General features: G+C 72.0%; 50 protein-coding genes. 26 read left to right on the forward strand and 24 right to left on the reverse strand.

Annotation, left to right across the window (positions count from 1 at the left end; genetic code table 11):
• Positions 1 to 257, forward strand: a 257-nt coding sequence (locus tag AB0O15_RS21940) for a hypothetical protein (RefSeq protein WP_364321322.1), incomplete at its 5' end; no start/stop codon positions are given.
• On the opposite strand, the gene AB0O15_RS21945 is transcribed toward AB0O15_RS21940, so the two are convergent.
• From AB0O15_RS21945 to AB0O15_RS21960, 4 genes are all read right to left on the reverse strand, one after another.
• Positions 227 to 1,033 (reverse strand): class I SAM-dependent methyltransferase, encoded by an 807-nt coding sequence (locus AB0O15_RS21945; protein WP_364321325.1) that lies wholly within the window; start codon positions 1,031 to 1,033, stop codon positions 227 to 229. The genes AB0O15_RS21940 and AB0O15_RS21945 overlap by 31 nt on opposite strands.
• A gap of 29 nt (positions 1,034 to 1,062) precedes the next feature.
• Positions 1,063 to 3,627 carry an AAA family ATPase gene (locus tag AB0O15_RS21950; protein WP_364321328.1) on the reverse strand — a complete coding sequence of 855 codons (2,565 nt, stop codon included), beginning with the start codon at positions 3,625 to 3,627 and terminating at the stop codon, positions 1,063 to 1,065.
• A gap of 124 nt (positions 3,628 to 3,751) precedes the next feature.
• Positions 3,752 to 4,417, reverse strand: coding sequence for an alpha/beta hydrolase (locus AB0O15_RS21955; protein ID WP_364321331.1), 666 nt, complete (start codon positions 4,415 to 4,417; stop codon positions 3,752 to 3,754).
• A 43-nt stretch (positions 4,418 to 4,460) separates the two neighbouring features.
• Positions 4,461 to 5,636, reverse strand: coding sequence for an acyl-CoA dehydrogenase family protein (locus AB0O15_RS21960; RefSeq protein ID WP_364322110.1), 1,176 nt, complete (start codon positions 5,634 to 5,636; stop codon positions 4,461 to 4,463).
• Between the two features lie 91 nt (positions 5,637 to 5,727).
• On the opposite strand from AB0O15_RS21960, the gene AB0O15_RS21965 reads away from it, so the two are divergent.
• The 10 genes from AB0O15_RS21965 to AB0O15_RS22010 all read left to right on the forward strand — a co-directional run bounded on the left by AB0O15_RS21965 (position 5,728) and on the right by AB0O15_RS22010 (position 15,299).
• The gene (locus AB0O15_RS21965) at positions 5,728 to 6,726 is read left to right on the forward strand and encodes a class I SAM-dependent methyltransferase (RefSeq protein WP_364321334.1); all 999 of its coding nucleotides are present in this window, start codon (positions 5,728 to 5,730) and stop codon (positions 6,724 to 6,726) included.
• Between the two features lie 13 nt (positions 6,727 to 6,739).
• Positions 6,740 to 7,378 carry a GntR family transcriptional regulator gene (locus tag AB0O15_RS21970; protein ID WP_364321336.1) on the forward strand — a complete coding sequence of 213 codons (639 nt, stop codon included), beginning with the start codon at positions 6,740 to 6,742 and terminating at the stop codon, positions 7,376 to 7,378.
• 57 nt (positions 7,379 to 7,435) lie between these two features.
• Positions 7,436 to 8,620 carry an allophanate hydrolase gene (locus tag AB0O15_RS21975; protein WP_364321339.1) on the forward strand — a complete coding sequence of 395 codons (1,185 nt, stop codon included), beginning with the start codon at positions 7,436 to 7,438 and terminating at the stop codon, positions 8,618 to 8,620.
• Complete coding sequence (locus AB0O15_RS21980) at positions 8,617 to 9,309, forward strand: isochorismatase family cysteine hydrolase (protein ID WP_364321342.1); 693 nt, start codon at positions 8,617 to 8,619, stop codon at positions 9,307 to 9,309. The genes AB0O15_RS21975 and AB0O15_RS21980 overlap by 4 nt, the downstream gene beginning before the upstream one ends.
• Before the next feature lies 1 nt (position 9,310).
• The gene (locus AB0O15_RS21985; protein ID WP_364321345.1) at positions 9,311 to 9,970 is read left to right on the forward strand and encodes an isochorismatase family cysteine hydrolase; all 660 of its coding nucleotides are present in this window, start codon (positions 9,311 to 9,313) and stop codon (positions 9,968 to 9,970) included.
• Positions 9,967 to 10,545 (forward strand): hypothetical protein, encoded by a 579-nt coding sequence (locus tag AB0O15_RS21990; protein WP_364321348.1) that lies wholly within the window; start codon positions 9,967 to 9,969, stop codon positions 10,543 to 10,545. The genes AB0O15_RS21985 and AB0O15_RS21990 overlap by 4 nt, the downstream gene beginning before the upstream one ends.
• Positions 10,542 to 11,324: a hypothetical protein gene (locus tag AB0O15_RS21995; RefSeq protein WP_364321351.1), complete on the forward strand. Its 783-nt coding sequence runs from the start codon at positions 10,542 to 10,544 to the stop codon at positions 11,322 to 11,324. The genes AB0O15_RS21990 and AB0O15_RS21995 overlap by 4 nt, the downstream gene beginning before the upstream one ends.
• A gap of 1 nt (position 11,325) precedes the next feature.
• Positions 11,326 to 11,721 carry an AtzH-like domain-containing protein gene (locus AB0O15_RS22000; protein WP_364321354.1) on the forward strand — a complete coding sequence of 132 codons (396 nt, stop codon included), beginning with the start codon at positions 11,326 to 11,328 and terminating at the stop codon, positions 11,719 to 11,721.
• A gap of 4 nt (positions 11,722 to 11,725) precedes the next feature.
• On the forward strand, positions 11,726 to 12,739 hold the full coding sequence (locus AB0O15_RS22005; protein ID WP_364321357.1) for a class I SAM-dependent methyltransferase: 1,014 nt from the start codon (positions 11,726 to 11,728) through the stop codon (positions 12,737 to 12,739).
• A 346-nt stretch (positions 12,740 to 13,085) separates the two neighbouring features.
• The gene (locus AB0O15_RS22010) at positions 13,086 to 15,299 is read left to right on the forward strand and encodes an EAL domain-containing protein (RefSeq protein ID WP_364321360.1); all 2,214 of its coding nucleotides are present in this window, start codon (positions 13,086 to 13,088) and stop codon (positions 15,297 to 15,299) included.
• 138 nt (positions 15,300 to 15,437) lie between these two features.
• On the opposite strand, the gene AB0O15_RS22015 is transcribed toward AB0O15_RS22010, so the two are convergent.
• Entirely contained in the window at positions 15,438 to 17,048 is a 1,611-nt protein-coding gene (locus tag AB0O15_RS22015) for a GGDEF domain-containing protein (RefSeq protein ID WP_364321363.1), read from the reverse strand.
• A gap of 103 nt (positions 17,049 to 17,151) precedes the next feature.
• On the opposite strand from AB0O15_RS22015, the gene AB0O15_RS22020 reads away from it, so the two are divergent.
• On the forward strand, positions 17,152 to 18,252 hold the full coding sequence (locus AB0O15_RS22020) for a hypothetical protein (protein WP_364321366.1): 1,101 nt from the start codon (positions 17,152 to 17,154) through the stop codon (positions 18,250 to 18,252).
• On the opposite strand, the gene AB0O15_RS22025 is transcribed toward AB0O15_RS22020, so the two are convergent.
• Together AB0O15_RS22025 and AB0O15_RS22030 are read right to left on the reverse strand one after the other, a co-directional pair.
• The gene (locus AB0O15_RS22025) at positions 18,222 to 18,974 is read right to left on the reverse strand and encodes an MBL fold metallo-hydrolase (protein WP_364321369.1); all 753 of its coding nucleotides are present in this window, start codon (positions 18,972 to 18,974) and stop codon (positions 18,222 to 18,224) included. The genes AB0O15_RS22020 and AB0O15_RS22025 overlap by 31 nt on opposite strands.
• Positions 18,971 to 19,738, reverse strand: coding sequence for an alpha/beta hydrolase (locus AB0O15_RS22030; protein WP_364321372.1), 768 nt, complete (start codon positions 19,736 to 19,738; stop codon positions 18,971 to 18,973). The genes AB0O15_RS22025 and AB0O15_RS22030 overlap by 4 nt, the downstream gene beginning before the upstream one ends.
• Positions 19,739 to 19,787: 49 nt before the next feature.
• Here AB0O15_RS22030 and AB0O15_RS22035 point away from each other — a divergent pair, with 49 nt between their 5' ends.
• A complete protein-coding gene (locus AB0O15_RS22035) occupies positions 19,788 to 20,612 on the forward strand; it encodes a helix-turn-helix transcriptional regulator (RefSeq protein ID WP_364321375.1) in 825 nt (274 codons plus the stop codon).
• A gap of 112 nt (positions 20,613 to 20,724) precedes the next feature.
• Positions 20,725 to 23,049, forward strand: coding sequence for a family 16 glycoside hydrolase (locus AB0O15_RS22040; RefSeq protein WP_364321378.1), 2,325 nt, complete (start codon positions 20,725 to 20,727; stop codon positions 23,047 to 23,049).
• On the opposite strand, the gene AB0O15_RS22045 is transcribed toward AB0O15_RS22040, so the two are convergent.
• From AB0O15_RS22045 to AB0O15_RS22065, 5 genes are all read right to left on the reverse strand, one after another.
• The gene (locus tag AB0O15_RS22045; RefSeq protein ID WP_364321381.1) at positions 23,042 to 24,295 is read right to left on the reverse strand and encodes an RNA polymerase sigma factor; all 1,254 of its coding nucleotides are present in this window, start codon (positions 24,293 to 24,295) and stop codon (positions 23,042 to 23,044) included. The genes AB0O15_RS22040 and AB0O15_RS22045 overlap by 8 nt on opposite strands.
• Before the next feature lie 15 nt (positions 24,296 to 24,310).
• Positions 24,311 to 24,658: a YciI family protein gene (locus AB0O15_RS22050; RefSeq protein WP_364321384.1), complete on the reverse strand. Its 348-nt coding sequence runs from the start codon at positions 24,656 to 24,658 to the stop codon at positions 24,311 to 24,313.
• A 95-nt stretch (positions 24,659 to 24,753) separates the two neighbouring features.
• Positions 24,754 to 25,458: an ABC transporter permease gene (locus AB0O15_RS22055; protein WP_364321386.1), complete on the reverse strand. Its 705-nt coding sequence runs from the start codon at positions 25,456 to 25,458 to the stop codon at positions 24,754 to 24,756.
• On the reverse strand, positions 25,455 to 26,909 hold the full coding sequence (locus AB0O15_RS22060; RefSeq protein WP_364321389.1) for a hypothetical protein: 1,455 nt from the start codon (positions 26,907 to 26,909) through the stop codon (positions 25,455 to 25,457). The genes AB0O15_RS22055 and AB0O15_RS22060 overlap by 4 nt, the downstream gene beginning before the upstream one ends.
• Before the next feature lie 32 nt (positions 26,910 to 26,941).
• Positions 26,942 to 27,661, reverse strand: coding sequence for an ATP-binding cassette domain-containing protein (locus AB0O15_RS22065; RefSeq protein WP_364321392.1), 720 nt, complete (start codon positions 27,659 to 27,661; stop codon positions 26,942 to 26,944).
• A 263-nt stretch (positions 27,662 to 27,924) separates the two neighbouring features.
• On the opposite strand from AB0O15_RS22065, the gene AB0O15_RS22070 reads away from it, so the two are divergent.
• Positions 27,925 to 28,821 carry a hypothetical protein gene (locus AB0O15_RS22070; protein WP_364321395.1) on the forward strand — a complete coding sequence of 299 codons (897 nt, stop codon included), beginning with the start codon at positions 27,925 to 27,927 and terminating at the stop codon, positions 28,819 to 28,821.
• On the opposite strand, the gene AB0O15_RS22075 is transcribed toward AB0O15_RS22070, so the two are convergent.
• The 3 genes from AB0O15_RS22075 to AB0O15_RS22085 all read right to left on the reverse strand — a co-directional run bounded on the left by AB0O15_RS22075 (position 28,808) and on the right by AB0O15_RS22085 (position 32,852).
• Positions 28,808 to 29,866, reverse strand: coding sequence for a hypothetical protein (locus AB0O15_RS22075; RefSeq protein WP_364321398.1), 1,059 nt, complete (start codon positions 29,864 to 29,866; stop codon positions 28,808 to 28,810). The two genes, AB0O15_RS22070 and AB0O15_RS22075, sit on opposite strands and share 14 nt — an antisense overlap.
• A 68-nt stretch (positions 29,867 to 29,934) precedes the next feature.
• Complete coding sequence (locus AB0O15_RS22080) at positions 29,935 to 30,786, reverse strand: aldo/keto reductase (protein ID WP_364321401.1); 852 nt, start codon at positions 30,784 to 30,786, stop codon at positions 29,935 to 29,937.
• 716 nt (positions 30,787 to 31,502) lie between these two features.
• Positions 31,503 to 32,852, reverse strand: coding sequence for a DNRLRE domain-containing protein (locus AB0O15_RS22085; protein ID WP_364321404.1), 1,350 nt, complete (start codon positions 32,850 to 32,852; stop codon positions 31,503 to 31,505).
• Between the two features lie 95 nt (positions 32,853 to 32,947).
• Between AB0O15_RS22085 and AB0O15_RS22090 the strand changes: the two genes are divergently transcribed.
• From AB0O15_RS22090 to AB0O15_RS22100, 3 genes are all read left to right on the forward strand, one after another.
• The gene (locus AB0O15_RS22090) at positions 32,948 to 33,865 is read left to right on the forward strand and encodes an MFS transporter (RefSeq protein ID WP_364321407.1); all 918 of its coding nucleotides are present in this window, start codon (positions 32,948 to 32,950) and stop codon (positions 33,863 to 33,865) included.
• 30 nt (positions 33,866 to 33,895) lie between these two features.
• Positions 33,896 to 34,192, forward strand: coding sequence for a hypothetical protein (locus tag AB0O15_RS22095; protein ID WP_364321410.1), 297 nt, complete (start codon positions 33,896 to 33,898; stop codon positions 34,190 to 34,192).
• 99 nt (positions 34,193 to 34,291) lie between these two features.
• On the forward strand, positions 34,292 to 35,275 hold the full coding sequence (locus tag AB0O15_RS22100) for a hypothetical protein (RefSeq protein ID WP_364321413.1): 984 nt from the start codon (positions 34,292 to 34,294) through the stop codon (positions 35,273 to 35,275).
• Here the strand turns inward: AB0O15_RS22100 and AB0O15_RS22105 are convergent.
• Positions 35,272 to 37,431, reverse strand: coding sequence for an esterase-like activity of phytase family protein (locus AB0O15_RS22105; protein WP_364321416.1), 2,160 nt, complete (start codon positions 37,429 to 37,431; stop codon positions 35,272 to 35,274). The two genes, AB0O15_RS22100 and AB0O15_RS22105, sit on opposite strands and share 4 nt — an antisense overlap.
• 150 nt (positions 37,432 to 37,581) lie before the next feature.
• Between AB0O15_RS22105 and AB0O15_RS22110 the strand changes: the two genes are divergently transcribed.
• On the forward strand, positions 37,582 to 38,274 hold the full coding sequence (locus AB0O15_RS22110; RefSeq protein ID WP_364321419.1) for a hypothetical protein: 693 nt from the start codon (positions 37,582 to 37,584) through the stop codon (positions 38,272 to 38,274).
• 50 nt (positions 38,275 to 38,324) lie between these two features.
• Here the strand turns inward: AB0O15_RS22110 and AB0O15_RS22115 are convergent, their stop codons facing one another.
• Positions 38,325 to 39,131, reverse strand: a complete 807-nt coding sequence (locus AB0O15_RS22115; RefSeq protein ID WP_364321422.1) for an SAM-dependent methyltransferase — start codon at positions 39,129 to 39,131, stop codon at positions 38,325 to 38,327.
• Positions 39,132 to 39,152: 21 nt separating this feature from the next.
• Positions 39,153 to 39,746 (reverse strand): hypothetical protein, encoded by a 594-nt coding sequence (locus tag AB0O15_RS22120; RefSeq protein WP_364321425.1) that lies wholly within the window; start codon positions 39,744 to 39,746, stop codon positions 39,153 to 39,155.
• Positions 39,747 to 39,923: 177 nt separating this feature from the next.
• Between AB0O15_RS22120 and AB0O15_RS22125 the strand changes: the two genes are divergently transcribed.
• The 3 genes from AB0O15_RS22125 to AB0O15_RS22135 are packed head-to-tail and all read left to right on the forward strand — an operon-like array spanning position 39,924 to position 42,447.
• Entirely contained in the window at positions 39,924 to 40,919 is a 996-nt protein-coding gene (locus tag AB0O15_RS22125; RefSeq protein WP_364321428.1) for an ABC transporter substrate-binding protein, read from the forward strand.
• Positions 40,916 to 41,695 (forward strand): class I SAM-dependent methyltransferase, encoded by a 780-nt coding sequence (locus AB0O15_RS22130; protein WP_364321431.1) that lies wholly within the window; start codon positions 40,916 to 40,918, stop codon positions 41,693 to 41,695. The genes AB0O15_RS22125 and AB0O15_RS22130 overlap by 4 nt, the downstream gene beginning before the upstream one ends.
• Positions 41,692 to 42,447 carry an ABC transporter permease gene (locus tag AB0O15_RS22135; protein ID WP_364321434.1) on the forward strand — a complete coding sequence of 252 codons (756 nt, stop codon included), beginning with the start codon at positions 41,692 to 41,694 and terminating at the stop codon, positions 42,445 to 42,447. The genes AB0O15_RS22130 and AB0O15_RS22135 overlap by 4 nt, the downstream gene beginning before the upstream one ends.
• 111 nt (positions 42,448 to 42,558) lie before the next feature.
• Here AB0O15_RS22135 and AB0O15_RS22140 read toward each other — a convergent pair whose 3' ends face one another.
• Together AB0O15_RS22140 and AB0O15_RS22145 are read right to left on the reverse strand one after the other, a co-directional pair.
• Entirely contained in the window at positions 42,559 to 44,361 is a 1,803-nt protein-coding gene (locus tag AB0O15_RS22140) for a rhamnogalacturonan lyase (protein ID WP_364321437.1), read from the reverse strand.
• Positions 44,362 to 44,524: 163 nt separating this feature from the next.
• A complete protein-coding gene (locus AB0O15_RS22145) occupies positions 44,525 to 45,682 on the reverse strand; it encodes a PP2C family protein-serine/threonine phosphatase (RefSeq protein ID WP_364321440.1) in 1,158 nt (385 codons plus the stop codon).
• Between the two features lie 219 nt (positions 45,683 to 45,901).
• Between AB0O15_RS22145 and AB0O15_RS22150 the strand changes: the two genes are divergently transcribed.
• Entirely contained in the window at positions 45,902 to 46,876 is a 975-nt protein-coding gene (locus AB0O15_RS22150; protein ID WP_364321443.1) for a right-handed parallel beta-helix repeat-containing protein, read from the forward strand.
• A gap of 63 nt (positions 46,877 to 46,939) precedes the next feature.
• Here the strand turns inward: AB0O15_RS22150 and AB0O15_RS22155 are convergent, their stop codons facing one another.
• On the reverse strand, positions 46,940 to 47,452 hold the full coding sequence (locus tag AB0O15_RS22155; protein WP_364321446.1) for a DUF3455 domain-containing protein: 513 nt from the start codon (positions 47,450 to 47,452) through the stop codon (positions 46,940 to 46,942).
• A gap of 179 nt (positions 47,453 to 47,631) precedes the next feature.
• Between AB0O15_RS22155 and AB0O15_RS22160 the strand changes: the two genes are divergently transcribed.
• Entirely contained in the window at positions 47,632 to 48,039 is a 408-nt protein-coding gene (locus AB0O15_RS22160; RefSeq protein ID WP_364321449.1) for a PLD nuclease N-terminal domain-containing protein, read from the forward strand.
• Here the strand turns inward: AB0O15_RS22160 and AB0O15_RS22165 are convergent.
• A complete protein-coding gene (locus tag AB0O15_RS22165) occupies positions 47,990 to 49,672 on the reverse strand; it encodes an aminotransferase class I/II-fold pyridoxal phosphate-dependent enzyme (protein ID WP_364321452.1) in 1,683 nt (560 codons plus the stop codon). The two genes, AB0O15_RS22160 and AB0O15_RS22165, sit on opposite strands and share 50 nt — an antisense overlap.
• Positions 49,673 to 49,761: 89 nt before the next feature.
• Between AB0O15_RS22165 and AB0O15_RS22170 the strand changes: the two genes are divergently transcribed.
• Entirely contained in the window at positions 49,762 to 50,292 is a 531-nt protein-coding gene (locus AB0O15_RS22170) for an ABATE domain-containing protein (RefSeq protein WP_364321455.1), read from the forward strand.
• A gap of 19 nt (positions 50,293 to 50,311) precedes the next feature.
• Here the strand turns inward: AB0O15_RS22170 and AB0O15_RS22175 are convergent, their stop codons facing one another.
• A complete protein-coding gene (locus AB0O15_RS22175) occupies positions 50,312 to 51,289 on the reverse strand; it encodes a helix-turn-helix domain-containing protein (protein WP_364321458.1) in 978 nt (325 codons plus the stop codon).
• A gap of 133 nt (positions 51,290 to 51,422) precedes the next feature.
• Between AB0O15_RS22175 and AB0O15_RS22180 the strand changes: the two genes are divergently transcribed.
• The gene (locus AB0O15_RS22180; protein WP_364321461.1) at positions 51,423 to 55,556 is read left to right on the forward strand and encodes a carboxypeptidase regulatory-like domain-containing protein; all 4,134 of its coding nucleotides are present in this window, start codon (positions 51,423 to 51,425) and stop codon (positions 55,554 to 55,556) included.
• Positions 55,557 to 55,611: 55 nt separating this feature from the next.
• Here AB0O15_RS22180 and AB0O15_RS22185 read toward each other — a convergent pair whose 3' ends face one another.
• A complete protein-coding gene (locus AB0O15_RS22185) occupies positions 55,612 to 56,400 on the reverse strand; it encodes a maleylpyruvate isomerase family mycothiol-dependent enzyme (protein ID WP_364321464.1) in 789 nt (262 codons plus the stop codon).
• Positions 56,401 to 56,599 lie beyond the last annotated feature (199 nt).

Raw genomic sequence — 56,599 nt, forward strand, 5'->3', positions numbered from 1 at the left:
GGATCACCCCGACCGAGCTGACCCTGGACGACGGCCGCCCGGTGGTCGCCGGGTGGGGCGACACCGGTGGCCCGGTGATCCCGTACTACGCGTGGGACGGCGGCCGGATCCGGGTCGACGTGATCTTCGTGGAGGGCCCGCACCGGCTCCGGCTCACCCTCGACCCGGCGACGAACACGTTCGCCGAGGACTGGCAGACCGAGCCGCTCGGGCCCACGCCGCTGCGCTACCTGCGGATGCCGACCACCTCGACGTAGCGGGAGGGCACCTTGAGCGTGCCGTCGGTGGCCACGTTGGACGAGTCGGCCAGCGCGACGATGTCGTCGTACAGCGCCTTGCCGTTGTCGCCGAGCGCCTCGAACGCCTTCAGCGTCGGGCCGTAGTGCTCCTTGAAGAAGTCGGCGAGTCCGGCCGCCGAGGCGAACCGGAACACGAAGTCGCGCGGCGTGATCGTGAGCTCGAAGGAGCCGCCGAGCAGTTCCCGCAGCCGGTCGGGGGAACCCCACAGCGGCGGCGGGCTGATCCCGGGCGGCGGGGGCACGTGCCGGCCGATGGTCTTGAACAGCCCGCCGATGAAGCCGTCGGGCGCCCAGTTGGCCAGCGCGACCGTGCCGCCGGGACGGCAGACCCGGGCCAGCTCGGCCGCCGCGACCTCCTGGTGCGGCGCGAACATCACCCCGACCACGGACAGCACCGCGTCGAACTCGCCGTCGCCGAACGGCAGCGCCTCGGCATCCGCCTCCTGGATCGACAGCGGCAGCCGCTCGGCCATCGCCCGATCAGTGGCCCGGTCGAGCAGCGCCGGCACGTAGTCGGTGGCCAGCACGTCGCAGCCGCAGCGGGCGGCGGCGAGGGACGCGTTGCCGGTGCCGGCGGCCACGTCCAGGACGCGGGCGCCGTAGGACAGGTCGGCCGACTGCACGAGCAGTTCGGCCATCGGATGGATGAGGGCCGCCACGGCGCCGTAGTCGCCGCTCGCCCAGGTCTTCTGCTGCTTCGCCTTGATCCCGTCAAGGGCCAGTGTCGATGTCATGCCGACGACGCTAGGAGGGGCGGCCCCCGCTAGTCATGGGTGGATCTCCCCATCTTGAGAACCGCGGCCGTCCGCGACCGCACGCCGAGCTTGGTGAGGATCGCCGACACGTGGTGATCAACGGTCTTCGCCGAGAGGTGCAGCCGGGCCGCGATCTGCGCGTTGCTCAGACCCTCGCCGATCAGGCCGAGGACCTCCCGCTGCCGCGCGGTCAGCCCGGTGGGGTCGGCCGAGGTCGAAGCCCGAGGCCCCCGGGGTACGCGCAGACCACGGTCCCGCAGGTCACGCCGCAACCGGTCAGCCCGCGCGACCGCACCGAGCCCGTCGAAGACGCGCAAGGCGAAAGCACAGGCGTCGGCGTCACCGTGGGACAGGGCCTCGGCCCGGTCGTACGGGCACCCGCGGGCCTCCCACTCCTCGGCCGCGCCACGCCAGTCCCCGCGGATCAGCAGCCGGTACGGGGTGGCCACCAGGGCCGGCGCCTCGCTCAGCCGCCCGCACCGCCACAGCCAGAACGCCAGCTCACCGGTCATCCACGGCTGCCCGACCGGCTCGACCACCTCGAGCCCGCGCTTGGCCTCGGCCGCCGCCCGGTCCACGTCGCCGGTCAGCCACAGGTGCTCGGCCAGCGCGATCGCCCCGGGCGCGACGAACTGCGTCTCGCCGGTGCCGTGCCCGCGTTCCGCCGCCAGCCGCACGTCGTCGAGCGCGCCCTCCTGGCCGCGCCGGCCGCGGATGGCGCCGCGGACGGCCAGCGACAGCACCAGCGCCCCGCCGGGCATCTCGGTGCCGACGATCGCCTGGTCGGCCAGGTCGCAGGCGGTCGAGAAATCCCCGCGCAGCATGTGCAGCCGGGCCTGATAGCCGAGCAGGTGCCGGGTGTATCCGTCGAGGTCCCGGGCGTGGGTGAAGGACAGCACCCGGTCCAGGGTCTCCGAAGCGGTCGCCAGATCGAGCCAGTCGGTCGCCATGCAGGCCAGGTTGACCAGGGCCCGGGCGGCCGGGTCGTCCGCGCCGATCGCCAGGGCCGAGGCGTGGGCCTCCTCGAGTTCGTCCCGGCCGGTGGGGTAGTTCCGGTACATCCGGGCGGTCCCGATCGCGATCAGCGAATGTGCCGCCGTCGTCACGTCCCCGGTCTCGCGGGCCAGCTCCAGCGCCAGGGTGCCCTGCTCGATCGCCTCGGTGTCCCGGTCGGAGAGCATCAGCAGGCTGGCCCGCTGGCTCTGCGCCGCGGCCAGGCCGGGCCGGTCGGGCAACCCGGCCAGCACCTCGATGGCGCTCCCGATCGCGGTCATCGCCTCGCCGGTCTGCCCCAGCCACCAGGTCAGCCGGGAGACCCAGCGCAGGTCGTCACCGATGCGGGGCCGGTCACCCAGGGATTCGCGCAGGGCGAGGGCTTCCCGGTACGCGGCCAGCGCGTCCACCGTCAGCCCGCCGTGGTACGCGGCCAGCCCGTACGCCTCCAGCAACCCGGCACGGTCGGCGGCGGCGAACTCCCCGGCCAGCGGCAACGCCGTCGCGTAGTGGGCGGCCGCCTGCCGGTACGCGCCCACCGCGGCCGCCCGCCCGGCCGCCACCGGCGCCCAGCGCAGCACCGCGGCCGCGTCCCCGGCGTGGTGGGCGTGGTGCACGAGCCGCGCCGGGTCCACCCAGGACCGCCCGGCCAGCGCGGCCAGCACCTCGGCGTGCAGGGCGGCACGCCGCACCGGCGACAGCGCCTCCTCGACCGCCCGCCGCAGCAGCTCGTGCCGGTACGCGACCCCATCCCCGGCCACGGTCAGCACCCCACCGGCCAGGCATTCCTCGACCGCCTCGGCCCGGCCGCCGAGCAGCGCCGCCTCGGCCCGGGTGGGCAGTACCGCCACCAGCCCCGCGACCTCACGGCCGGCGTCCGACAACGCCGCCAGCCGGGACAGCACCAGATCACGCACCGTGGCCGGGACCCGCTGGTCGGTGGCCAGGACCTCGGTCACCAGCAGCGCGTTCCCGCCCGTCACCTCGTACACGTGGGCGGGCGAACGACCCGCACGCTCCGCGAGGTCGGCGACCGCCGCGACCGACAACGGCTTGAGCGACAGCCGGCGCAGCGCCGGCCGCGGCAGACCCGCCAGGACGGCGCGCAACTGATGGGCCGGGCCGACCTCGTCGTCGCGGTAGGTGAGCACGAGCAGCGCCCGGAACCGCGACAGCCGCCGCCCGAGGAAGGCGACCATGTCCAGCGTGGCCTCGTCGGCCCAGTGCACGTCCTCGACGATCAGCACCGGACGGGCCGCCCGCGGTGGCACGTCGAGCAGGTCGATCAGCGCGTCGAAGACCCGGTCACGTGGCCGGTCGGCGACCAGCTCGCGCAGCGCGCCACCGGCCTGCCGGGCGATGTCGTGCAGCGGGCCGAGCGCACGCGGCGTGAGCAGCGGATCGCAGGCGCCCCAGTAGACCCGGGCCCGCCCGCCCGACCGCTCGGCGAACGCGCCGGCCAGCGCCGACTTGCCCGCGCCGGCCTCGCCGGAGATGACCGCGACGTGTCCGCCGGTGGCGCTGGCGGTCAGCAGATCGTCCAGCGCGGCCAGCGGCGCGGCCCTCTCCAGCAGGTCCATCACGGCCGATGATGGCAGGTCAGCGCCCCGCCGGGCAGTCGCCTTACGGCCGAATCACGCGGTGTTGCCTATACGCGCGCAGAGCAGGGCGCCTGCTCTGAGCGCGTATGGGCAACACCCGCGGTCACGCTGCGTCGTGCAGGATCTCGGCCAGCGCGGCCGGCTGGTCGATCATCGGCCAGTGCGAGCCGGGCAGTTCCCGGAAGTCGCCGACCATGTGCTGGAAGGCCGGCACCGAACCCGACATCGACCGCACGTCGGCCGCGGTGAAGCTGGACATCACGAACATCCGGGGCAGCTTCTCCCACGCTCCGGTGTAGTGCACCGGCGTGGTCGCCGTGGCGACCGGCTGCGGCACGGAGAGCCTGGTCAGACGCTCGTGCTGAACCTTCACCGCGTGTTCCCAGGGCGGCGGTGGCACGTCTTCGGAGGGTGCGGGCGCGCCGGCGTCGAAGTCGGCCTGCGCCATGCCCTCGGGCAACGGTCCGGTGTCGACGAACACCAGCTTGGCGATCCGGTCCGGGATGCGGTCGGCCACGCTCGGTGTCACCACCGCCCCGGCGTAGCTGTGCCCGACCAGCACGACGTCGTCGAGTTCCTCGTACGCGATCAGGTTGAGAACGTCGGTCACATGCGTCTCGAGGCCGGCGCCGCCGAGATGGGCCCGCTCCCCCAGGCCGGTCAGGCTGAGCGCGTGCACGTCGTGGCCGCGTCCGCGCAGGTCGGCGGCGACGTCGCGCCAGGACCAGGCGCCGATCCAGAACCCCGGGACAAGAACGTAGGTCGTCATGATCCCCACGCTAGCCACGATTACGGCCAGATCGTGACCGCAATCAGAGCTGACCGTGGTTCGGCGGCAGGACGTCACCCAGCTCGTACGCGCCGAGGTGGTGGTATTTCCAGTCGATCGGGTCGTGGACGCTGTGCGTGCGCGCGTTGCGCCAGTGCCGGTGCAGGTCCCAGCGCTCGTCCACGGCGCTCGTGCCGCACAGCGCGAACAGCTCGCTCGCCGTCTCGACGGCGACCTCGCTGGCGAAGGCCTTCGCGGCCGCGACGGCGAGCGACCCGCGTGCGGCGGCTTCGGCGTCGGCGGGGACCAGACCGATTCCGTCGAGGGTACGGGCGGAGTCCGCGAGCAGCGCCTCCGCCGCGCGGACCCGGCCGGCCGCCCGCCCGTACCGGTGCAGCACGTGCGGGTCGCCGGCCGCCGAGGTGGCACCGGCCCGCACCGCCTCGGTCGACGGGCGGGCCCGTTCGCGCAGGTAGGCGCGGGTGTCCCGGAGCGCCCCACCGGCGATGCCGGCCTCGATCGCCGCGTGCACGAGCTGGGCCCGGGCGCCGAGCTGCTGGGGCACGGCGAACGCGCCGGCGTAGTCGACGACCAGCTCGGGCTCGACCGGCACGCCCTCGAACCGGGCGGTGCCGCTGATCGTGGCCCGCTGACCCATCACGTTCCAGTCGGTGTCCACGGTGACCCCGGCCTCGTCCCGCCGGACGAAGACCAGCGTGAGCCGGCCCTCCGCGTCCAGGGCGCTGACCGCGATCCAGGCCGCGGTGAGCGCGCCGGTCGTGTAGTACTTCGTCCCGTCGAGCACGCCGGCGGCGTACCGCGTCTTGAGGTCTTGAGCATGCTTGCCGCCGCGCTCGGCCAGCGCGTTGCCGATCCGCCGGCCGGCCAGCACCTCGCCGAACAGCCGCTTGCGGGCATCGGCCGAGCCGTGCACGGCGAGAACGTCGACCAGCAGCCAGTGTCCCTGCGGCACCTGGGCCAGCGCGGGGTCGACGGCGGCGAGCACCCGCACCACCTCGGCCAGCGTCACAGGGCCCAGCCCCGGACCGCCGTCGGTCGCCGGCACCGTGATGCCGAGCAGCCCGGAGTTGTCGAGCACGCCGAGCGCCTCGGCCGGGATCACCGAGGAGCCGGCCCGGTCCCGTTCCACCACCCCGCCGGCCCAGGCCGCCGCGACCTGTCCGGCGGCGGCAACAGCCTCGTCATGGGTGCTCAGCATGGGCACGGTCCCCTCCCCGGCTCGTGGCGGCGGGTCAGCCTATCGCGCCACACCGGCTGAACTCCGGCCGCGAACCGTCGTCGTCCTCCGCATGGACGAGATGAACCAGGCGATCAACGGGCTGGCCCTGGCCGCGCAGCAGGCCGCGTTGCTGCGGGGCGCGCTGACCTCGGGCTTCCTGACCCACCTCGGCGGGGAGATCGGGGTCGCCGAGCTGGCCGGGCGGACCGGGCTCGGGCCGGGCCGGGTCCGTGACCTCTGCGTCGCCCTGCGCGCGGCCGGCGTGCTGGACTGCGACAACCCGGACCGGTACCGGCTGAGCGGCACCTACGCGCCGCTGCTGCGGGACGGCGCCGACGTGCACTACGCGAACCTGCTGGGCAACGTCGCCGTGCGCGAGCGGCTGTACGCGCGGATGTTCACGCCGGAGGGCCCGGACCGGTACGCCGATCTCTCCGCCGCGGACCGGGCGGCGACCGCGGCCGGCTCGTCGGTGGTGCCCTCGACCGCCCTCGCCCGGCAGTCCGTGCGGGCCAGCGTCGAGCAGATCCCGGGGTTCGCCGACGCGCTGTCGGCCGGCGACGTCCGGTATTTGGAGCTGGGCTGCGGACTCAGCGGCCACCTGCTCACCCTGTTGGATCTCTATCCGAGGCTCACCGCGGTCGGCGTCGACCTGGCCGGCGACCTGCTGGAGCTCGCGCGGGCCGACGCCGAAGGCCTCGGGGTGGCCGGCCGCATCCGCTACGTCGAGGAGGACGCCGCGGTCTTCACCGACCCGGAGCCCTTCGACATCGTGTACTGGAGCCAGCTCTTCTTCCCCGCCGCGAGCCGGGCCAAGACCCTGGCCAACGCCTATCGGCTGCTGCGACCGGGCGGTCTGCTGATCGTCGCGGCCCTGCCCGGCCCGGCGCCCGGACCGGTGAACCCGCAGCACGCCCTGCGCAACCTCCTGCTGAGCGCGTGGGACGTCCCGGTGGTGACCGCCGACGAGCTCCGAGCCGAGCTGGCGTCGGCCGGATTCACGTCGCGGGCCGGCAACGCTTCCATGGTCGTGGCCCGGCGCGGCGCAGAGAACGACGATGCCGCGTGACACACTCGGTCCCGTGAGCGATGGGGAACTGGCCAGTTACAGCCTGGTCGAGCTGGCGCTCGATCGGCTCAGCCGGGAGATCCTCAGCGGCCGCGTCGAGCCGGGCGAGCGCCTCGTCGAGGAGCAGCTGACCCGGCAGCTGGGCATCAGCCGCGGGCCGCTGCGGGAGGCGTTGCGCCTGCTCGCGCAGCAGGGGCTGGTCGAGCACATCCCGCGCCGGGGCGCGCGCGTGGCCACTCTGTCCGACGAGGATGTCCGCGAGCTGTACGAGATCCGCGACCTGCTCGAGCGGCACGTGGCGTCGGCCCTGCCACCGGTGCTCGACCTGGCCGGCCTGCGGGGCGCGGTCGAGGTGATGCGCAAGGCGACCGAGACCGGTGACCGGTTCGCCACCGCCGAGGCGCACCGCCGGTTCCACGTCGAGGTGGTGGCCCTGAGTGGTAACCGTCAGCTCACCGCCCTGTTCGAGTCGATCCTGGTCCGCCTCCAGCTCTACATGGCCGTGAACCTCGCCCGGGAGGCCGAGGCGGCCGACGCCGCCGACGGGGTGCTGCGGCACGAACGGTTGCTGGCGGCGGTGGAATCCGGCGACCAGGACGCGATCAAGGAAGCGTTGAGCAGGCACGGAGGACGCGCCTTCCTGGCGCGGTAATCAGCCGGTAGCACGACGGCGCGGGTGCCCGACACAATTCTGTCAACAATCGACAGAATGAACGGCGTCTGGATCAGCATGATCCCGGAGCGGGACGGCCCGCCCGGCCCCCTCCACGGCCTCCGGTTCGCGGTCAAGGACAACATCGACGTGGCCGGCGTGCCGACCACGGCCGCCTGCCCCGACTTCGCCTACGTCCCCGAGCGCACCGCGCCGGTCGTGCAGCGGCTCCTCGACGCCGGCGCGCGGCTGGTCGGCAAGACCAACCTGGACCAGTTCGCCACCGGCCTCACCGGCGCCCGCTCCCCCTACGGCGCCCCGGAGAGCGTCTTCGGCGGTGGCCTCATCTCCGGCGGGTCCAGCTCCGGCTCGGCCGTCGCGGTCGCAGCCGGCGAGGTCGACTTCTCGCTGGGTACGGACACCGCCGGCTCGGGCCGGGTGCCCGCCGCGCTCAACGGCATCGTCGGGCTGAAGCCGACCCGGGGCCTGCTCAGCACGGCCGGGGTGGTGCCGGCCTGCCGGTCGCTCGACTGCGTGTCGGTCTTCGCCCGCGACGTGAAGCTGGCGGCGACGGTGGCGACCATCGCCCGCGGGCCGGCGCCGGACGACCCGTGGGGCCGGACGGGCGAACGGACGATCCGCGGTCGCGTCGTCTTCGGCGTACCCGAGGAGCTGGATTTCTTCGGTGACGACGGGCAGGCGCGCGCCTTCGGGCAGGCGCGGCAGAAGCTCGGCGATGTTCTGGAGGTCGGCATCGGGCCGCTGCTGGAGGCCGGCGACCTGCTCTATCGCGGCCCGTGGGTGGCGGAACGGCTGGCCGACCTGGGCGGGTTCCTGGACAAGCACCCGGACTCGGTGCTGCCGGTCACCCGGGCCGTGCTGGACCGCGGGCGGGCCTTCACCGCGGCCGACGCGTTCGCCGGGATGCACCGGCTGCAGGAGCTCAAGGCCTGGACCGAGCGGCTGTTCCGGACCATCGACGTGCTGGTGCTGCCGACCGTCGGCACCACCTACACGCACGCCGAGATCGCCGCCGACCCGATCGGGCGCAACCTCAACCTCGGCCGGTACACCCAGTTCACCAACCTGCTCGACCTCGCCGCGGTGGCGGTGCCGAACGGACGGACCGCGGACGGGCGGCCGGCCGGGATCACCTTCTTCGGGCCGGCGTTCAGCGACGACGACCTGGCCCGGGTGGCCGCCGCCTGGAGCCCTCTCGCACCGGAAGGACTTCCCGCATGACCGCACGTATCGGACCGGTCAAGGCCAACCCCTACCTCTGGCCGTACGACGGCTCGGTCGACGTCGGCCACGTCGCGTTGCTCTGCATCGACTGGCAGACCGACTTCTGCGGCCCGGGCGGCTACGTCGAGGCGATGGGCTACGACATCGAGCTCACCCGGGCCGGGCTGCCGGCCACCGCCCGCCTCCTGGCGCATGCTCGTGAGCTGGGCATGCTGGTCGTGCACACCCGGGAGGGCCACGACCCGGACCTGTCCGACCTGCCGGCCAACAAGCGCTGGCGCTCGGCCCAGATCGGCGCCGAGATCGGCGGGCCGGGGCCGTGCGGCCGGATCCTGATCAAGGGCGAGCCGGGCTGGGAGATCGTCCCGGAGGTCGCCCCGGCGCCCGGCGAGGTGATCGTCGACAAGCCGGGCAAGGGCGCGTTCTACGCCACGAATCTGGACCTCGTCCTGCGTACCCATGGCATCACGCACTTGATCCTGACCGGGATCACCACGGACGTCTGTGTGCACACGACCATGCGCGAGGCCAACGACCGCGGGTACGAGTGCCTGATCCTGGCCGACTGCACGGGGGCCACCGATCCCGGCAACCACACCGCCGCGCTGCACATGGTCACCATGCAGGGCGGCGTCTTCGGTTGCGTGTCCACCTCGGACGACGTCATCGCGGCCACGGAGGCCTGACATGGAAGTTCCCGCCACACCCACCCCCTTCACCTTCGATCCCTCGGCCACCGCCCTGCTCGTCATCGACATGCAGCGCGACTTCCTGCTGCCCGGCGGGTTCGGCGAGAGCCTGGGCAACGACGTCTCGCAGTTGCGCCGGACCATCGAGCCCCTGGCCGCCCTCCTGGCCGCGTGGCGCTTGAAAGACCTGCCCGTCATCCACACCCGCGAGGGTCACCTGCCCGATTTGTCGGACTGCCCACCGGCCAAGCTGCGGCGTGGCCCGGACATCGGCCGGCCCGGACGATTCGGGCGCATCCTCATTCGTGGCGAATACGGGCACGACATCATCGACGAGCTGGCGCCGGTGGGCGACGAACCCGTCATCGACAAGCCGGGCAAGGGCGCCTTCTACGCGACCGAGCTAGCCGACATCTTGGACAAGATGCAGGTGACCAGCCTCGTTGTCACCGGTGTCACGACCGAGGTCTGCGTCCACACCACCGTGCGCGAGGCCAACGACCGCGGCTTCGAGTGCCTGGTCCTGGCCGATTGCGTCGGCTCCTACTTCCCGTCGTTTCACCAGGTCGGCCTGGAGATGATCGCCGCTCAGGGCGGGATCTTCGGCTGGGTCGGCTCCTCGTCGGACCTTATCGAAGCGGTGGGAGAGATCAAGTGAAACTGCCTTATTGGGTACGCGGTGACACGAACGCGTTCTTCGGCTTCGGCGTCAACGTGCTGGTGAACGTGCTGACCCTGACCGGCCTCTGCATCGGCGTGATCAAGATGCCGGCCTCCGACGTCTTCGGCGTCATCCTGCCGGCCCTGGGCATCGCGCTGGTCGCCGGCAACATCTACTACACCCACCTGGCCCGGCGCCTGGCCCGCAAGGAGAACCGCAGCGACGTCACGGCCATGCCGTACGGCCCGAGCGTCCCGCACATGTTCATCGTGATCTTCGTGATCATGCTGCCGATCTACCTGACCACGGGCAACGCGATCCGGGCGTGGACGGCCGGCATCGCGTGGGCGTTCATCATCGGCGTCATCGTGCTGATCGGCGCGTTCGTCGGCCCGTACATCCGGAAGTACGCCCCGCGCGCCGCCCTGCTCGGCACCCTGGCCGGCATCTCGATCACCTTCATCTCGATGAACCCGGCCGGGAACATGTGGCGCGCCGCCTGGATCGCCCTGCCGGTCCTCGGCCTGCTGCTGATCGGCCTGCTCACCGACGTGAATTCACCGAGGCGATGACCAACGTGGAGAGCGCCGCCACCGCCGGCGACCGGTACAACCTGCGCAGCGTGCTGCTGGCCGACGGCGCCGGCGCGGTGATCGGCTCGGTGCTGGGCTCGCCCTTCCCGCCCGCGGTCTACGTCGGGCACCCCGGCTGGAAGGCCGCGGGCGGCCGGACCGGCTACTCGATGGCCACCGGCGTGGTGATCGCGCTGCTCTGCTTCTTCGGGATGTTCGGGCTGCTCGGCACCATCTTCCCGACCGCCGCGATCGTGCCGATCCTGCTCTACATCGGCCTGCTGATCGGCGCGCAGGCGTTCCAGGCGACCCCGCGGGCGCATGCCGCGGCCGTGGTCGCGGCCCTGATCCCGAACATCGCCTCGTGGGCCACCGGTCAGATGGACAACGTGCTCGCCGCGGCCGGGACCACCGCCGCCGACGTCGGCATACCGGCGCTGGCCGGGGCGGGCGTGGTCTACGACGGCCTGAAGACGCTGGGCTCCGGCGCGATCCTGGCCGGTCTGGTGCTGGGCGGGATCGTCGCGTTCATCATCGACAAGCGCTTCTGGCACGCGGCGGTGTTCGCCGGCGCCGGAGCGGTGCTCACGTTCGTCGGGCTGATCCACGCCGAGAAGGTCCAGTGGAACGCGGACGGCCAGGTCACCCTGGGCTACCTCTTCCTGACCGTGGTCTGCGTGCTCTTCGCCCTCTCGAAGCCCGCGCCGCGCGAGCCGGCGCCCGACGAGGAGCCCGCCGAGGAGCCCGCCGGTGAGCGGGAGCCGGCGGCGGTCGCCTGACATGGAACTCGATCGGCCGGAGGTCATCACCGAGGTCGCGGCGGCGTTCGAGGCCTACGAGGAGGCGCTGGTGGCGAACGACGTGGACCGCGTCATCGGCTTCTTCGCCGCCGATGCGGTCCGCTTCGGGGTCGCCGACCAGCAGTCCGGCGTGACCGAGCAGGAGCGCTGGCGCCGCGCCCAGCCCGCCCTCCCGCCGGGACGTCATCTCAAGGACACGATCATCCGGGGGTACGGAGCGGACGTCGCGATCGTCACCACCCTGTTCGGCTACCCGGGCCGGGACGTGCTCGGCCGCCAGTCGCAGACCTGGGCCCGGCGGCCCGAGGGCTGGCGCATCGTGCACGCCCACGTCTCCGAACCGGGTGCGGACGGGCCAATCCCGCCGGACCGTTGAACCCATGGCCGTTCCGCTCGTCGGAACGGCCATGGATGACATGAACGAGGCAGTGGGCGCGCTCGGCCTGGCGGCTCAGTCGGCGGCGCTGCTGCGGGGAGCGCTGACCTCCGGCTTCCTGGCCCGGCTGGCCGGCGAGGTGAGCGTCCGGGACCTGGCCCCGGCGACCCGGCTCAGCCCCGGCCGGGTCCGCGACCTGTGTGTCGCCCTGCGCGCGGCCGGGGTGCTGGAGTCCGACAACCCCGACCGCTACCGGATCAGCACCACCTACGCGCCGCTGCTGCACGGCGGCGCCGACACCCAGGTCGCCAACCAGCTGGCCTTCGTGGCGGTCCGCGAGCGGCTGATCGAGCAGATGTTCACGCCCGACGGCCCGGCCCGCTACCAGGACCTGCCGGACGCCGACCGGGCCGCGCTGGCCGCCGGCGTCACCCTGGCCCCGTCCACGCCGCTGGCCCGCGCGGCGATGACCGGGGTCGTCGAGGGCATCCCGGCCTGGCAGTCCCTGCTGGCCGGCGCCGTCCGCTACCTGGAACTGGGCTGCGGCCTGAGCGGCGCCATGCTCACCATGCTCCAGCTCTACCCCCGGCTCACCGCGGTCGGCGTGGACCAGGCGGCCGACCTGCTCGACCGGGCCCGCGTCGAGGCGGCCACGCTCGGGGTCGCCGACCGGGTCCGGTTCGCGGCCGAGGACGCCGCCGTCTTCAGCGACCCGGAACCATTCGACGCGGTGTTCTGGAGCCAGTTCTTCTTCCCGGCCGCGTCCCGGGTCAAGACCCTGGCCAACGCGTACGACCGGCTCCGCCCCGGCGGCCTGCTGATCGTCCCGTCCCTGATCGCCCCCGGCACCAGCCCGTCCGACCCGGCGACCTCGCTCAACGTGCTGCTCGCCCAGGGCTGGGACATCCCGGCCCTGACCGCCGACGAGCTGTGCACCGAGCTCACCACGGCCGGCTTCGTCTCCCCGTCCGTCCACCCGAGCCCCTTCGCCACCGCCGTCGTCGCCCACCGTCCGTAACCGCCTTGCGCTGAGCACATATACGCATCACCCGCGCCGGGCGGCGTCCTTGGCGCGCATCGCGTCGTTGTCGCCGGTCTTGAACGAGCAGCAGTTCCCAGACCCGATGGTCACGGCGCCTCAGGTATCTCCTGGGCGTGCCGATGGGGCCGCTAAGCGCGTCGTTAGGTGCGGGAGGCGGCTCATGGTTGTCGTTCAGGACCCCGCGCCCGAGACGGACACTGTTGCAGGCGTTGAGGGAGTTCCTCGGCGGGTTGCGCGGACCGCACTGCATGCGTGGTGCGCCCGAAGGTGGCTCGACCGAGCGTCCTGGCTGGCACTGGCGGCAGGCCTGAACGTCATTTTGGTGTACTTCGCCCTGCCCGCCGGCGGCACGGCCCAGGCCGCCATCCAGGTAGGCCTATGCGCGGCATCCGCAGCGGCCACGGGCGTAGCCGCGGCGCGCACGCGAGGCCTGGCGCGGATGGTGTGGGCGTGGCACGCCGCTGCACTCACGTTCCTGACGATGGGTACCGGTTACCTGTACGTCTACCCGTTGGTGACGGGCCATCCGCTTGTTTTCCCATCGCCGGCGGACGCGCTGGTCCTGGTGATGTACCCGTGCATAGGCGTGGCGTTGTGGGCGCTGGCGAAACTCTCTCGAGGCGAGGATCACCGCGGTGACCTCCTCGATGTACTGATCATGGTGGCCGGGATCGGCGCACTGATGTGGGTCTCCGTACTTGGACCGGCGGTGCACGCGCGGGACCTTCCCCTGCTGGCGCACGTAGTGTCGGTGTCGTATCCAGTCGCTGATCTCATGCTGCTCGCGATGCTGGCGCGACTGCTGATCGGTTCCCGGCGCTCTGGGGCGATGCGGCTGCTTGCGGCCGCGTCCGGCTTGATGGCGGTTGCCGACACCCTGCTGGCGCTCCAACTGGCGTCTGATACGTCGAAACTCGGCATTCTCCTTGACTGTTTGTATCTGTTGAATTGTGCGTTCATGGTCGCCGCCGCGTTCCACCCGAGTGCGCGGACGTTCGCTCCGAGCGCTGCCACCGCCACGCACCGGCTGACCATGCCCCGGTTGGTGTTCCTCGGCGCGGCCCTGATGGCCTTCCCGATCCTGCTTGCAACCGGGCCTGACGACGTGGTGTTGATCGCGGCGCTGGCAGTGTCGACGTTCGTGGCGGTGTTGGCGCGGATGTCGCGGCTCAACCGGCGGCTGGACGGTGCCCGACGCAGTATTGAGGACAAGAGCGCTCAACTGCGTCACCAGGCGTTTCATGATGGACTGACTGGCCTGCCGAACCGCGCGCTGATCATGGACCGGCTGGGGCACCTGCTGGCCGGCAGCGGCCGGCCCGGCTCTGCCGGGGTGGCGGCCATGTTCATCGACCTGGACGGCTTCAAAGACGTCAACGACACGCTGGGCCACGAGGTCGGCGACAAGCTGCTCCAGTCGGTCGCCGGGCGGCTGCGCGGCAGCCTGCGTGACGGAGAAACGATCGGGCGCCTCGGCGGCGACGAGTTCGTCGTCCTGCTCGACGGAGTGACCGACCCATACGCTCTGGAGTCCATCGCGGAGCGGATCGTGGACGTCATCGGGCAACCGTTCGAAATCCAGGGATGGACCTCGCCGATCCGGGTCACCACGAGTATCGGCATCGCGGCAGGCCCGGCCGCCACACCCGACGAACTACTGCGCGACGCCGACATGGCGCTCTATGACGCCAAGGCAGCGGGAAAGAACTGCTACATCGTCTTCCAGCCCGAGACGCAGACGGCGGTTCAACGACGCCACCTGCTGGAACAGGATCTGCGTTCAGCGCTGCAGGCGGAGCAGTTCCAGTTGGTCTACCAGCCGATCTATCGGTTGAAGGAACTCGATATCGCTGGATTCGAGGCACTTCTGCGCTGGGAGCACCCCTCCCTCGGGCTCATCGAGCCGGCCGAGATGATCCCGTTGCTCGAATCCACCGGAAAGATCGCCGACGTGGGTCGCTGGGTGCTGCGTGAGGCCTGCGATCAGATGGCGATCTGGCGCGGCATCAATCGCGACCTGATCGTCTCGGTCACCATCTCGCACCGCCAGTTCGGCCGCGACGCGATCGTCGAGCACGTCCACGAAGCCCTGACCGCCAGCGGTCTCGCGCCGTCCGCGCTGACCCTGGACATCAGCGAAACCTCGCTGATGTGCGACATCGAGGCCTCGATTCGCCGTCTGCACCAGCTCAAGGCCCTCGGCGTCCAGATCGCGATCGACGATTTCGGCGTCGGCCACTCCAGCCTCGCCCACCTGCAGCGCCTACCGGTCGACAGACTCAAGATCGGTCGTGCGTTCACCGCCACCATCACCCTCCTGCCCGAGTCCGCCGCGCTCCTGCACATGCTGATCCAGCTCGGCAGACAACTGGGCCTCAAGACGCTCGCCAAAGGCGTGGAAACCGCGACCCAGATCGACCGCCTGCGCGCGGGAAACGTCGACGAGATTCAAGGCTTCCTGCTGACTCCACCGCTTGACCCCGACGACATAGAAGCGCTCCTACTCGACCATGATCCGCAAACGCTCGTGCCGTGACCACAGACGGGCGGTCTCGGCGCTGTGGTGGTGGGTCCTGACGGTATTTGGGGCCGCGATGCAGTGCTGACCTACCACCGTTCGGAGCGGGGGTAGCGCCTGACGGCGCCCCCGGCCGGCGGGCGCGTTCCGGCGCGGCTAGCCCGCGGCGGCGACGGCGCGGCCCCGGCCGGCGTCCTTGGCCCGGTAGAGGTTACAGTCGGCCTCCTCGATCAGGCGGTCGACGTCGCGGGCGGGGCCGACCGCCTGGCCCGCGCTGACGCCGACCCGCAGGCCGGGGGCGAGATCCTCCCAGTGGTGCAGGGCCACGGCCCGCACGATGCCGTCGGCCAGGACCGGGACGTCGTCGCCGGGCGGCAGGTCGATGAGCAGCACCATCTCGTCGCCGCCTCGGCGGATGGCCAGGTCGCCGGGGCGGGTGGCGGCCTGCAGCAGGGTGCCGACGGCCCGGAGGACCTCGTCGCCGACCAGGTGGCCGTAGGTGTCGTTGACCTGTTTGAAGTGGTCGACGTCGACCACCACGACGCCGAGGCGCTCCTGCGGGGCGCGGCGGCGGAGCCGGGCCAGGAGCGCGGTCTCGGCGTGGCGGTTGGCCAGGCCGGTCAGGGCGTCCACGTTGGCCTGGCGGGTCAGGCGCTCGCCCTGGCGGAGGACGCGAGCCGCGGCCAGCCGGGAACGCATCGCGCCGAGGACGGCCAGGCGGGACTGCCAGCGCTGGTCGGCGACGTGCCGGGCGTATCGGAGGGCGGTGCGGTCGCGGCAGTCCTGGGCGGCCAGGCACAGGGCCAGGGAGGTCAGGCTGGGCTTGGTGTCGTCGAGGAAGCCGGCGGCGCGGCCGGCCAGGCGGGCGGCGGACGGGACGTCGCCGTCGTCGTGGCAGGCGATCGCGGCGGCCAGCAGGAGGCAGGCGCGGTATCCCGGCCAGGTGCTCGGGGCGAGCTGGTCGTACAGGTCGGCGGGCACGTGACCGGGGCCGCCGGGCAGGTCGGTGCGGCCGGCCACCACGTCCAGGAAGCGTTCCAGGGCCAGCGCCTCGACCGCCCACATGGCCGGCAGGTCGGCGCGCTCGGACGGGGTGGGCCGGATCGACGTAGCGGCCACCCGGGCGGCCGGGTCGCGAAGGCCGACCTCGATCATGGCGCTGGACAGGGCGAGGGCGCTCTCCAGGCGGTTGATCACGAGCGCCCGGCGGGTGAACGACGGCACCGAGCGGGCCACCGGCGGCAGCGGAGCGGTCAGGGCGGCGGCGGCCCGGACGTACATCTCCTCCTCGATCTCCCACAGGCCGAGCCGGTGGAAGGCCTGGCCGCACTCGACGTAGACGACCGGCACCTCGAGCGCGCGCAGGCCCAGGGCGTCGTCCGCGAACTCCAGGGTGTCGTCGATCATCGCGACCGCCTGGGCCAGCAGCCCGCCGACGTCCTCGCCGAGGTCGTCGATGAACAGCGCCCGGGAGGCCAGGGCCAGGCCGATCAGGATCTCGTCGCCGCCGGCCTGGGCCGCGTTCAGCATCGCGTCGGCGCTCTGCCGGATCGCGCGGGCGCCGGAGTTCTGCAGGCAGCGGGCGATCAGCTGGCCGTGCAGGAGCATGACCCGGACCTCGGGCCACCCGGCCGAGCGGGCCTGCTCGGCGAGCCGGCCGAGCACCTCGGGCATCGGGCTGACCTGCATCTGCTCGACCAGGGCGTGGGCCATCACGCGGGCGGTCAGCCGGTCCCTCGGCAGCTCGGGGACCGTGGCAGAGGTCACCTCCTCATTCCTAGCAGATGTCCGGCGTTCACCGCCGGGCCATCGACTCTCGTGAACGTCCGGGGAACGATGAGACGGTCGTCGATCCGGGGGAGGACGTCCCGTGCAAAACCATGTCTCGCGTCGCGCGGTGCTGGCCGGCGCGACCGGTCTCGCCGTGACGGTGCCGGCCGCCGGCCCGGCGCTCGCGACCGCGTACGCCGGCTTCCGGGTGGTTCGCCAGAAGGCCGGGCTCCCGTCCGTCCCGGAGATCACGCTCCCGGCCGGCTACACCCTGATGACGGGTACGCAGTACCAGGCGGCCAGCCGCGCCGAGTACCTGTGCTTCGTCCAGGGCGAGGCCGACCCGGCCGGCATCCGCGTGTCGGTGCGCTGGCCCGACGTACCCGTCAAGGACGTGATCGCGGGCGAACGGCACCTCGCGCTCGAGCGCGAGGTGGACGACCGGTTCCGGGTGACGTTCACGCTGCCGGTGTACCGGGCCTCCGCGACCGCCGACTCCCCCACCGTGCAGGTGTGGAGCTACCTGGGCCAGCCCGCGAGCGGCCTGTACTGGCACGTCGAGCACAACGATCCGGACCGGGCGGCCGGCGTCTGGCCGACCGTGGCCTGGCCGTCCGGCGAGGTCATCGCGGTGCAGTCGTGGATGGCCGCGACCCGCGAGGTCCTGGTCGACTCGGGCCTGGTGGCCGAGGCGCAGCGGCGCAGCCACTTCTTCGCGCTGATGGGCTTCGAGACGAACAACCCGCTGCACCCGGACAACCCGCCGCACTGGCACATGTCCTACTACCCCGGCCCGACCATGGGCGCGGCGAAGGCGACGGTGCCGCACTACTGGGTCGACGCCCTCGGCCGCACCTTCTACAACGGGCAGGACGTGCAGGGCGGCGGCCGGACGCCGTACCGCGTGGACCAGCCGGCGCCGATCTACGACGCCGAGGGCGCCCTGGTCATCACGACCACCATCCGGGCCGGCGGCGGCCTCGACCTCGACCCGCCGAACGGCCCGGCCTACTCGATCATCGCGGCCGTCGGCCAGGACTTCACCGGCCGCCTGAAGATCCTCAAGGGCGGCCGGCCGTGGCGCTCGGTCGCCACCCGCGACAACGTCCGGCAGGGCAAGGCCCGGATGGACGTACGCGGGACGGACTTCCACTCGCGCACCGATTACACCTACGACCCGCTGACCGGGATCACCCGCTGACCCGGTAGCACCACTCTGACCTCGGTCGCCGGGACCAGCCGGGCCACCTCCGAGGCAAAGGCCAGCGGCTCCCGGTCCCCCTTGGTGATCATCAGGTCGCCGAGCCGGCCGCTGGTGAACGCGTAGTGGTGCGGGATCGCCACGCGCGGGCGCAGGATCGCGGTCAGCTCGGCGGCCTCGGTCGCGTTCATCACTACCTGCATGCCGCCGGCCGGCCGGACGCACAGCCCGTTGGTCGGCAGCAGCGCCAGGTCGAACGCGCCGAACCGCCCCGGCAGCTCCTTGAAGGCGGGAACGAGCAGCGAGTCGCCGCCGAAGAACACCGTCCGCCCGCCGCCCTGGATCACGTAGGTCACCTCGTGCACGCCGTGCCGGCCCGGGGTGGCGGTCACCGTGACGTTCCCGATCGTGGTCGAGGCCCAGGCCTCCAGCTCACGCACGTCCGTCCAGCCCCGTTCGCGGGCGCGCACGGCGACCGTGCCGGGCCCGATCACCGGGACGTCGCGAAGAGCCAGGAGCGCGTCCAGGTCGCAGTGGTCGTAGTGCTCGTGGGTGATCACGATGGCGTCCAGCGCGGGCAGGCCGGCCACGGACATCGCGAGCGGCTCACCCGGGTCGTAGGTCGGCGTCACGGTGAACCAGGGGTCGGTCAGCAGTGTGCGCCCGCCGATCTCCAGCAGGTGGCAGCTGTGCCCGACGCGGGTCACGGCCAGGCCGGTCATCGTTCGGCCCGCACGGCAGCCAGCAGCTCCTCGGGCGCCTCGAGCTGCGGCAGGTGCCCGGCGTCCTCGATCAGCGTGAACGTGGCGCCCGGGATCGCCGCCGCGTAGGCGCGGCCGTAGTCCGGCCCGGCGATCCCGTCCGCCGCGCCCCAGATCACCTTCACCGGCAGATCAAGATCGGCGAGCCGGTCACCCAGGGCAGGGTCCGACATCGTCATTCCGGTGTACGCGGCCAGCGCCGCGAAGTCCGGCCCCGGCTGGGCCGGGTTGGGCGGGACGCGTCCCGGGTCCTTCCAGGCCAGCGCCTGGACCTGAGCCGGGCTCAGCCCCGAGATGTCGGTGATCGGATGGTCGGGCACGTCCAGCCCGACCGCGTTGATCAGCACCGCGCCGCTGACCCGGGGGCTGCCCAGCAGTGCCAGCTCGGCCGCGACCCAGCCGCCGATCGAGTTGCCGGCCACCGTGACGTCCCAGACGTCCAGCCGGTCGAGCAGGTCGGCGTAGAGGGCGGCCAGCGCCGGGATCCCGGCCAGGCCGGCCGGCCGGTCGGTGCCCGCGAACCCGGGATGGGTCGGCATCAGCACCCGGGTGTTCAGGCGGGCCGCCAGCAGGTCGCCGAACCCGGTCACCGAGTGGGGTCCGGCGCCGCCGTGCAGCAGCAGGAACGGCTGGGTGCGGTCGCGGTCGAGCACGGTGAGAGGCGCCCGGCCGAGGTCGATCTGCTCGGCGGCGGGCCAGCGGAGGGCGGAAGGAGTTGTGGTCACGCCTCGATGATTAGGCGCTTTCCCGGCGTACGGGAGAGGATGGTTGATCGTGGGACTCTCACCACCACCCTCCGCGCGGCGGTCCGAGCTGGCCGACTTCCTGCGTACGCGACGGGCGGCGCTGCGGCCGGAAGACGTCGGGCTGACTCCGGGCGGCGGCCGGCGGCGTACCCCCGGACTGCGCCGGGAAGAGGTCGCTCAGCGCTCCGGCGTCGGCCTTTCCTGGTACACCTGGCTGGAGCAGGGCCGCGACGTCAGCCCGTCCGCGCAGGTCCTGCTGGCGCTGGCCCGGGCCCTGGAGCTGTCGCCGTCCGAACGCGCCCACCTGTTCCTGCTGGCCGGGGTGGCCCAGCCGGGGCCGGCCGAGGACACGTCGGTCGACGCCGAGACCGCGGCGCTGGTGCACGGGCTGCTGCCGCACATCGCGTTCGTTCTCGGGCCACGTTTCGACGTCCTCGCGCACAACGCGGCGGCCGAGCTGATCATGGCCGACCTGGTCCTCCAGCCGCGGCCCCACCTGTTGCGGTGGCTCTTCGCCGGCGACGGCTGGGACCGCCCCGGCTGGGAGAACACGGCCAGGGCGAACATCCTCGATTTCCGTACGGAGTTCGCCCAGCACCCCGGCGACCCGGCGTACGTCTCCCTGGTCGACGAACTGTCGGCGGAGAGCCCCCGGTTCCGCGACTGGTGGGCGGACCACGACGTCCAGGCGATGGAGCCGTCGGCCAAGCACATCGTCCACCGCGACCTGGGCCCGCTGCACCTGTTGTCGGCGCAGACCCGCCCCGCCCACGCCCCCTGGCTCCGCTTGCGCATCCTGGTCCCCGCCGACGACGGCACCCGGACCACGATCGCGAAGGCCCTTGACGCCTGAAGGGCAGGCCTTCGACCTTGCGTTTTCCGGCTCAACCTCAACCTGAGGTCGAGGGTCGAGCTCGGGTTGAGCTCGAGGGTCAAGTCCATCGATGGACGCCTATACTCCAGCGATGGGTAGGCTGTCGCGGTTGCTGGTGTCCGGTGTGCTCGTTCTGGCGGTCGTGATGGCCGCTCCGACGCCCGCCCGGGCCGGGACACCCGGTGACCATCCGGAGTTCCCGTACGCCCAGACGGCCTATGACGAACCACTGCGCGGGCAGTTCCACTTCAGCTCGCGCGGCGGGTGGATGAACGACCCCAACGGCTCGTTCTGGTACCGCGGGCAGTACCACCTCTTCTACCAGCACAACCCGCACGGGCTGGCCTGGGACACCATGCACTGGGGGCACGCCACCAGCCCCGACCTGGTGCACTGGACGCAGAAGCCGATCGCCCTGGAGCCGGGGGTGCACCCGGGCGACCTGTGGTCGGGCAACGGCGTCGTCGATCACGCCAACGTCACCGGGCTCAAGAGTGGCGACGACGATCCGATCCTGGTGTTCTCCGGCACCAACGGGGCGATCATCCACTACAGCCTGGACGGGGCGAAGACCTTCCAGACGTACGCCGGAGGCCGGAAGGTCGCCGTGCCGAACGGGACGAGCCGCGACCCGAAGGTCTTCTGGCACGCCGCCTCGCGACGCTGGGTGATGGTCATGTGGTCGGACGGCGGCGGCAACGGCGCCGACTTCTTCACCTCGACCGACCTGCTCACCTGGACGTGGCGCAGCCGCTACGCGGCCGGCTGGTTCTTCGAGTGCCCCGACATGTTCCCGCTGCCGATCGACGGCGACCCGGCCCGGCCGACCTGGGTCCTGACCGACGCCAGTGGCGAGTACGTCACCGGCGACTTCGACGGCACCACGTTCCGCCCGCGCACCGGCGTGCAGCGCATGGACTACGGCCGCAACGACGCCGGCGGCACGTTCTACGCCGGGCAGACGTTCACCGGCGACCCGCAGGGCCGCACGGTCCAGATGGTCTGGCAGCCGGCCTCCCGGGGCAGCGTCTGGAGCGGCAACCTGACGTTCCCGGCCGAGCTGCGGCTGCAGGGCACCACCTTGACGCGTACGCCGGTCGCGGAGATCGCCGGCCTCCGGTACGGGACGACCTCGGTGAGCGACCGTCTGCTCACCCCGGCCCAGCCGTACACCACCCCGGGTGGGGACGCCTACGAGGTCAGCGCGACCTTCGACACCACCGGCGCCACGGCCACGCGGTTCGGCCTGCGGCTGAGTGGCCGGGACGTCGCCTACGACCGCGCGGCCCAGACGCTCTACGGCGCTCCCCTCCCGGTTCCGGCGGGCGGCCGCGTCACGATCCGGGCCCTGGTCGACCGCGGCCAGCTCGAGGTGTTCGGCGGGCCGGTGTCGGTCAGCGACGTGGTCACCGGCTTCAACCCGGCGGCCGGGGTGAGCGCCTACGCCGAGGGCGGCGACGTACGCCTGGTGTCCCTGCGCTTCGACAAGCTGTCGTCCGCGTGGGGCCGCGGCGAGCCGACCCTGGACAGCACCCTGCCCGGCCCGTGGGCGGCCGACGGCGGCACCTGGACCGACGTGGCCGACGGCAAGCAGGGCACCGCCTCCGGCGACGGCTACTACCTGGCCGCGGCGCCGTCCGGCGACGGCACGTACGAGGCCGACCTGACCCTGCGTTCGGCGGCCGCCGCCGGCCTGACCTTCCGTGACCGCTACACGGCGACCATCGACGCCGGCGGCGTGGTCAAGCTGTGGCGCCCGGGGCGGGTGATCGCCACCGCCCCGGCCACCATCACCCGGGACCGCCCGTACCACCTGAAGGTCCGGGCCGAGGGCGCCCGCTTCCGCGTCTACCTGGACCACGGCACCACCCCGGTCATCGACGCGACCGACACGGCGTACACGTCGGGCAAAGCCGGCGCGAACGTCTTCGCCGGCGCCGCGGTCATCGACAACGTGCAGCTCAACGCGCCCGGCTTCCGCACCAACCTGGACGGCCCGTGGCAGCCCTCCGGCGGCGCCTGGACCACCGGCCCGGCCTACGTGCAGGGCCGTGGCGACGGCGACTCGTTCTACTACAGCGCCCGGACCGGAACGGACTTCACCTACGAGGCCGACCTGCGCACGGTCAACGGCACGGCCGGCGGCATCACGTTCCGCGACCGCTACACCGCCAACATCGACGTGAACGGCCTGGTCAAGCTGTGGCGCCCCGGCCGCGACGTGGCCGTCTACCCGACGCCGATCGTCCCCGGCCGCTGGTACCACCTGACCGTCACCGCGACCGGCGCCCGCTTCCGCGTGCTCCTCAACGGCCGCCAGGTGATCGACGCGACCGACGACGCGTACGCCACCGGGCGCTTCGGCCTGAACACGTACGCCGGCAGCGCGGCCTTCCAGAACGTCCGGGTCAGCTGATCTCGCCCAGGCGGCGTCTCAGGAACGCCCGTTCCGGCTCGTTGCCGGCGAGTTCCAGCGCCTGCCGGTAGGCGTCGGCCGCCTCCGCCGTGCGGCCCAGCCGGCGCAGCAGGTCGCCGCGGGCGGCGGGCAGCAGGTGATAGCCGGCCAGCCGCCGGTCCGCCGCCAAGGCGTCCATCAGCGCGAGCCCGGCCGCCGGACCGTCGACCATGGCGACCGCCACCGCCCGGTTGAGCTCGACCAGCGGCGAGGGCGCCACCGTCCGGAGGACGTCGTACAGGGCGACGATCTGGGGCCAGTCGGTGGTCGCGACGGTCGCCGCCTCGTCGTGCACCGCGGCGATGGCGGCCTGCAGCGCGTACGGACCGGGCCGGCCGCCGGTCAGCGCGCCGACCACGAGCCGGCGCCCCTCCTCGATCTTGCCGGCGTCCCACCGGGCGCGGTCCTGGTCGTCGAGCAGCACCAGGTCGCCGCGGATGTCCACCCGCGCCTCGCGACGGGCGTCGATGAGCAGCATCAGGGCGAGCAGGCCGGCCGTCTCCCGCTGCCGGGGAATCAGGCGATGCAGGATCCGGGCCAGCCGCACCGCCTCGTCGGCCAGCTCGGGGCGCATCAGCGCGGCACCGCCGGTCGCGGCGTACCCCTCGGTGAAGATCAGATAGATCACCCGGAGCACCGCCGGCAGCCGCATCGGCAGCTCGTGGGCCCGGGGCACACGGAACGGGATCCGCGCCTCACGGATCTTGCGCTTGGCGCGCACCAGCCGCTGGGCCATCGTGGCGTTCGGGGTGAGGAACGCGCGGGCGACCTCCGGCGTGGCGAGGCCACCGAGGCAGTTCAGCGTCAGCGCGGCCTGCGCCTCGAGCGTCAGCGACGGGTGGCAGCAGGCGAAGAAGAGGCGGAGCCGCTCGTCCGGCTCGTCCTCCGGATCACCCCAGCCCGGATCGGGCTCCGGCGCCGGCGGCTCGTACCGGTCCACCTCCACCTGCAACAGGGCCAGCTTCGCGGCCAGCACCTTGTCCCGCCGCAGCAGGTCGACCGCCCGGTGGCGGGCCGTGGTCAACAGCCACGCCGCCGGGCGGTCGGGCACACCGTCGCGGGGCCACCGCTGCAGCGCCGTGGCGACGGCGTCCGCGGCGACCTCCTCGGCCAGGTCCAGGTCACCGAGGGTACGGACGAGCGTGGCCAGCAGGCGCCCCCACTCCTCGCGGAAGACCGCCTCGACCGAGTCGGCCGCCGTACCCATCGGTGACTCCCTACCTCAGGAGAACTCCATGATCGGCCGAACTTCGACCGACCCGTACTTCGCGCCCGGGCATTTCGCCGCCCAGTCGATCGCCGCGTCGAGGTCGGGCACGTCGAGCAGGTAGTAGCCGCCGAGCACCTCCCGGGTCTCGGCGAACGGCCCGTCGGTGACCACCCGCTCGCCGTCCTTGAGCCGCACGGTGGTGGCCGTCTTGCTGTCCTGCAGCGCCTCGCCGCCCGGGCTGGCCCCGGCCTGGTTGATCGCGTTGCTGTACGCCCAGTACTCGTTCATCACCTGCTCGGCCTCGGCCGGGTCGGGCGCGGCGGTGGATTCCTCGCCGTAGATCAGCAACAGGTAACGCATGATGACTCCTCACGTCGGACGGCCGCCGATCGGCCACTTCCACCGTGTCGACGAACGGGTTCGGCGTTATCGACAGCTCCGGCAAGAAATTCTTTCTACCGGATCGCGGACCGGCGGTGGAGGGTGAAAACGCCGATAGCCAGCGCGAACACGGTCCAGGCGGCCACCACGCCGAGCGCCGGCCATGGCCCGATCGGCAGGGCGGCGGCGTCGACCGTGGTGGCGATGACCTGGACGGCGGTCGCCGGGGTCAGCCGGTAGAGGGCGCGCTGCCAGTCCGGGTCGGGAATCATCTGGAGCAGGATCGGCATCAGGTAGAGCAGGGCCAGGACGATGCCGACGGCCGCCGCGGAGCCGCGCACGGCCGCGCCCACGCCCAGGCCGAGCAGCCCGATCAGGATCAGGTAGAGGATCGACTCGGCGGCCGCCCGGAACAGCGGGCCGCTCGGCGGGAGGGTGAGCACGGCGATGCCGACGCCGAGCACGGCCACCGGGAGCACCCCGGCGGTGAGCAGGGTGGCCTTGGCCGCCAGCAGGTGTGTGCGGCGCGGGACGGCGAGCAGGCTCATCCGGATCAGGCCGGTGCCGTACTCCCCCGCGATCAGCTGCACGCCCGCGGCCGCCACCGCCGCCTGCCCGAGCCGGACGCCCAGGAGCCGGAGCTGAACCGGGTCGATCGCGTCGCCGCCGCCGAGCGCCGCGCCGGCCGCGGTGAGCCCGGCCGCGAGGAGCAGCGTCACGGCCAGGCCGGCCGGGGCGGTGCGCAACTTCACCCACTCGCCGCGCAGCGCGGCCGTCACGAGGCCTCCCGCCGGAGCCGCCGCGTTCCGGCGGCCACCGCGGCCACCGCGTACAGCGCCAGGACGGCCAGGCCGGCCCAGGGGGACAGCGGGTAGTAGCCGTCGAAGGTCGTCTGGGGAAGGGACAGTTGCGGGTAGGCGGGGATGCTCTGCTGGATCGCGAAGGCCGCCGCCGGGGTCAACCGGAGCAACCAGGCGCCCAGGTCAGGCGGCAGGACCGAGGTAACGGCCAGGATCGGCGGCGCGACCAGGAGGGCGGTCACCGCCACGACCGCGGGCACGGCCCGCCGGAGCAGAATGCCCATCCCGTACGCGAAGACGCCGGCCAGCGACAGCAACAGCGCCGTCCCCACGGCGACGCGCACGGTGGTCGGCCACGGCACGGGCAGGAGGATCACGCCGTTCGCGTGCAGGATCCGGGTCGTCACGGGCAGGGTCACCCCGACCGCCACCAGTCCCGCGATCAGCGACGCCAGCCAGGCCACCAGGGCCTTCACCCCGGCCACCCGCGCAGGGTGCGGCATCGCGACCAGCGTGGTGGCGATCATCCGGTGCCGGAACTCGGCCGTACCCCACAGCACCGCCACCACGATGAGCGGCAGCAGGCCGAGGAACACGCCGGTCAGGATGCGTTCCACCGCCACGCCGTCGGTCAGCGGGGCGATGTCACCGGACCCGGACACGGTGATCACCCCGCCGGACTCGGTGTGCCCGGGCGGGTGGGTCTGCTCCCAGCCGGTGCGGTAGTCGCCATAGCCGACGAGCGTGTCGTTCCAGCCGGACGCGGGGCTGACCTGGGAGAACTCGGCGGTCGACTGGGTGAACCGGACCGCCACGGCGTGCCCGCCCTGCGGCTTCTCGTCGACCGTGAGGCCGCCCGGCGACGTGACGAACAAGCCGATCCGCACCGCGGCGGGCAGCCCGTCGAGGCGTACCGTGTCGATCTTCTGCCAGGTCGTGCCGTCGGCCGAGACATAGCCGGTGATGTTGTCGCCGGACCGGCTGAGGCGGAGCCAGGCCTCCTTGGCCGAGGCGAAGCCCGGTGCGGCCTGGTCGTGGGTGAAGGCCGACTGCATGCGTACGCCGTGAGCGCCGGTGAGCAGGACGGCGGCGTAGTCGGCGCCCGGCCCGGTCCCGTTCTTGACGATGAGGCCGGCCTTCGACCACGGCAGGATCCCCGGCACGATCTGGTCGTGGTTCGGCGGCGGATAGGTGATCGTGCTGGTCAGGGCGCCCACCTTCGCGGTGATCGAGCCGTTGCCGTCGAGCGCCTGGTTCGTGAACGCGAACTTGTCGTCGACCCCCAGACCCGCCGCGTTGGTCGGCGGCGGCGGACAGGCGACCTCACGATTGCCGGCCATGCAGGACATGCTGGTTCCGCTCGCGAACAGGCAGCCGAGCGCCACGACGAGCAGCGCCGCCGCCACCAGACCGGCGAGCCAGCCCGGCACGGTCCGAAGCTTGATCCATTCGGCGCGGAGCATCATCGGATACCGCCCACGCCGTCGGTCAGCGACAGGTAGGCCGTCTCCAGCGACGAATACTTACCAACTAGTTGGTCGGTAGCGGCGGAGACGATCACGCGGCCCCGGCCGACCACCACCACGTGTCCGGCCACGTCCTGCAGCTCGCTCATCAGGTGGCTGGAGACCAGCACCGCACGCCCCTCGGCGGCCAGGTCGCGCAGCAGCCCGCGCATCCACACGATCCCGGTCGGGTCGAGTCCGTTGAACGGCTCGTCGAGCAGCAGCACCGGCGGGTCGCCGAGCAGCGCGGCCGCCACCCCGAGCCGCTGCCGCATCCCCAGCGAGTAGCCACCGGCCGCACGCCGGCCGACGTCGGCGAGCCCGGTCAGGGCCAGCACCTCGTCGACCCGGCCGACCGGCAGGTCCTGCGAGGCGGCCAGCCACCTCAGATGGTTGCGCCCGGATCGGGCGGGGTGCAGCGCGTGCGGGTCGAGCAGCGCCCCGGCGTGCCGCATCGGCCTGGTCAGCTGGGCATAGCGACGCCCGCCGATGGTGGCGGTCCCGGCGTCGGGCCGGTCCAGCCCGACGATCATCCGCAGGGTGGTCGACTTGCCGGCGCCGTTCGGCCCGACGAAACCCGTGACGTGACCGGGCCGTACGGCGAACGTCATCCCGTCCAGGGCGATCGCCGGGCCGAACCGCTTGCGCAGTCCGTCGACTTCGATGGTGGCTGTCATGCCGATGGTTCTACGGAGCCGCCCCTAACCCGGGCGCCACAGCAACCGTCATGCCGCTGTTACCCGGCGCTCCGGCGCGCAGCGCCGCAGGGTGGCCATTTCCACACGTGGAGCGCAGCGACCCTCGGCGGGAGCGACGGTCAGCACCACCCACTCAGGTGCGACCTCAAGCTCTTGAATCTTTGATGGCATCCTGTACCGCGACCCTGGGGAGGAAACCGGATGTTCGGCTCTCAGGCGCTGGAGACCGCGGTCTGGCGCTGTTGTTCTTCGTTCTGTCCTCGTTGGCGTCGGCCCTGGTCGAAGGGCTGTCGCGGCTGATGGGCAAGCGCGCCAAAGACCTGGAGGCGACCATCGGGCAGATGCTCGGCGACCCGCGCAACGCGATCGCCGACCAGCAGCGGGCGCTGGAGCTGTTCAAGGACACGGCGATCTACAGCTCGGCGCGGGCGGCGGCCGGGCACGGGGCCTGGTTCCTGACCGAGCGGGCCCGGCCGGCCTACCTGTCGGCACGCTCGTTCGCCGACGCGATCACCGAGCTGGGCGCGTTGTCGGCGCCGACCGGGCTGCGTGGGCTGGACAAACGCGTCGAGGCGCTCGTCGCCGAGTCGGGCGCCCGGGTGGTCGAGGTCAAGGCCGGGCTGGAGAGCTGGTTCGACGAGACGATGAGCCGGCTGGGTGAGGCGTACAAGCGGTGGAGCACCGGGGTGCTGCTGGTGGTCGGACTCGGGATCGCCGTGCTGGGCAACGTGTCCACCATCCACGTGACGCAGGCGCTGTGGCAGGCGCCGGTGCTGCGCGAGGCGACCCTGAACGCGGCGCAGCAGGCCGCCGCCGGGTCCACGGGCACTTCTCTCGAGGAGAACGTGCGCTCGGTTCAGGAGCTGGGGGCGCTCGGGCTGCCGATCGGGTGGACAAACGTCACCGACTGGAGCAGCGCCGCCTGGCTGTGGCCGCACATCGGCGGCTGGCTGATCACCGCGCTGCTGCTGATGCTGGGGGCGCCGTTCTGGTTCGACACGCTGTCCAAGCTGGTGGCGCTGCGCAGTTCGGGGGCACGCCCGCCGCTGGCCACCAAGGACGGGGCCTCGGCGACCACCCAGGCCGCGACGTCGGTCACGCCGGACACCGTGGTGGAACGGAAGATCAGCGGACCCTGATCTCGGCCACCTCGACCGGCCGGCGGCCCGCGTTCCAGCGGAACGCGACAGTCCCGCCGGCCGTGCTGATCGGCACCGCCACCCGCTGGAAACGGTCGTCGAGTGACACCCCCCGCTCCCCCAGCGCCGCGCCCGACCGCGGGTCGACGATGTCCACCCGGGCGGCGGCCTCACCCTCGGAGCGCATCACGAACTCGACCGTGTACGCGCCGGGCGGCAGCGTGGGGGTCTGGTCCGGTTCGAACGTGGCCAGGCTGCCCGCACCCAGCGCGAGCGCGTTCACAGCGAGCGACTCGATGTTCATCAGCGTCCCGCCCGGCTCCACCGACGACGTCCAGCCGAGCAGCCGCCCGGTGCCGGTCTCGCGCTGCTGCCGGCGGATGATCAGGTCGCGCAAGGACACCGAGTGCAGGATCAGCTCCGGCCGGTCCACCACGGTCAGCAGCTGCTCGACCAGGATCTTGACCAGCCCGACGTGGTAGTTCTCGCGCAGCGCCGGATAGTCGTAGAGCCGGGTGGCCGGATTGACGGTCGCGCGGATCTTGCCGAGCTTCTTGAGCGCCCGCTCGTGGTGGCCGGCGGCCAGGTAGTAGAGGCCGTCCAGCATCAGCCGGTCGGGCTGGTCGGAGCGGATCGGCGGGCGGACCCGGTCGTGCGGCGTCCAGTTCAGGTCGCCGGACAACACCCGCCACCGGACGTGGCCGCCGTCATCGTCCAGGCCATCGGGTTCGGGGCAGCCGTACGCCCGCGCCATGTGCCGGGCCAGCCAGTTGTCGTCGAACCAGAACTGGTGGAACGGCCGCTGCGTCTGCTCGCCCCCGGCCCCACGCCCGTTGTGCTCGTGGAACGCGAACTTCCCGCCGGCCAGCAGATGTCCGTTCTTGTCCCGGGCCGTGTAGCGGGCGTCCGGGGCGGCGGCCAGCCGGACCAGCGACGGCTTGTCCGGCTTGTGCGGGCCGGCCGAACGCAGGACGCTCCAGCCCGGGGTCAGATAGTCGGAGTAGTAGTTCGGCCCGTACGTGAGGCCGGTCAGGTCACGCCACATCCCCTCGGATGAGTACGCGTACCCGACCGCCCCCGCTCCGTACGGATGGTCGGCGCCGTACCGGAAGGTCAGAGCGCGCCCGTGATCTCCGCGACGTCGGCCTGAGCCAGCTTGATGCTCGCCGCCGCCACGTTCTCCTCCAGGTGGCCCACCGAGCCGGTGCCCGGGATCGGCAGGATCGCCGGGGACCGGGCCAGCAGCCAGGCCAGCACGATCTGGTGCGGGGTCGCGCCGTGTTCCTGCGCCAGCCGCTGCACGGTCGCGTTGCCCTGGTGGTCCTGGATCGGGGCCCACGGCAGGAACGTGATCCGCTCCTGCTCACACAGATCGACCAAGGTCTCCGAATGCCGGTCGTCGATGTTGTAACGGTTCTGGATCGACACGATCGGGGTCAGCGACTGCGCGAGCCGCAACTGCTGCTCGTCGAAGTTCGAGACACCGATGTGCCGGATCTTGCCCTCGTTCTTCAGCTCGATGATCGCGCCCAGCGAGTCCTCGATCGGCACGCTCGGGTCGGGCCGGTGGAACTGGTACAGCGGAATCTGCTCCAGCCGCAGCTTCCGCAGGCTGCCCTCGGCCGCCTGGCGCAGGTGCTCCGGCCGCCCGTTGACCGGCCACTGCCCCGGCCCGGTGCGCGTCAGCCCGCCCTTGGTTGCAATGACCAGATCTTCCGGGTACGGGTAAAGCGCCTCCGCGATCAGCTCTTCGCTCACATCCGGCCCGTACGAGTCGGCGGTGTCGATGAAGTTGACCCCGAGCTCGACCACCCGGCGAAGCACCGCCTTGGCGTCGTCCCGGTTCTTCGGCTCACCCCAGATGCCGTCACCGGTGATCCGCATCGCCCCGAAACCGAGACGGTTGACCGTGAGGTCACCGCCGACATCGGTCGTGCCCGCGGCACCGGCCTGCTGTGTGCTCACCCCGAACTCCCTCACATCGTCAGCTCAGCTCACCACCCAACCTACGCCGGTTCCCTCGGCGCCTCAGCGTGAGCAAGCACCCATCATCCGCGGCCTGGGACCGGCATAACTGCCGTTCGGGGCGCTTTCGCGATCGAACTGCGCCCGGCGGGACACCGCTGCCGGCGGTCTGACCGAGCTCGTTCTGAGCGGCGGAGCGCCGTCGCCTCCCGGCCCGGCAGGGCGGCCGCCTGTGGACAACGCCAGAGAACGTCACATTCGCGCGCTACATTCTCCGCCCACCCATAGGGGTGGGGGTGGCGGTGGCGCGCGCGTGCGATTTCGCAAGATCAGCTTTGGTCGGCGCGCGGAAGGGCGGGTGCCCTGCAGCCGGCGCCGCCTGCAGGGGGTCAAGGCGGGCAGGCCGGACCGACCACCGATCTGGACCGTTCCGGGGCGTTGTTGCCCCGCACGTGCACGATCTCGCGGACCTGGTGGGAGCCCGGCGGCGGAGACGGGTCGACCGGGCCGGACGCGACCGGGCGGGCGGAGACCCGGGTCAGCGACAGCTGATGAAGCGCGGTGCCTCACGAGGCTTAGGTGGGGCGGGAGTCGGTGGGATCGCGCGGGAGGGTGAGTGGGCACGGGCGTGGAGGCGTAGCGGAGCGAGCCGACCCTCGGGAGCTGCGGTCCGCACCACCCACCCGGCTACGACCTCACGATCTTGATCTTGAAGGTCAGTGGCAGGCGCCGGTGCCGGAGTCGGTATAGGTCTGGCCGGCCACCGGGATGAACTGCCAGTCGTAGGACGTGCTGTGCAGGGTGAGTTTGAGGACGCCGTAGGTGGAGCTGTTGCGGGCCTCGCTGTGGGGTTGGATCGTGCCGAAGGAGTAGTGGCCGGCGCCGCCCATGCCGGCTACCCAGGTGCGGAGGCCACGGGTGGTGTCGACGGCGCCGGACGGGTTCGTGGGGGCGAAGCGTTCGTACTGGTGGTTGTGGCCCCAGATGGCGACGTCGGCGTTGTTGTCGTAGAGGGCCTGGTAGAGCGGGCGCGTCGAGGTGGATGGGGCGTGGTTGGCGCCGCTGGTGAAGAGCGGGTGGTGCCAGTACGCCAGGGTGCACGGTTTGGTGCTGGCGGCCAGGTCGGAGCGCAGCCACTGGGTCTGTGCCGAGGTGGCGGTCATGCTGATGTTGGAGTTCAGCGCGACGATGTGCCAGTTGCCCAGGTCGTACGAGTAGTAGCCGCGACCGCTCGGGCCGGCCCGGGCGCCGAAGTACGTGTAGTAGCCGGTCGCGCCGGAGGTGTTGTAGTCGTGGTTGCCCGGCGACGGGTAGGTGCGGGACAGGTGCCGTCCCCAGGTCGGCGCGTAGTAGGTCGAGAACTCGGACGCCGTGCCGTTCTCGTACACGTTGTCGCCGGTGGTGAAGACCGTGCCGTCGATGCCGTCGAGGAGGGTGGCGGTCGCGCTGTCGCCGGAGCCCGAGTCGGCGATGTCGCCCGCGCCGACCAGGACCGGGTCGGCCGACGGTTCGGTGGCGCCGGTGGTGACGACCAGCTGGGGGCCGGTGGCGCCGCTCTCCCGGGTGTCGAAGTAGGCGCCGTCCGAGTTCGACGACGTACCGGCGAAGCCGAACGTGCCGTTGCCGGTGACCACCGAGGTGACGTCGACCTCGTACCAGCCGCTCGCGCTGACCGAACCGATCGAGCCGAGCGCGCCGCCGTCGATGGCCGGCTGGTTGGCCCACGTGGTGCCGGTCTCCGACCAGGTGGTGTTCGACGCCGCCGACCAGGTGCCGCCGCTCGGACTGCCGCTGTTGCCGCTGATCGTGTGCAGCCGCAGCCGGGCCGAAGTGATCGTGCCGCTGACTCCGCTCACGGTGAACCGCAGGAACGTGCGCCGGACCGGTGAGTTGTCCACGACCACCTGGGCCGAGGTGCCGTAGTTGGTGCCGGCCGTGTCGTTCTGCACGTACGTGTCGGCGACAGCACTGAAGGTCGAGGTGGCGGCGGAGGCGGGCGACGCGGCCGTGACCGTGAACGCGGTCGCGGCCAGCAGGAGGGCAAGAACGGCGCGGCGGGCTCGCATGTCTCAGCAATTTACGCAAGTCGATGGACGGTCGCACGGCCGCTGAGTGAACAATTCGTGAGTTCCGTTGTGCGGCAACGGATCCACCACCGACGATGGCAGTTGTGTACCTGTCCACCGTGTCCCGGTCGCCCGTAGGCAAGGGGGCGGTCGTCGGCGGCAACGTTCTCGCGCTGGGAACGGTCAGCCTGATCACCGACGTCTCCAGCGAGATGATCACCGCGATCCTGCCCGTCTACCTGGTGGTCGGCCTGCATCTGAGCCCGCTGGCGTTCGGGGTGCTGGACGGCGTCCACACCGGCGCGACCGCGGTGCTGCGGCTGGCCGGCGGGTTCGTCGCCGACCGGGTGCGGGCGCGCAAACTGGTCGCCGGGTTCGGCTACGGGCTGTCGGCCGTCATGAAGCTCGGCCTGCTGGTGGCGGGCCGGTCGGTGGGCGCGCTGGGCGTGGTGATCGCGGCCGATCGGCTGGGCAAAGGATTGCGTACGGCGCCCCGCGACGCGTTGATCAGCCTGTCGGTGCCGCCCTCGCAGCTCGGGCGGGCCTTCGGCGTGCACCGGATGATGGACAGTGCCGGGGCGTTCCTCGGGCCGCTGGTGGCGCTCGGAGTGTTGTTCTCGGCGGGCGGAACGTCGTACGACGCGGTGTTCGTCACGAGCTTCTGCGTGGCGGTGTTCGGCGTGGTCGTGCTCGTGCTGTTCGTCCGCGAGCACCAGGCCGTCGTGCCCGCCCGGTCGGTCAAGCTCGCCGAGGCCGCGGGATTGCTGCGGGAACCGCGGGTACGCCGGTTGCTGGTGGCCGCCGGCCTGCTCGGGCTGGCCACGATCGGGGACGGGTTCGTCTACCTGCTGCTCCAGCGCGGCAGCGACCTGTCGGTGCGCTGGTTCCCGCTGCTGGCCGTCGGGACCAGCCTCGCCTATCTACTGCTGGCGGCGCCGCTGGGCCGGCTCGCGGACCGGGTCGGACGGCTCCGCGTGGTGGTCGGTGGGTATCTCGCGCTGGCCGTGATCTAACTGCTGCTGGCCGGGTCCGGCGGCGGCTGGGTGCGGCTCGGGGTGGTGCTGGCCGGGTACGGGCTGTTCTACGCGGCCACCGATGGGGTGGTGATGGCGCTCGCGGGGGCGATCATGCCCGAGCGGGTGCGGACCACGGGGCTGGCGCTGGTGCAGACCGGGCAGGCGCTGGCCTACCTGGTGTCGTCGGTGCTGTTCGGGGCGGCGTGGCAGCTTTGGGGGCCCGATGTCGCGATCCGCGCCGCGGCGGTGCTGGCCCTGGTGGCGGTGGCCGGGACGGTCGCGCTGACGCGTATGGGTGCGCAGAGCGGCAAGGCCGACCAGTGAGCACGCGACAAGCGGTGCGTATAGGTGCGCAGAGCGGCAAGGCCGACCAGTGGGCACGCGACAAGCGGTGCCTATATGCGCTCAGAGCAAAGGGGCGGGATGAGGACCAGGGCACGGCTCGGGATCGCGGCCGGCGCGGCGGCGGTGCTGGCGACAGTGGCGGCGGGATATGCGGCAAGCACACGCGAGAACGCGGTCGTCCCGGCGTACACCGGCGAAGTGGATCTGAGACCGGGCCCGCGCCTGCTCACCGTGACCGACCGGCACCTGGCCGCGGTCGAGCTGGACGACCCGGACGGGCCGCGGAGCGTCTCCCCCGTCGAGTGCCTGCGGGCCTACGCGGCGGCCGGGACCGGGGTCTGCCTCCGCCCCACCGACCCGTGGTCGAACGAGCTCGTGGTGCTGGACGCGGACCTGAAGCCGAAGCGCGCCTTCGCGATCCCGGGCCAGCCGAACCGGGCCCGGGTGTCGCCGACCGGCCGGATGGTCGCGTGGACGACGTTCGTGGGCGGGGACTCGTACGCGACGGGTGGTTTCTCCACGCGCACCGGCATTCTCGACACGCGCACCGGCGACAAAGTCATGTCCCTGGAGGACTTCGCGATTACAAAGGGAGGCAAGGGAGGCAAAGGAGGCAAGGCCTACCGGAACGTGGACGTGAACTACTGGGGTGTCACGTTCGCGCGGGACGACAACACGTTCTACGCGACGCTGGGGACGGCCGGGAAACGGTATCTGGTCCGCGGGGACTGGCGAGCACGCGAGGTCACGACGCTGAAGGAGAACGTCGAGTGTCCGTCGCTGTCGCCGGACGGGACGCGGATCGCGTTCAAGGAGGCGGTCGGCGGTGATCCGGCGCGCGGGTGGCGGCTGTCGGTGCTCGACCTGGCCTCGATGCGGGTGACCGCGACCGCCGAGACGGCCGGCGTGGACGACCAGGCGGCCTGGCTCGACGACCGGACGCTGGCCTACACCCTGCGGCAGGACGACGGGCGGCCCGACATCCATCAGGTGCCCGCTGACGGGAACGGCGCCCCGCGCCTGCTGGTGCGGGGCGCCGAATCGCCGTCGGCGCTGGACTAGTTTCGCAGGCCGGGCACCTCGATCGTGATGATCTCGGTGTCGTCCGGCCGGCCCGCGATGCGGCCGTCGTTGCCGGGGAAGTTGTTGTCGTTGGCGACCAGCACGCGGTTGCCGGTCAGCGGCAGCACGGTCTCGACCGACTGGAGCGGGAACGAGAACAGCGGGCCCACGCCATACTCGCCGGGACGCGCGGGGAGCGACACCGAACGAGGGTCGGCGATGCGCATCAGGTCGACGACCGGCCGCCGCGGCAGGTAGCCGTCCGAGCCGACCTGGTCGAGGTCGGTCTCGATCAGCCGCTTGATCTTCGAGGCCGGGCCCATGCCGCCGTCCCGCTCGATCAGCAGGATGCGCCGGCCGTCGAGCACCGCGGCGTCGCCCACCGCCAGGGAGGCGTCCTCGTTGGCGAAGGACCAGGTGCGGCCGGTGTACGCCGCGCGGCGCACGTCGAACTCGTAGACCACGCGGCGGCGCTGGTCCGGATCGTTGACCCGGGCGCCCTCGAGGATCGGGTAGAGCGTCCAGCCGTCGCGGCTGACCGCCATCGCCTCGAAGCCCTTGCTGGCCGGCAGGTTCGGGGTCTCCCCCGGCGCCAGGTACGGCGACTGCGGCGACCTGGTGCCGTCCGGCAGCGGGATCGGCGCCTGCAGCACCTTGCCGGTCTCGTCCGTGCGGAGCAGGAACGGCCCGAACTCCTCGCCGAACCACAGGTCGCCGCGCGCGTCCCGCTGGAGCGACTCGAGGTCGAAGTCGGCGCCGGTCAGCAGCCGGTCGGCGGTGTCCTGGTTGACGATCGGGAACGGGATCTTCCGGTCCGGATCGCGCAGGCCGATGAAGCCGTTGACGGTGATCTCCCGACCGTAGAAAAGGTCGTACGCCCGCAGCAGGAAGTCGGCCGAGTTGGCCTTGGTGCCGAAGCCGTTGTCCGGCATGGCCAGCAGCCGCTTGCCGGAACGGTCGCCGGCGAACCGCGGGATGATCCCGGAGAAGCCGGGGATCGGCTGGCCCGGGAACGGCGGGGTGATGCCGTTGACCGGGGTCGGCGGCAGCAGCGTGCCGGAGACCGGGCCGGGCTGCCAGGCGGTGGCCGAGAGGAGGGCCCGGGTCTTCAGGGTGACGTCGGGCTTGACGCGTACGGCGAACGTGTAGAGCCGGGTGATCTGGGTGGCGCCGCCGTTGTCGTCCGAGATGAGGTGCACGATCCGGCGGCCGTCGGCCGTCGTGCCGCCCAACGCGGCGCCCTCGATGTTGTCCAGCAGCGGGTTGGGCTGGGGCTGCTTGGCCGTGGCGCCGGCCGACGGGCAGTTCACGATGTCGGCCAGCAGCGTTTTGCCGGCCCAGGCGCGCGGGTCGGTCAGGTTCTGCAACGACGCGACGTTCGTGACATCCGCCGCGCCGAGCGTGGACACCTGGTAGAGCCGGACGGTGTTGCCGACGCCGGCCGTGAAGCCGCGCTCGACCGCCATCAACGTGTCGCCGCCGAGGGACAGCAGCTCGACCAGACCCAGACCCGAGTCCGTCTTGTACGCGTACTGCGACACCGGCCGGTATGAGGGAGCACCTTCGTACCGGATGATCCGGCTGCCCGACACATCGCCGGAGAGCGGGCCCTCCATGCCGGCGTACAGCACCTTCTGGTCGGGGCCGGCCGCGAGCGCCTCGAAGGTCTGGTTGACCGCGGCCTCGCCGGCCGGCGCGACCTGGAACCGGGCCGGCACCGGCAGCGACGCGATCTCCTGGCCGTCGGACATCCGGAACCGCCGGATCGACGGCTCCCGCTCCGAGGAGGCGAGCACGGTCCGGCCACGGTTCTCGGCGACCAGCCCTTCGCCGTCAAAATCGCTTCCGGTGTACGGGGTGCCGTCCGCCCGCTTCAGCACGGTCACGCCGGTCACCGACGGACGCTTCAGCGTGATGTCGTAGACGCGGGCGGGCGTGGTCCCGATGTTGTCGACGAGCGCCAGGGCGTGGTCGTGGGTGGTCGGCGAGATCGCGGACAGGCCCGCGACCTGCGTACCCTCGAACGTGGTCTTGTCCAGGGCGTCCGAGAAGCCGCGCAGCGACACGTCCGGGGAACACCGGTAGTCAACGGCCGCCGGGCCGCCGGGCACGACCGGCAGCAAGAGAATCGCCAGTAGGGGCAGTTTGCCTGACAACGGATCTCCTTAACGGTTTCGGAAAATCAGGGCGTCACCGCCGCGTACGGATCATGATCCACAGAATCGGCCATCGACATGGACACATGGTTACGTCCACGGGGGCGAAAGGGTGGACAGCGGGCCGCGGCAGCCGCCATCATGCCCGGCGTGGCATCGAAGGACACATTGGATAAATTGACCTGGCCGCCGTCGAAGCCGGACGGTGTGTCACTGATCGAGCTGGTCACCGCGCTGCAGTTCCTCGCCACCGACGAGGACCGCGACAAGGGCGTGAAGCAGACCCGATGGGACGCCGACACACCCGGCTCACTCCAGGTGCTGAAGTCCGGCGTGACCAGCGTGACCAGGTGGTGGCTCAAGCGCGCGGGCGCGGCCGGTGGCGCGGCGGGCCTGCTCGCGGCGGTCGGCGGGGTGATCATCAGCTCGGTCACGCCGTTCCGGGACACGCTCGGCGAGCCGATCGCGGTGGCCCTGGTCGGCGCGGGCTCGCTGATCATCGCGGCCACGGTGCTGGCGCTGGCCCACTTCGTGACCGGTGACCTGCGGGCCCGGTCCTACGCGACGGCCGCCCGCACGGCGGCCCGGGCCGACGTGGCCAGCGCCTATCTGACCGGGACAGCGGCCGGTGAAAGAGCCGGCGAGCCCGCCGCCGACCTGAGGCTCGAGCTGATCGCGGCGTTCGGCGCGTTCGACAGCGTCCACGTGCGGGTCAGGGGCGAGCACGCCTGGGTCGAGGCGATCGGGGTGCGGCGCGGCAGCGAGGGCTTCCAGGTGCGTCTGAAGGACGGCGACTGGAAGCCCCTGGCCGAGATCGAGCAGTACACCACCGTCCGGGTCTAGCCTGGTTTCACCGTCGCCGCGCATGATGGCGCCCCGGAAGCGAATGTGGCCTAGCGGATCCGACCGGCGGCGGCGTACATGGACACCTCGGCGGCCGGCGGCGGCTCGCCCTCGGCGCGCCACTCGGCCAGCGGGACCACGCCCGGTTCGGCCAGGTCGAGGCCGTCGAAGAACCGGGCGAACTCGTCGCGGTCGCGCAACCGCCCGGCGCCGTGCTTCCCGGACTGGATCATGGCCGCGGCCTCCGGCGGCAGCCAGTCGGCGGTGGCGTGCGACATGACCAGCCAGCTGCCCGGCGGCAGGGCCGCGACCAGGCGTTTCACCACGCCGTAGGGGTCTTCGTCGTCGGTCACGAAGTGGAGCACGGCGAACAGCAGGAGCGCGACGGGCCGGCTCAGGTCGAGCGTGTCGGCCACCTCGCGGCTCTTCAGGATGGCCTCGGGTCGGCGGACGTCGGCGTCCAGGTAGGCCGTCCGGCCCTCGGCCGAGCTGGTCAGCAGCGCCCGCGCGTGGGCGAGCACCAGCGGGTCGTTGTCCACGTAGACGATTCGGGACTCGGGGGCGATGAGCTGCGCGACCTCGTGCGTGTTGTTGGCCGTGGGCAGCCCGGTGCCGATGTCGAGGAACTGCCGGATGCCCGCCTCGCCGGCCAGGTGGGTGACCGCGCGGCGCAGCAGCCGGCGGTTCTCCACCACGGCCGTGCGGATGCCCGGGAACTTGGCCGCGATCGCGTCACCGGACTCCCGGTCGGCCGCGAAGTTGTCCTTGCCGCCGAGCCAGTAGTCGTAGCGCCGGGCCGGGTGCGGCACCGAGGTGTCGATCTTCGGAGCCTCGCCGCCCGGGTTCTCGGTCTGCATCGCGCCATCCTAGACACTGATTCACTGGAACTGACCCACCAAGATGTCCCAGCTGACCTTGGTGATGGCCGCCGCCTCCGTGCAGATGGCCTCGGCCTCGGCCCGCAGCTGGGCCGGCGGTTGCGGCTTCTTGCTCAGCCCGTAGCACGGGACCGGGTCGCGCAGCTGGCCGTACGTGCCGAGGAACTGGTTGATCAACCCGAAGGCGCCGCCGTAGAGCAGGTCGGCGTTCTTCGGGTCGCTCGCCCGGAGCACGATCCCGGTGGTCTCGGCGACCTGCTCGGCGGCGGCGAGGGCCTTACCGCACTTCTTGTCACCGAGGGGCGTGGAGCGGGTGCATCGGTCCAGGTTCGCGCCGGGGTGCGCTTTCATGGCGGTACGGAAGGCTTTCCGCATCTCGTCCTGAAGGTAATCCCTCGTCGGCGTGGCCGCGATCGACGCCGAGGGGGTGGCCGACGACGGCGCCGGGACCGGGGCCGACGACGCCGGAGCGGGCGGCCGCGCCGGCTCCCCGCCACAGCCCGCCAACGCCAGGACCAGCAGGAACGCGGTGACCACCGCACCCCGGCGTGACGCCGAGGGCGATGCATAGGGGTGCTCGGAGCAAAGGGCCATGAACGGGACGTTAGGCGGCCCGTCCACGGTGGAGGCGCTGCCTGGCCGCTAACGGACAGGTCAGGGCCTTCATCACGGCCGCCGGCTCATGTGGACAGTCAAGTTCCGGACACTGCGGGAACGTCGCCAGATCAATACCCTTCAATGGGTCAAACGACGCCTCACGGGGAGGCCCCGATGGGCCGGTTACGAGCGTTTCTCTCGATCGTCATCGTTCTTCTCCTGGTCGGAAGCTGTTCGAGTGAGCCCGACGACACAGCCCCCGAACTCCGCAAGATCGTCTATCTGACCGCGTTCGGCGCCGCCGGCCGGGACGCCTTCGCCTGGATCGCCCAGCAGAAGGGCTACTTCCGCGAGGCCGGCCTCGACGTCGAGATCCAGCTCGGCGCGGCCACCGGCGAGAACCTGAAGACGCTCGCCGCCGGTCGGGTCCAGTTCGCCAACAACGACCTGATCGGCGGCATCATCCTGGCCGGCAAGGGGACCTACCCCGACTTCCGCGCGATCGCCGCGATCCACCAGGAGACCCTGGTCTCGATCGTCGCCCCCAAGGACGGGCCGGTGCGGAAGCCCGCCGATCTCTCCGGGAAGACGCTCGGCGCGGCCACCGGGTCGGTCAATCAACTGCTCTTTCCCGCGTACGCCAAGAAGGCCGGCCTCGATGCCGGCACGGTGAAGTGGGTGAACGCCTCGCCCCAGCAGGTCCCGGCGCTGATGGCGTCGGGCCGGGTCGACGCGCTCAGCACCTTCCTGATCGGGCGACCGGGCGTCGAGAAGGCGGCCGGCAAGCCGATGACCGTGCTGCCGTACAGCGAGTTCCTGCCCGAGCTGTTCGGCAACGCCATCATCACCAGTACCAAGCTCATCGCCGACGACCCCGATCTGGTCCGGCGCTTCCGGGACGCCGCGCTCAAGGGCCTGCAGTACACCCTGGAGCATCCCGACGAGGCGGCCGCGCTGCTGCATCAGAAGAATCCGGCGAGCGCCGCCGAGTCCGCGAAGGGCGAGATCGCGCTGATGACCCCGTACACGAAACCGGCCGCCGGCCAACCGCTCGGCTCGATCGACCAGGCCCGGGTGACCACCGCGATCGGCGTGCTGGTCGAGACCGGCCTGATTCCGCCGGGGCTGACCGCCGACAAGGTGGTCGAGTTCCCGCTGACCCCGCGATGACCGGTTCCCGGTACGCCTTCGACAACGACCACGACGAATCGGCCAACCGGCACCGCCACCTGGCCGCCATGTACGACGACTTCACCCTGCGCCGGATCACCGAACTGGGCCTGGCCGCCGGCCAGCGTTGCCTGGAACTCGGCGCGGGCGGCGGCAGCGTGGCCGCGCGCCTGGCCGGCCTGGGCGCGAAGGTGCTGGCCACCGACCTGAACGTCCGCCACCTGCCGCCCGACGGCCGCTACGACATCCTCCAGCACGACCTGCGGCGCGACCCGGTCCCGGCCGGGCCGTGGGACCTGATCCACGCCCGGCTGCTGCTGCTCCACCTGGGTTCCCGCGCCGAGATCCTGACCAGGCTGGCCGCGGCGCTGGCCCCGGGTGGCGTGCTGCTCATCGAAGACTTCGAGACGACGTTCCGCAAGGGCGTGCTGCGGGCGCCCACCCCGGCCGACGCGGCGATCTACGACGCGTACCACGAGGCCCTGGCCGAGCGGGTGATGCCGAGTTTCGGCAACGACCCGACCTGGGCCGGGCGGGTGCACGCGGCGATGCTCGACGCCGGGCTGACCGACGTCACCACCGAGGTGCACGCCCGGTCGTGGCCCGGCGGCTCGGCCGGCGCCCTGCTCCAAGCGTCCAACATCGTGCAGCAACGGGCCGCTCTCCGGGACGCCGGTCTCGCCGACGCCGACCTCGACCGGATCCTGGAGCTGCTGAACGACCCCGGCATGGTCGTACGCGGGCATCTGCTGTATTCGACGGCCGGTCGGGCATGACCCGCACCGGTTTCCTGGCGCCCGTGGTGACCGCCGCCGGCGCGGTCGCGCTGTGGTGGTGGCTGACCGACGCGTTCGACGTCCGCCCGTTCTTCCTGCCGTCGCCACCGGACATCGTGACCGCGTTCCGGGCCCAGCCGGCCTACCTGCTGGCCGAGCTGGGCCACACGGTCACGTCGACGCTGCTCGGCTACGGCCTGGCCACCGCGGCCGGGGTGCTGATCGCGATCGGGCTGACCGCGTCCGACCTGGTCCGGCGGGCGACGTTGCCGCTCCTGGTCGCGGTCAACGCCGTACCCAAGGTCGCCATCGCCCCGCTGCTGGTGGTCTGGCTCGGCTTCGGCCTGCAACCCAAGATCGTGCTGGTCGTGCTCATCTCGTTCTTCCCGATCGTGCTCTCCGCGTCGGCCGGTCTGACCTCGCTGCCGATCGAGCTGACCGAGCTGTCCCGGTCGATGGCGGCGTCGCGCTGGCAGGCGTACGCCCGGTTCCGCCTTCCGTGGGCGCTGCCGCAGATCTTCGTCGGCCTCAAGGTGGGCGCCACCCTGGCCGTGATCGGCGCCGTGGTGGCCGAGATCAGCAACCCGCAGACCGGCCTGGGCGCGGTGATCGCCCTGTCCAGCGTGAACGCCGACACTCCCCTGGCCTTCGCCGCCGTCCTGCTCCTGGCCCTGCTCAGCGTCGCCCTGTTCTACGGGGTGGTCGCGCTCGAGCGCCTCGCCCTCCCCTGGGCCCGCGCCATCACCGGCTAGTGGTAGCCCCTGGCGGTATCCGGGCGGCGGATACCGCCAGGGGCTACCACTGCGAAGAAGCGCGCCCGGGCCCCTGCGCCGATTCAGAAGACCCGGGCGGCCGTCACCGCTCTAGGAAAGAGCGAAACTCGGGTGCGGCGGCTGGTTGTAGGCGGTGTTCTGCCAGGCCACGGCCTCGCGGTACTGCCGGTCCTGCATCAGCGACGGCCGCGAGATGCTGGTCGGGTCGGTCGTCGAATAGATCCGCAGCGCCCGGTTGTCGCTGGTCGGCCAGATGACCTCCTCGCGCCAGTCGCCGAGGATGTCGGCCTGGAGCGACGGCGTGGCCTTGGTGCCGTTGTTCGAGTGCACGCCGCTCGCGGTCAGCAGCCGGGTGTCGCCGCCGGTGCCGTACTTGTCGATGTGGGTGGCGTCGAGCAGCTCCCGCTGGGCGTCGCCGTCCCACCAGATCACGAAGTTGGCCGAGCCGGGCTTGCGGCCGACGGTGCCGCCACCGGTGTTGAGCAGACCGTTCACCGCCGACGACCACGATTCGGCGCCGGGGCTGCCCGCGTAGATGTCGGCCGACACGCCGCGCCCGTTGTCACAGCCGCAGGAGGCGTTCTGCCAGATGATCTGACCGGTACGCGCGTCGCCCATCCACGCCGCCGGCTTGGACGTGGACTCGTTGACCTTGAAGACCTCCAGCCCGGCGCGGCTCGGGATCAGGTCACCGACGTGGTAGGCGTCGCCGTGGCCCATGCCGTTGGTCCACAGCCCGTTGCCGTTGTCGTCGATCGCCATCGCGCCGTACATGATCTCGTCGCGCCCGTCGCCGTCCACGTCCGCGATCGACAGCTGGTGGTTGCCCTGTCCGGCCCAGGCCGAGCCGTTGGTGGACGAGTTGCTGTCGAAGGTCCAGCGCCGGGTCAGCGTCCCGTTGCGGAAGTCCCAGGCGGCGACGACGCTGCGGGTGTAGTAGCCGCGGGCCATGATGATGCTCGGGTACGACCCGGTGACGTACGCGGTGCCGGCCAGGAACCGGTCGACCCGGTTGCCGTAGCTGTCACCCCACGACGACACGGTGCCGCGGGCCGGCACGTAGTTCGTGGTGGCCGCCGCCCGGCCGGTCGGCCCGTTGAAGACGGTCAGGTACTCGGGCCCGGTGAGGATGTAGCCGGACGAGTTGCGATAGTCGGCCGACGACGAGCCGATCACGGTGCCGCCGCCGTCCTTCGTACCGTCGGCGGTCTTCATCGCCACCTCGGCCTTGCCGTCGCCGTCGTAGTCGAACACCTGGAACTGCGTGTAGTGCGCGCCGGCCCGGATGTTGCGCCCCAGGTCGATCCGCCACAGCCGGGTGCCGTTCAGCTTGTACGCGTCGATGAACACGTTGCCGGTGTAGCCGGACTGCGAGTTGTCCTTGGCGTTGGACGGGTCCCACTTGAGGACGATCTCCCACTGGCCGTCGCCGTCCAGGTCGCCCACGCTCGCGTCGTTGGCCGAGTAGGTGTACGCCACCCCGTCCGGCGTGGTGCCGCCGGCCGGGATCTGGATCGGCACGTCCTGGCTGGCGGCGAGGGTCCGGACGGGGTCACCGGCGGTCAGCGTCTCCACGCCGGCGCCGACCCGGTAGGTGGCGCCGGCCGGGGCGCCCGCGTCGGTGAAGTTGGTGACGGTGCTGGTGGCGACCGCCTTGCCGTCGCGGTAGACGGTGTAGGTCGCGCCGGCCGGGTCGTCGCCGAGCTGCCGCCAGGACAGGAAGGTGCCCGTCGTGGTGCGCATCGCGATCAGGCCGCGGTCGAGCTTCTCCGTCGTGCCCCGGGCGACCGGCGCCGGGGGCGGCTCGGCCGCGTCCGCTTGCGCCGCGACGACGACGCCACCGGCCGTGGCGAGGAGGACGCTCGCCGCCGCGAGGACTTTCACAGGTTTCATCGAGACCGTCCCAAGGGGGCTCGGGCCGCGCCCGCACCGCGGTGGAACGGCGCGAGCCGGCAGCAGGAAAGCGCTTACCTGGCCCGCACACCGTAGGCATCGCATATACACGTGTCAATGGGAGCGCTCCCAAAACGGCGCCTGACGCCAATCGGTGCGACCGTCAGTGGCGCCACTGGAGCATCGCGGCGGTGGCGTCGTCGCGCAGCTCGCCTTCCTCGTACGAGATGATCGCGTGGATCAGCCGGCGCATCATCTCGGCGGCCGACACCCCCCGGGCCTGGGCGTCCAGCATGAAGGCGGCGAGCCGGTCGGGGCCGAAGAGGGTGCCGCTCGCGTCGCGGGCCTCGGTGATGCCGTCGGTGTAGAGGACCAGCGTGTCGCCGGGCTGGAGCTGTTCCTCGACGACCGCCGGGGGCCGGGTGACCATGTGCTCGAGGCCGAGCGGCAGCGTGTTGGGCGAGGGCAGCGAGGGGATCCGCCGGCCGCCGCGCAGCAGCAGCTCGGCCGGGTGCCCGGCGCTGATCCGGCGGTAGCGGCCGGTCGCGGTGTCGAGCTCGGCCAGCAGCGCGGTGACGAAACTGCCCGGGTATTGAGCGCGGATCCACTTGTCGATCGAGCGGAAGGTGTCGACCAGGGAGAGCCCGGAGCGACGGGCGTTGCGGTACGTGTTGAGGGTCAGCGTGGTCAGCGCGCTGGCGCTGATTCCGTGGCCCACCGTGTCGAAGAGCCCGACATGCAGCACGTCGCCGTTGGCGGCGTAGTCGAAGGCGTCCCCGCCGACGTCGTAGCAGGGCTCGAGCACCGCGGTGACCAGCGTCCCGTCGACCGCGAAGGTCAGCGGCGGCAGCTGGTTCCAGATGATCTCGGCGGCCAGCTGCATGGGCAGCCGCCGCCGGGTGTGCTCGACCGCGTCGCCGTAGAACCGCCGGCTGGCGATCAGCTCGGCCACCAGCGCGGCGATCACGTTCATGTCGTGCCGGGCCTCGTCCGAGGGGTACGCCTTGACGCCCAGCTCGAGCACGCCCAGCCGCTCGGCGCCGTGCAGCAGGGGCAGCCACAGCCGCCCGCCGTCGTCGGTGGCCAGCCACGCGTCGCTCGCGGTGGTGAACGCCCGCCCGGCCGGGGTGCCCTCGACCGGCCACGACTCCACGCCCGCGTCGGTGCCCCGCAGCGGGCACAGGTCGAGCTGGCCGTAGTCGATCAGCAGCACCGCCGCGGTCTCCGCCCCCAGCATCGGGGCAGCCTGCGCCAGCACCGCGGGGAGGTCTTCGGCCCGGCCGCGGTGCCGCAGATCAAGGAGCCGCCTCACGGCCTCCATCGGCGCATCCATTGCCCCCATCCTTGCCCACCCGGGCGGCCGGGACCATCCGGGGATGGCAAGTCCCTGCAAATAATCTGCAAACGTCAATGCCTTCCCAATTCGGAAAGGCTGTGCTTTTCTGTGCGTGGGAGCGTTCCCACGCACAGCGCCAGCCGCATTCCACCGTGCGGCGCGCGAATTCCCGCACATTTCCCCAATGCGAAGGAGTGGTTAGTGATGTCTGGCCGTATTCAACGGCTCGCCAAGTACGCCTCCGTGGCCGCGGTGCCCGTCCTCATCGCCGCCGGCGTGGCCGGTGCCGCACACGGACAAGCCCCCGCCCAGACCCTCGGCGTGCTCGACCAGGTCGGCTGGAGCACCCAGAACGGCGGCACCACGGGCGGCGGCAGCGCCGGCAGCACGACCGTGACCAGCGCTTCGGCCCTGACCACCGCCCTCGGCTCGTCGAGCGCGGCGGTGATCCGGGTGTCCGGCACCATCTCCTGCTCGGGCATGCTGCGGGTGCGCTCGAACAAGACGATCATCGGCAACGCGGGCGCCACCATCGCCGGCTGCGGGCTGAACGTCAACGGCGACCGCAACGTCATCATCCGCAATCTGAACTTCCGCAATTGGAATGACGACGCGATCAATGTGCAGGAGTCGGCGACCAACATCTGGATCGACCACAACTCGTTCAGCAACGGTTATGACGGCGCGGTCGACATCAAGCGCGGTTCCGACTTCATCACGGTGTCGTGGAACCGGGTGTTCAGCCACGACAAGTCGATGTTGCTCGGGCACAGCGACGACAACGGCGGCCAGGATCGCGGCCACCTTCGGGTGACCTACCACCACAACTACTTCGACGGCTCCACCCAGCGCCACCCACGCGTGCGCTTCGGCAACCCGGTGCACGTCTACAACAACTACTACCGCAGCAACAGCGGCTACGGCGTCGCCTCCACCGAAGGCGCCGGCGTCCTGGTCGAGGCCAACTCCTTCGAGGGCGTCTCCGACCCGTTCCACCTCGGCGAGGGCGACTCCGGCCCCGGCACCCTGGTGGCCCGCAACAACCTGCTGGTCAACTCGGGCAGCGGCCAGACCGGCGGCGGCGTCGCCTCGATCCCCTACTCGTACACGGCCGACGCGGCGGGCAACGTGAAGTCGCTCGTCACCGCCAACGCGGGCGCCGGGAAGATCTCGATCTGACCCCCGCGAGGAACGGCCGCCGCCCGGGCTTCCCACACCGGGCGGCGGCTCTCTGTCTACGCCCTACTTGAACATCACGTAGGTCGCGCCGTAGGGCACCGACTCGCGGTCGCCGGTGGTGCAGGGCCGGGTCGGCGCCGCGCCGCCCGAGGTGTTCAGCCGCTGGATGTACTTGACCGGGGTGAGGATGCCGTCCGGGCCGCTGTGGCTGTTGACCGTCAGCAGCAGCTCGGGGATCGTGCCCGCCTTGGGCGACTCGGCCGTCTTGGTCGCGGTGACGGTCGACCCGTCGACGTTCGACTGCCAGCTCGGGCCGGCGAAGTGGTGCAGCGGGCTCTGCTGGGCCGCGTCCACCAGGAGCGCCTCCGGCACCGAGGCGGTGCCGACGAACGTGCCGTTCGCGCAGGTGTAGGTCTGGATCCCGGTGGCGACCGCCCACTCGCCGACCTTGGTCGAGCCCGCCGGCGGGTCGATCGGCGTGGCGGCCGAGGCCGACAGGGTGACGGCCGATGCGGCGACCGCGACGGCGGCGGCGCCGATGATGCTGACGGCGCGGATGTTGCGGCGTTTCGACATGACGAGGAACTCCTTGGATGGCCGATGCTGCTCTGTCGTGGTCAGCGACGGCCCTCACGGTGCGTAGTTCAGGCGCCGGCCGGGACTTAAGGAACCCTTGAGATTCCGGTACGTAACCGGCCATCCCGCCCACGCGATAGGGACCACGAACCTGGACGTTTTCTGGGAGCATTCTGGCCATGTTCCGGCTCTATTCATTGTTCGTGCTCCTCGACCTGGCGCTGCTGGTCATCGCCCTGATCGACTGCCTGTCGGCCGACGAGCACGCGATCCGCGCCCTGCCCCGGATCGCCTGGGTCTTCATCATCCTGCTGTTCTCGCCGGTCGGCGCGATCGCCTGGTTCGTGGCCGGCCGCCCGGCCCGGGCCATCCGGATGAGCAACGGCGAGAGCTGGCGGCCCGGCTCGGGCTTCCCCGAGGCCGAGCGGCCCCGGAAGAACCAGCCGACCGCCCCCGACGACGACCCCGAGTTCCTGCGCAACCTGGCCGGCTCGCTCAAGGACGACGAGGCGATGATGAAGAAGTGGGAGGCCGACCTCAAGCGCCGCGAGGAAGAGCTGCGGAAGCGCTCCGCCGAGGAGAGCTGATCCGGCCCAGGATCGCGTCGAGCACGTCCGGCGTGGTGGCGAAGTTGATCCGGGCGTGGGTACGCCATGGGTCGCCGAAGTCCGCGCCCGGGGTGAGCTGCACCCGGCCGTCCCGCAGGATGCGGCCGGCCGGGTCGTCCTCCTCGAAGTCGACCCAGCTCAGATAGGTCGCCTCGGGCGTGTGATGGGCCAGCCCGCGCTCGGCCGCCCAGGTCGTGACCCGGTCCCGGTTGGCGCGCAGCAGCGTCATCAGGTCGCGGTGCCACTCCCCCGACTCGGTCCACGCCGCCATGGTCGCGGCCCGGCCCAGCACGTCCGGCGTCCCGAAGTAGTCCAGCGGCATCCGGTCCAGCTTCCCGGCCAGCGCGTCCGGCCCGATGTGGGCCAGGGCGCAGCGCAGCCCCGCGATGTTGAACGCCTTGGTGGCCGACGTGGCGGTCACCGTCCGCCCGGCCATCCCCGGCAGGCTCGCGAACGGGACATGGCGGTGCGGCTCGTAGACAAGGTCGGCGTGGATCTCGTCGGCCAGCACCGTCAGGTCGTACTCCTCGGCCACGTCCCGCAGCGACCTCAGCTCATCGGCGGTGAAGACGCGGCCGGTCGGGTTCTGCGGGTTCACCACGACGAGCAGCTTCGGCCGGCGCTCCGCGATCGCGCCGAGATCGAAGGTCCAGCCGGTCGGGGTGCGGATCATCGGGATCGGCACCAGCGCCCGGCCCGCGCGCCGGATCGCCGCCGGGAACGGCGGATAGGCCGGCATGTGCAGGGCGACGCCGTCACCGGGCTCCGTGGTCATCTCGATGACGACCTGCAGGATCTGGATAAGATCGCTCATCACCCGGGTACGCCCGGAGCGCGGCGCCCAGCCGAACCGCTCGCGCATCCGCTCCTCGAACACCTCGGCCACCGCCTCCTGCCGGTACGGGTAACCGAGATCCTGCCGGTCGAGGATGGCCCGCACCCGGTCGATGATCGGCGGCGCCACCCCGAGGTCCATGTCCGCCACCCACGCGGGCAGGACGTCCGGCTCGACCATCCGCCACTTCGCCCCGACGCCGTCCCGCAGCCGCTCCGGCCGGACCCAGCCGGCTCCCTCGGCCGCGATTCCCAAGATGCTCCCGGCCGCGCCGTCGGCCGCGCTCCCGACCGCGCTTTCGGCCACGCCTTCGCCCGCGCTCTCGGCCACGATCAGGTCGCGCAGCACCTCCATCTGGCCGTGGTGCTGGGCCAGCTCCTCGTAGACGTGCTGGAGCGCCGCGCCCTGGGTGAGCTCGCGGTCGGGCCCGTCGAAGTCGGCCGGCGGCCGGGTCGTGAGCGGCTCGGCCGGTCTGGCGGCGAGCACGTCGGCGTGGAAGGCGGCCCGCACCTCGCGGCATCGTTCGAGCAGCGGCGCCACCGGCCCGGAGGCGGTGAACTCGGCGGCCCGGTCCCGGTCGACCGGCCGCCCGGCGACCAGGCCGCCGGCCCACGCCTCGACCACGCCCAGGCAGTGGGTGAGCAGCGCGTAGGGCGAGTTGGCGCCGGGCGCTTGCGGCTTGCGGCCGGCCCGGTCGTCGCCGAGGGTCGCCACGATGCCGGCCATCCCGTCCAGCGCCCGGCCGGCGAAGTAGAGGTATTCCTCGCGGGTCAGCATCGTGCGGGCTCCTCCGGTTACCGGTCAAAGGGGTAACTCGGAGTCTGACCTCTCGCCCGGTTACCCGTCAAGGCGGTAACCTGATCCGCATGTTCGTCTTCGTCAGCGGAAACGCCGCCCTCGACCTGGCCGGCACCCTGAAGTGGCGGCGCGACCACCCCGAGGAGACCCTGGCCGAGCCGGCCGACCTCGACGAGTGGCTGGTCCGCGCCGGCCTGCTGGACACGCCGCCCGGGGCGGACAGCTTCGACCTGACCATGGCGCGGCGGTTCCGCGAGATCGCGTACACGCTGGTGACCGCCCACCTCAACGGCCGCGCCCGGCCGCCCGACGCGCTGGCCTTCGCCAACCAGTGCGCCTCGGCCCCGCCGACCACCGTCTCCCTGACCCCGGCCGGGCTCCGCCGGAGCGGCCCGGCCGGCGCCGCCCTCTCCGACGTGGCCCGCTCCCTGCTCACCCTGCTGGCCGACCCGTCCGCCCCGATCAAGGAATGCGCGAAGCCGGCCTGCACCCGCCTCTACGTCGACCGCTCCCGGGGCGCACGCCGGACCTGGTGCGGCATGGGCGAATGCGGCAGCCAGGCCAAGATGGCCGCCTACCGCGCCCGCCGCCGCGCCTGACCGGTGTTGCCGGGGTGTTTCAGAGCCAGCCCCGGCGGACGGCCTCCATGCCCATCTGGAAGCGGGTGCGGGCGCCGAGCTGTTCCATCAGCTCGTGGGCGTGCCGCTGGACCGTGCGGACGCTCCAGCCCAGGGTGCGGGCGATGACCGCGTCGGTCGCCCCGCTGGCCAGCAGGGACATCAGCCGGTGTTCGAGCGGGCCGGACGAGGCGTGCGGACGGGGCTCGGCCCGGGTGATCGGGGTGGCCCGCTCCCACGTGGCCTCGAACAGGCCGATGGTCAGGTCGAGCAGGGAGGACTCGTGCAGGACGTACGAGATCTCCTTCCGGTGGTCGCCGGCCGAGCTGATGATGGCCGAGGTGGCGTCGGCGATGACCAGCTTGACCGGTAACCCGGCGGCGGTGCGGGCGCGCTCGCCCTTGCGGATGCCCTCGAGGATGTTGTCCATCCGGCCGGGCAGGGCCACCGACTCGGCGTCGTAGACCACCCGGTAGCCGACCTGGCCGGCCGCCAGGTGTTGCCGCTCCTCCAGGTTGGGGCCCTCGTCGCCGTGTTCGCCGGGCGGGACGAAGTAGGGCGGCTTGTCGAACGACCGCACCTCGAGCCGGGCCGCCCGCTGGATCCGCACGAACGCCCGGTAGATCTTCGACGCGCCCTCGATCACCTCGACGTTGCGGACCCGCTGCCGCGCCGCCTGGCCGGCCTGGAACGCCTCATCGAGCCGGTGCAGGTGTTGCTGGAGCCGGCCGAGCTCATGTTCCCGCTTGGCGATCAGCACCGAGCCGGCCAGCGACGGCGCCACGGCGACGTACCGGACCGGCCGGCCGGGTGTGCGGGTGACCAGGCCGCGGCCGACCAGACCGGCGAGCGCGCTGGTCACCCGGGCCGGACCCAGCTGGGTTCGCGCCGCGAGCGCCGCCACCGTAGCCTGCCCGGGCGGGATCAGCGCCTCGTACACCCGGGCCTCGACCTCGGGAATCCCGACCGTCTCCCACATGGCTCCGCCTGTCGTATTCATGCCACCTGTCACAAAGACGCATCGACCACCGTCTTGTTCATCGTGGCACAACTATGTCAGCGTCACTCCACATCGCCTGGTCGGATGGGGAGAGTCGGATGGGGAGAGATCGATGAAGTCGTGGCTACGCGTCCTGCTCGCCGCCGCCCTGGTGGCGGTCCCGCTCTCGCTTCCCGGCCCGGCCATCGCGGCCCCGGCGGCCGAGGTGCCGACCGGCTGCAACCGGGACCAGGCCATCGGCATGGACGGCATCCCGGTCGCCCGATGCTTCTCGGTCGCCCTCCGGAGCCCGCAACGCAAGGCCGCCGCCGGTCCGCTGCCGACCGCGCTGGGCCCGGCCGAGATCCGGTCGGCCTACCAGTTGCCCGACGCCGGCGAGGGGCAGACGGTCGCGATCGTCGACGCGTACGGCTATGACAACGCCGAGGCCGACCTGGCCGTCTGGCGCGCGCACTACGGCCTGCCGCCCTGCACCACCGGCAACGGCTGCTTCCGCAAGATCGACCAGCGTGGCGGCGCCGACTACCCGGAGCAGGACGAGGGCTGGGCGATGGAGACCGCGCTCGACCTGGACGCGGTCTCGGCCGCCTGCCCCCGGTGCACCATCCTGCTGGTGCAGGGCGACACGGCGAGCATGGCCGACCTGGGCGAGGCGGTGACGACCGCGGCCGGGCTCGGTGTCACGGCGATCTCCAACTCGTACGGGATCAACGGGGAGCACCCGCTCGCGCAGCAGTTCGACCAGTACTACGACCACCCGGGGATCGCGGTCACGGTGTCCAGCGGTGACGACGGCAACGTGCACAGCTACCCGGCGACCAGTCCGCACGTGACCGGCATCGGCGGCACACACCTGGCCCGGGACGGCTCGGCCCGCGGCTGGTCCGAGGTCGCCTGGGACGACGCCGGGTCGGGCTGCTCGTACTACGAGCCGAAGCCGGCCTTCCAGAACGGCGTCGCGACCGCCTGCGGCAACCGCGCGTCGGCCGACATCTCGGCGGTGGCCGACCCCGCGTCCGGTCTCTCGGTCTACGGCACGTTCGGCCTGGACGGCTGGGCCCAGGTGGGCGGCACGTCGTTGTCCGCGCCGCTGGTCGCCGCCATGTACGCGCTGGCCGGCAAGCCGACGCCGGGCACCTACCCCAACGCCTACCCGTACGCGACCCGCCGGGGCCTGTTCGACATCACCCAGGGCGTCAACGGCTCGTGCGGCGACGTGCTGTGCGAGGCCGGCCCCGGCTGGGACGGGCCGACCGGGCTGGGCACGCCGCAGGGCGTGTCGGCGCTGACGCTGGGCGAGAACGGCGAGATCCTCGGCACGGTCACCGCGGGCGGGGCTCCGCTGGCCGGCGCCACGGTCACGGCGAGCGACACGAACGGCAGGAAATTCACCGCGACCACGGGTACGGACGGCAGGTACGACTTGTACGCGACGGTCGGCACCTACACCGTGGCGGTGACCAAGTTCGGCTACCAGTCGCGCACTGTGGACGGTGTTGTGGTCACCGCCGGTGGCCGGGTCACCCAGGACATCACGCTCAGCACGACCGACTCCCGCACGGTCAGTGGCAAGGTCGTCGACGGCTCGGGCCAGGGCTGGCCGATGCGCGCCAAGATCACCATCGACGGCTACCCCGGCGGCGCGGTCCACTCCGACCCGTTCACCGGCCAGTACTCGGTCGACCTGCCGGTCGGCGCCGACTACACCTTCCACGTCGAAGCCGCCGACCTGCCCGGCTATCGCGTGGCGACGGCCAAGCTCACCGTCGGGAGGGCGAACGTCAAGCAGAACCTGGCCATCCCGGTCGACACGGACGCGTGCGACGCGCCCGGCTACGCGTACCAGAACACGGGTCTGACCCAGAACTTCACCGGCTGGACGGAGAAGACACCGCAGGCCGGCTGGACTGTTACCGACCAGATCGGTAACGGGCAGACCTGGTCCTTCGGCGCGCCGCGCTACGCCGACACCCCCGGCGCCGACGGCCAGCTGGCGATGGTCGACTCGGACGGCTACGGCGAGGGCGGCGTGCAGGACACCACGCTGGTCAGCCCGGTCGTCGACCTGACCGGCCACACGTCGCCGCAGATCAGCTTCGACGGCAGCTACATCCCGTTCCCCGACCAGGCCGGGTCGGTCGACCTGAGCCTCGACGGCGGCGCGACCTGGCCGGCCTCCTACCCGATGCCGGGCGGGCTGCGGCACTTCGAGTTCCCGATCGCCGCGGCCGCCGGCCAGCCGCGGGTGCGGGCGCGGTTCCACTTCACCGGCGGCTGGAGCCGGCGCTGGCAGCTGGACAACGTGCTGATCGGCAGCCGGGCCTGCGCGCCGGCCACCGGCGGCATCGTGGCCGGGCACGTCACCGACGACAACACGGGCAAGCCGCTGGCCGGCGCGGTGGTCACCAGCGACGCCGACGCGACCGCCTTCGGTGTCACCGACGGCGACGGCTACTACTGGCTGCACAGCCCGTCCGTCGGGTCGACGCCACTGACCGTGACTGGCGGTTTCTACACCACCGCCAAAACCAAGGCTCAGGTACGCCAGGGAGCGGTCAAGCGGGCCGACGTGCGGCTGACCGCCGGGCGGCTGACGATCGATCGCGGCACCCTGGCGTACGAGAAGAAGCTGGGTCAAGCCGGCAGCGAACCGCTCACCTTCACCAACAACGGCGCCGACCCGGTCAAGGTGCACCTCGGCGAGGACACCGGCGGCTTCACGCCGCTGGCCGGCGTCCGCTCGACCGCCGGCGCGCCCGACCAGGTGACGGCGACCTGGGTGAGCATGGCCGAGGCGGCCGGCCCCACATCGACCCCGCCACGCCAGGCCACCCCGTCGACCGTGCCCTGGGCCGACCTCGCCGACTACCCCGTGCCGGTGATGGACAACCTGGCCGCCACCCACGGCGGCAAGGTCTACTCGGTCGGCGGGACCAGCGGAAACACGCCCTACCAGGCCGGGTACGTCTATGACCCGGCCGCCGCGACCTGGTCCCCGATCGCCGACCTGCCGGCCGCGGTCACCGCTCCGGTCGGCGGCTTCATCGGGACCAAGCTCTACCTGGCCGGCGGCTGGTCCGGCGGCGGGGCCAGCCGGCACACCTACGTCTACGACCCGGTTTCCAACAAATGGGGTGAGAAGGCCCCCCTGCCCAGCGGGGCCGCGGCCGCCGGCGGCGCGGTCGTGGACGGCAAGCTCTACCTGGTCGGCGGCTGCACGACCAGCAACCCCTGCAACCAGACCGACAAGGTGTACGTGTACGACCCGGCCGCCGACACCTGGCGCACCGCCCCGGCGTACCCGTCGGTGGCCTCGTTCCTGGCCTGCGGCGGACCCCAGGGCGAGCTGGTCTGCGCCGGCGGCACGGCGGGTCCGGGCCGGGCGATCAAGGACACCTACGCCCTCGGCGCGACCGGCTGGACCAAGCGGGCGGCGCTGCCCGGCGACCTCTGGGGCGGGGCGGCCACCACGGCCAACGGTCACCTGCAGATTGTCGGCGGCGTGGTGGCCAACGGCACCGCGCTCAGCAACCAGGCCGTCGAGTACGACCCGGCCGTCGACGCCTGGACCCGCCTGCCCAACGCCAACAACGCCACCTACCGGGGCGCCGCGGCCTGCGGCCTCTACACGGTCGGCGGCTCGGCCGGCGGGTTCTTCTCCACCTGGTGGGTGCAGAACCTGAGCGGGTACGGCGACTGCGGCCAGGACGTGTCGTGGCTCTCGCTCTCGACGTCGGACTTTACCGTCGCCCCCGGGCGCAGCGTGACGGTCCGGGTCACCGCCGACTCGTCGGTGCTGCCCCAGCTGGGCACCTACCGGGCGCGGCTGACCGTCTCGACGGACACGCCGTACCGGGACCTCGCCCCCGTGGCGGTCGCCCTGACCACAACACCGCCGGCCTCGTGGGGAGAGCTGTCCGGCGTGGTGCGTTCCCGCGACGGTGCGGCCATCGGGGGCGCGACGGTCGCGCTGTGCCCCGGGTACGACACGACGACCGGCGAGTGCGGTCCGACGTCGTACACCCTGAAGACCGACACGGCCGGCGCCTGGCACCTGTGGCTGGACAGCACGTCCAACCCGGTGCAGGTGATCGCCGCGAAGGACGGATACACCCCGGCGACCCGTGTCGCCCAGGTCCGGAAGGGCGAGACGACCACCTTCGACCTCGCCCTGGCCGCCGACCCCGCCGTCACCGCGGCGAAGGCCGGCGCCTTCCTGACCGGCACCCTCCACCGGAGGCGGTAGGGGGACCTCCGGATCGAACGGCCGGGCACCCTTGATCGCCGGGGCGCCCGGCCGTTCAGCCGGCGACGTGGGCGGTGTTGTCGACCCAGTGCTGGGCCAGGCCGGCGTCGCCGCTGACGCTGATGCCTTCGCCTCCGCTCAGCGGGACCCGCCGGGTCAAGGTCAGCAGCAGCGATCGGGCCGGGCCGGTCACCGTCACATCGGCCGGCCGGCTTCCGGACTGCAACACCGCTCCCTCCGGCTGCCGTTCGACGAACCAGGCATCCGCGGTGTCGGTGGCCAGCAACCGCAAGGTCTGCCCGGTGCCCCGGATGGCATGGGCCGACGCGGGCCGCGCCATCTCCCAGGTCGGGGAGGTGAGCATCGCGAGATGGTTGCTGATCAGCGCGGCGGCGACGCCGGCGTCGACCTCGGCCGGCCGGCCCGCCGCCGCGTCCGCGTCGAAGCCGTGGATGACCGTCTCGTTGAGAACGCTGGACAGCCAGAACCGCCCTCCCGTCCGCCCGTCGGCCGCGGCGTTGAACACCGGCGCTTCCAGGGCGTCATCGGAGAAGGCGCTCACCACCCGCTGTGCCGACTCCGCCAGCCAGGCCGGCCACGCATCGGGGTCCTCGGGGAGCACGGCCATCTCGGTGGGCAACCGGCTGGGGTCGACGATGCGCCGCTCGACGATCTCCGCGACCCAGTTCTCGGTCTGCCCCACATGCGCGACCAGATCGGCGACGGTCCATTCCGGAGTCGTCGGCACGGCGGCGCCGGGGCCGGCCGCGGCGGCCGATTCCGCCAGCCGCCGGGTGTGTTTCACGATCGCCTGCCGGGCCAGTTCCACGTTCAGCTCACTCATGGGACCTGACCCTTCCACAGGTTCGTCCGGCCACGACTGATCGGCGCGGACCTGGTAGCGGCACTTCAAAGCCGAAGTCTTGGCCGCTTTGGGCGACGTGCAGCTGATGCTGGGCCGTCCCGCCGACGCAAGCGACAGTCTGCGGTCAGCGCCGGCTCTCTTCGACGAGATGAATCATCCTGACGCGTCGCGGACGGCC

It is taken from the genome of Actinoplanes sp. NPDC089786, assembly GCF_040684855.1.
Taxonomy (GTDB): domain Bacteria; phylum Actinomycetota; class Actinomycetes; order Mycobacteriales; family Micromonosporaceae; genus Actinoplanes.

Excerpts from the sequence above, each read along its gene's own strand:
- AB0O15_RS22040 (WP_364321378.1), top strand. The coding sequence starts at position 20,725 with ATGGGTAGGCTGTCGCGGTTGCTGGTGTCCGGTGTGCTCGTTCTGGCG.
- AB0O15_RS22155 (WP_364321446.1), bottom strand. The coding sequence starts at position 47,452 with ATGTCGAAACGCCGCAACATCCGCGCCGTCAGCATCATCGGCGCCGCC.
- AB0O15_RS22045 (WP_364321381.1), bottom strand. The coding sequence starts at position 24,295 with ATGGGTACGGCGGCCGACTCGGTCGAGGCGGTCTTCCGCGAGGAGTGG.
- AB0O15_RS22145 (WP_364321440.1), bottom strand. The coding sequence starts at position 45,682 with ATGGAGGCCGTGAGGCGGCTCCTTGATCTGCGGCACCGCGGCCGGGCC.
- AB0O15_RS21980 (WP_364321342.1), top strand. The coding sequence starts at position 8,617 with ATGACCGCACGTATCGGACCGGTCAAGGCCAACCCCTACCTCTGGCCG.
- AB0O15_RS21995 (WP_364321351.1), top strand. The coding sequence starts at position 10,542 with ATGACCAACGTGGAGAGCGCCGCCACCGCCGGCGACCGGTACAACCTG.
- AB0O15_RS22120 (WP_364321425.1), bottom strand. The coding sequence starts at position 39,746 with ATGGCCCTTTGCTCCGAGCACCCCTATGCATCGCCCTCGGCGTCACGC.
- AB0O15_RS21975 (WP_364321339.1), top strand. The coding sequence starts at position 7,436 with ATGAACGGCGTCTGGATCAGCATGATCCCGGAGCGGGACGGCCCGCCC.
- AB0O15_RS22065 (WP_364321392.1), bottom strand. The coding sequence starts at position 27,661 with ATGACAGCCACCATCGAAGTCGACGGACTGCGCAAGCGGTTCGGCCCG.
- AB0O15_RS22115 (WP_364321422.1), bottom strand. The coding sequence starts at position 39,131 with ATGCAGACCGAGAACCCGGGCGGCGAGGCTCCGAAGATCGACACCTCG.
- AB0O15_RS22090 (WP_364321407.1), top strand. The coding sequence starts at position 32,948 with ATGGCAGTTGTGTACCTGTCCACCGTGTCCCGGTCGCCCGTAGGCAAG.
- AB0O15_RS22140 (WP_364321437.1), bottom strand. The coding sequence starts at position 44,361 with ATGAAACCTGTGAAAGTCCTCGCGGCGGCGAGCGTCCTCCTCGCCACG.
- AB0O15_RS22005 (WP_364321357.1), top strand. The coding sequence starts at position 11,726 with ATGGCCGTTCCGCTCGTCGGAACGGCCATGGATGACATGAACGAGGCA.
- AB0O15_RS22180 (WP_364321461.1), top strand. The coding sequence starts at position 51,423 with ATGAAGTCGTGGCTACGCGTCCTGCTCGCCGCCGCCCTGGTGGCGGTC.
- AB0O15_RS21955 (WP_364321331.1), bottom strand. The coding sequence starts at position 4,417 with ATGACGACCTACGTTCTTGTCCCGGGGTTCTGGATCGGCGCCTGGTCC.
- AB0O15_RS22025 (WP_364321369.1), bottom strand. The coding sequence starts at position 18,974 with ATGACCGGCCTGGCCGTGACCCGCGTCGGGCACAGCTGCCACCTGCTG.
- AB0O15_RS22175 (WP_364321458.1), bottom strand. The coding sequence starts at position 51,289 with ATGTGGGAGACGGTCGGGATTCCCGAGGTCGAGGCCCGGGTGTACGAG.
- AB0O15_RS22050 (WP_364321384.1), bottom strand. The coding sequence starts at position 24,658 with ATGCGTTACCTGTTGCTGATCTACGGCGAGGAATCCACCGCCGCGCCC.
- AB0O15_RS22160 (WP_364321449.1), top strand. The coding sequence starts at position 47,632 with ATGTTCCGGCTCTATTCATTGTTCGTGCTCCTCGACCTGGCGCTGCTG.
- AB0O15_RS22075 (WP_364321398.1), bottom strand. The coding sequence starts at position 29,866 with ATGTGGCGTGACCTGACCGGCCTCACGTACGGGCCGAACTACTACTCC.
- AB0O15_RS22185 (WP_364321464.1), bottom strand. The coding sequence starts at position 56,400 with ATGAGTGAGCTGAACGTGGAACTGGCCCGGCAGGCGATCGTGAAACAC.
- AB0O15_RS22150 (WP_364321443.1), top strand. The coding sequence starts at position 45,902 with ATGTCTGGCCGTATTCAACGGCTCGCCAAGTACGCCTCCGTGGCCGCG.
- AB0O15_RS21960 (WP_364322110.1), bottom strand. The coding sequence starts at position 5,636 with ATGCTGAGCACCCATGACGAGGCTGTTGCCGCCGCCGGACAGGTCGCG.
- AB0O15_RS22130 (WP_364321431.1), top strand. The coding sequence starts at position 40,916 with ATGACCGGTTCCCGGTACGCCTTCGACAACGACCACGACGAATCGGCC.
- AB0O15_RS21985 (WP_364321345.1), top strand. The coding sequence starts at position 9,311 with ATGGAAGTTCCCGCCACACCCACCCCCTTCACCTTCGATCCCTCGGCC.
- AB0O15_RS22085 (WP_364321404.1), bottom strand. The coding sequence starts at position 32,852 with ATGCGAGCCCGCCGCGCCGTTCTTGCCCTCCTGCTGGCCGCGACCGCG.
- AB0O15_RS21965 (WP_364321334.1), top strand. The coding sequence starts at position 5,728 with ATGGACGAGATGAACCAGGCGATCAACGGGCTGGCCCTGGCCGCGCAG.
- AB0O15_RS22100 (WP_364321413.1), top strand. The coding sequence starts at position 34,292 with ATGAGGACCAGGGCACGGCTCGGGATCGCGGCCGGCGCGGCGGCGGTG.
- AB0O15_RS21945 (WP_364321325.1), bottom strand. The coding sequence starts at position 1,033 with ATGACATCGACACTGGCCCTTGACGGGATCAAGGCGAAGCAGCAGAAG.
- AB0O15_RS22125 (WP_364321428.1), top strand. The coding sequence starts at position 39,924 with ATGGGCCGGTTACGAGCGTTTCTCTCGATCGTCATCGTTCTTCTCCTG.
- AB0O15_RS22165 (WP_364321452.1), bottom strand. The coding sequence starts at position 49,672 with ATGCTGACCCGCGAGGAATACCTCTACTTCGCCGGCCGGGCGCTGGAC.
- AB0O15_RS21950 (WP_364321328.1), bottom strand. The coding sequence starts at position 3,627 with ATGGACCTGCTGGAGAGGGCCGCGCCGCTGGCCGCGCTGGACGATCTG.
- AB0O15_RS22170 (WP_364321455.1), top strand. The coding sequence starts at position 49,762 with ATGTTCGTCTTCGTCAGCGGAAACGCCGCCCTCGACCTGGCCGGCACC.
- AB0O15_RS22135 (WP_364321434.1), top strand. The coding sequence starts at position 41,692 with ATGACCCGCACCGGTTTCCTGGCGCCCGTGGTGACCGCCGCCGGCGCG.
- AB0O15_RS22000 (WP_364321354.1), top strand. The coding sequence starts at position 11,326 with ATGGAACTCGATCGGCCGGAGGTCATCACCGAGGTCGCGGCGGCGTTC.